Origin of the sequence: Micromonospora sp. NPDC047738 (assembly GCF_040642675.1) — a bacterium.
Classification (GTDB): Bacteria; Actinomycetota; Actinomycetes; order Mycobacteriales; family Micromonosporaceae; genus Micromonospora.
The window spans coordinates 56,606-114,276 of sequence record NZ_JBEYSO010000023.1 but is presented as its reverse complement, the minus strand read 5'-3'; the positions used below and the strand labels follow the sequence as shown (position 1 = coordinate 114,276).

General features: G+C 70.6%; 50 protein-coding genes and 1 pseudogene (1 of these 51 cut by a window edge). 29 read left to right on the top strand and 22 right to left on the bottom strand.

Features of this window, described 5'->3' with window-relative positions; translation table 11 throughout:
- Window positions 1-304 precede the first annotated feature (304 nt).
- The 6 genes from ABZ783_RS28160 (at window position 305) to ABZ783_RS28135 (ending at window position 7,443) form a co-directional block, all read left to right on the top strand.
- On the top strand, window positions 305-1,456 hold the full coding sequence (locus ABZ783_RS28160; protein ID WP_357443304.1) for a DegT/DnrJ/EryC1/StrS family aminotransferase: 1,152 nt from the start codon (window positions 305-307) through the stop codon (window positions 1,454-1,456).
- A gap of 93 nt (window positions 1,457-1,549) precedes the next feature.
- On the top strand, window positions 1,550-2,845 hold the full coding sequence (locus ABZ783_RS28155) for an activator-dependent family glycosyltransferase (protein WP_357443302.1): 1,296 nt from the start codon (window positions 1,550-1,552) through the stop codon (window positions 2,843-2,845).
- Window positions 2,846-2,862: 17 nt separating this feature from the next.
- Complete coding sequence (locus ABZ783_RS28150; protein WP_357443300.1) at window positions 2,863-3,465, top strand: dTDP-4-dehydrorhamnose 3,5-epimerase family protein; 603 nt, start codon at window positions 2,863-2,865, stop codon at window positions 3,463-3,465.
- Window positions 3,466-3,726: 261 nt separating this feature from the next.
- Window positions 3,727-4,983, top strand: coding sequence for a class I SAM-dependent methyltransferase (locus ABZ783_RS28145; protein WP_357443298.1), 1,257 nt, complete (start codon window positions 3,727-3,729; stop codon window positions 4,981-4,983).
- 39 nt (window positions 4,984-5,022) lie between these two features.
- Window positions 5,023-6,405 carry an NDP-hexose 2,3-dehydratase family protein gene (locus tag ABZ783_RS28140; protein WP_357443296.1) on the top strand — a complete coding sequence of 461 codons (1,383 nt, stop codon included), beginning with the start codon at window positions 5,023-5,025 and terminating at the stop codon, window positions 6,403-6,405.
- A 57-nt stretch (window positions 6,406-6,462) separates the two neighbouring features.
- Window positions 6,463-7,443, top strand: a complete 981-nt coding sequence (locus ABZ783_RS28135) for a Gfo/Idh/MocA family oxidoreductase (protein ID WP_357443294.1) — start codon at window positions 6,463-6,465, stop codon at window positions 7,441-7,443.
- A gap of 306 nt (window positions 7,444-7,749) precedes the next feature.
- Here the strand turns inward: ABZ783_RS28135 and ABZ783_RS28130 are convergent, their stop codons facing one another.
- Complete coding sequence (locus tag ABZ783_RS28130) at window positions 7,750-8,481, bottom strand: class I SAM-dependent methyltransferase (RefSeq protein WP_357443292.1); 732 nt, start codon at window positions 8,479-8,481, stop codon at window positions 7,750-7,752.
- Between the two features lie 328 nt (window positions 8,482-8,809).
- On the opposite strand from ABZ783_RS28130, the gene ABZ783_RS28125 reads away from it, so the two are divergent.
- Both ABZ783_RS28125 and ABZ783_RS28120 read left to right on the top strand, forming a co-directional pair.
- Window positions 8,810-9,226: an SgcJ/EcaC family oxidoreductase gene (locus ABZ783_RS28125; RefSeq protein ID WP_073836146.1), complete on the top strand. Its 417-nt coding sequence runs from the start codon at window positions 8,810-8,812 to the stop codon at window positions 9,224-9,226.
- A 320-nt stretch (window positions 9,227-9,546) separates the two neighbouring features.
- Entirely contained in the window at window positions 9,547-10,611 is a 1,065-nt protein-coding gene (locus ABZ783_RS28120; RefSeq protein ID WP_357443289.1) for a glucose-1-phosphate thymidylyltransferase, read from the top strand.
- 238 nt (window positions 10,612-10,849) lie between these two features.
- On the opposite strand, the gene ABZ783_RS28115 is transcribed toward ABZ783_RS28120, so the two are convergent.
- Both ABZ783_RS28115 and ABZ783_RS28110 read right to left on the bottom strand, forming a co-directional pair.
- Window positions 10,850-12,454 carry an MFS transporter gene (locus tag ABZ783_RS28115; RefSeq protein ID WP_357443286.1) on the bottom strand — a complete coding sequence of 535 codons (1,605 nt, stop codon included), beginning with the start codon at window positions 12,452-12,454 and terminating at the stop codon, window positions 10,850-10,852.
- Window positions 12,455-12,698: 244 nt separating this feature from the next.
- Window positions 12,699-12,968 (bottom strand): aldehyde dehydrogenase family protein, encoded by a 270-nt coding sequence (locus ABZ783_RS28110; RefSeq protein WP_357443283.1) that lies wholly within the window; start codon window positions 12,966-12,968, stop codon window positions 12,699-12,701.
- A 193-nt stretch (window positions 12,969-13,161) separates the two neighbouring features.
- Between ABZ783_RS28110 and ABZ783_RS28105 the strand changes: the two genes are divergently transcribed.
- The 4 genes from ABZ783_RS28105 to ABZ783_RS28090 are packed head-to-tail and all read left to right on the top strand — an operon-like array spanning window position 13,162 to window position 17,401.
- On the top strand, window positions 13,162-13,881 hold the full coding sequence (locus tag ABZ783_RS28105) for a GntR family transcriptional regulator (RefSeq protein ID WP_357443280.1): 720 nt from the start codon (window positions 13,162-13,164) through the stop codon (window positions 13,879-13,881).
- Window positions 13,878-14,903, top strand: a complete 1,026-nt coding sequence (locus ABZ783_RS28100) for an ADP-ribosylglycohydrolase family protein (protein ID WP_357443277.1) — start codon at window positions 13,878-13,880, stop codon at window positions 14,901-14,903. Before ABZ783_RS28105 ends, ABZ783_RS28100 begins: the two co-directional genes overlap by 4 nt.
- A 30-nt stretch (window positions 14,904-14,933) precedes the next feature.
- A complete protein-coding gene (locus ABZ783_RS28095; RefSeq protein WP_357443274.1) occupies window positions 14,934-16,466 on the top strand; it encodes a cytosine permease in 1,533 nt (510 codons plus the stop codon).
- A complete protein-coding gene (locus ABZ783_RS28090; RefSeq protein WP_357443271.1) occupies window positions 16,463-17,401 on the top strand; it encodes a PfkB family carbohydrate kinase in 939 nt (312 codons plus the stop codon). Before ABZ783_RS28095 ends, ABZ783_RS28090 begins: the two co-directional genes overlap by 4 nt.
- 50 nt (window positions 17,402-17,451) lie before the next feature.
- On the opposite strand, the gene ABZ783_RS28085 is transcribed toward ABZ783_RS28090, so the two are convergent.
- The 6 genes from ABZ783_RS28085 to ABZ783_RS28060 all read right to left on the bottom strand — a co-directional run bounded on the left by ABZ783_RS28085 (window position 17,452) and on the right by ABZ783_RS28060 (window position 22,186).
- Window positions 17,452-18,156 carry an alpha/beta fold hydrolase gene (locus ABZ783_RS28085; protein ID WP_357443268.1) on the bottom strand — a complete coding sequence of 235 codons (705 nt, stop codon included), beginning with the start codon at window positions 18,154-18,156 and terminating at the stop codon, window positions 17,452-17,454.
- A complete protein-coding gene (locus tag ABZ783_RS28080) occupies window positions 18,144-18,566 on the bottom strand; it encodes a S26 family signal peptidase (protein WP_357443265.1) in 423 nt (140 codons plus the stop codon). Before ABZ783_RS28080 ends, ABZ783_RS28085 begins: the two co-directional genes overlap by 13 nt.
- A gap of 24 nt (window positions 18,567-18,590) precedes the next feature.
- On the bottom strand, window positions 18,591-19,058 hold the full coding sequence (locus ABZ783_RS28075) for a GNAT family N-acetyltransferase (protein WP_357443262.1): 468 nt from the start codon (window positions 19,056-19,058) through the stop codon (window positions 18,591-18,593).
- A 107-nt stretch (window positions 19,059-19,165) separates the two neighbouring features.
- A complete protein-coding gene (locus ABZ783_RS28070) occupies window positions 19,166-20,362 on the bottom strand; it encodes an FAD-dependent oxidoreductase (RefSeq protein WP_357443259.1) in 1,197 nt (398 codons plus the stop codon).
- Between the two features lie 93 nt (window positions 20,363-20,455).
- A complete protein-coding gene (sigJ, locus tag ABZ783_RS28065) occupies window positions 20,456-21,400 on the bottom strand; it encodes an RNA polymerase sigma factor SigJ (protein ID WP_357443255.1) in 945 nt (314 codons plus the stop codon).
- Between the two features lie 135 nt (window positions 21,401-21,535).
- Window positions 21,536-22,186 carry an MFS transporter gene (locus ABZ783_RS28060; RefSeq protein ID WP_357443328.1) on the bottom strand — a complete coding sequence of 217 codons (651 nt, stop codon included), beginning with the start codon at window positions 22,184-22,186 and terminating at the stop codon, window positions 21,536-21,538.
- 122 nt (window positions 22,187-22,308) lie between these two features.
- Between ABZ783_RS28060 and ABZ783_RS28055 the strand changes: the two genes are divergently transcribed.
- Both ABZ783_RS28055 and ABZ783_RS28050 read left to right on the top strand, forming a co-directional pair.
- Entirely contained in the window at window positions 22,309-23,295 is a 987-nt protein-coding gene (locus ABZ783_RS28055; protein WP_357443252.1) for a serine hydrolase, read from the top strand.
- A gap of 65 nt (window positions 23,296-23,360) precedes the next feature.
- A complete protein-coding gene (locus ABZ783_RS28050) occupies window positions 23,361-24,116 on the top strand; it encodes a class I SAM-dependent methyltransferase (protein ID WP_357443249.1) in 756 nt (251 codons plus the stop codon).
- A 21-nt stretch (window positions 24,117-24,137) separates the two neighbouring features.
- Here the strand turns inward: ABZ783_RS28050 and ABZ783_RS28045 are convergent, their stop codons facing one another.
- Window positions 24,138-24,659, bottom strand: a complete 522-nt coding sequence (locus ABZ783_RS28045; RefSeq protein ID WP_357443244.1) for a hypothetical protein — start codon at window positions 24,657-24,659, stop codon at window positions 24,138-24,140.
- Window positions 24,660-24,682: 23 nt separating this feature from the next.
- Window positions 24,683-27,793, bottom strand: coding sequence for a PxKF domain-containing protein (locus tag ABZ783_RS28040; protein WP_357443241.1), 3,111 nt, complete (start codon window positions 27,791-27,793; stop codon window positions 24,683-24,685).
- 260 nt (window positions 27,794-28,053) lie between these two features.
- Here ABZ783_RS28040 and ABZ783_RS28035 point away from each other — a divergent pair, with 260 nt between their 5' ends.
- From ABZ783_RS28035 to ABZ783_RS28025, 3 genes are all read left to right on the top strand, one after another.
- Window positions 28,054-29,025: a hypothetical protein gene (locus ABZ783_RS28035; RefSeq protein ID WP_357443238.1), complete on the top strand. Its 972-nt coding sequence runs from the start codon at window positions 28,054-28,056 to the stop codon at window positions 29,023-29,025.
- 405 nt (window positions 29,026-29,430) lie between these two features.
- Window positions 29,431-31,257 carry a Tox-REase-5 domain-containing protein gene (locus tag ABZ783_RS28030; RefSeq protein WP_357443235.1) on the top strand — a complete coding sequence of 609 codons (1,827 nt, stop codon included), beginning with the start codon at window positions 29,431-29,433 and terminating at the stop codon, window positions 31,255-31,257.
- Window positions 31,254-32,027, top strand: a complete 774-nt coding sequence (locus tag ABZ783_RS28025; RefSeq protein WP_357443232.1) for a hypothetical protein — start codon at window positions 31,254-31,256, stop codon at window positions 32,025-32,027. The genes ABZ783_RS28030 and ABZ783_RS28025 overlap by 4 nt, the downstream gene beginning before the upstream one ends.
- Window positions 32,028-32,125: 98 nt before the next feature.
- On the opposite strand, the gene ABZ783_RS28020 is transcribed toward ABZ783_RS28025, so the two are convergent.
- Window positions 32,126-35,131 (bottom strand): family 16 glycoside hydrolase, encoded by a 3,006-nt coding sequence (locus ABZ783_RS28020; RefSeq protein WP_357443229.1) that lies wholly within the window; start codon window positions 35,129-35,131, stop codon window positions 32,126-32,128.
- Between the two features lie 340 nt (window positions 35,132-35,471).
- Between ABZ783_RS28020 and ABZ783_RS28015 the strand changes: the two genes are divergently transcribed.
- The 5 genes from ABZ783_RS28015 (at window position 35,472) to ABZ783_RS27995 (ending at window position 42,306) form a co-directional block, all read left to right on the top strand.
- Entirely contained in the window at window positions 35,472-37,133 is a 1,662-nt protein-coding gene (locus ABZ783_RS28015) for a D-glucuronyl C5-epimerase family protein (RefSeq protein ID WP_357443226.1), read from the top strand.
- 87 nt (window positions 37,134-37,220) lie between these two features.
- Window positions 37,221-38,561, top strand: a complete 1,341-nt coding sequence (locus ABZ783_RS28010) for a phytase (protein WP_357443223.1) — start codon at window positions 37,221-37,223, stop codon at window positions 38,559-38,561.
- Between the two features lie 140 nt (window positions 38,562-38,701).
- Window positions 38,702-39,052 carry a DoxX family protein gene (locus tag ABZ783_RS28005; RefSeq protein ID WP_357443220.1) on the top strand — a complete coding sequence of 117 codons (351 nt, stop codon included), beginning with the start codon at window positions 38,702-38,704 and terminating at the stop codon, window positions 39,050-39,052.
- A 131-nt stretch (window positions 39,053-39,183) separates the two neighbouring features.
- Window positions 39,184-40,086 (top strand): aminoglycoside phosphotransferase family protein, encoded by a 903-nt coding sequence (locus ABZ783_RS28000; RefSeq protein WP_357443217.1) that lies wholly within the window; start codon window positions 39,184-39,186, stop codon window positions 40,084-40,086.
- Window positions 40,087-40,326: 240 nt separating this feature from the next.
- Window positions 40,327-42,306 (top strand): zinc ribbon domain-containing protein, encoded by a 1,980-nt coding sequence (locus ABZ783_RS27995; protein ID WP_357443214.1) that lies wholly within the window; start codon window positions 40,327-40,329, stop codon window positions 42,304-42,306.
- Here the strand turns inward: ABZ783_RS27995 and ABZ783_RS27990 are convergent, their stop codons facing one another.
- Window positions 42,307-42,762: a hypothetical protein gene (locus ABZ783_RS27990; RefSeq protein ID WP_357443211.1), complete on the bottom strand. Its 456-nt coding sequence runs from the start codon at window positions 42,760-42,762 to the stop codon at window positions 42,307-42,309.
- A complete protein-coding gene (locus ABZ783_RS27985) occupies window positions 42,759-43,277 on the bottom strand; it encodes a sigma-70 family RNA polymerase sigma factor (protein ID WP_357443208.1) in 519 nt (172 codons plus the stop codon). The genes ABZ783_RS27990 and ABZ783_RS27985 overlap by 4 nt, the downstream gene beginning before the upstream one ends.
- A gap of 232 nt (window positions 43,278-43,509) precedes the next feature.
- Between ABZ783_RS27985 and ABZ783_RS27980 the strand changes: the two are divergent.
- A pseudogene (locus ABZ783_RS27980) lies at window positions 43,510-43,656 on the top strand (TetR family transcriptional regulator); the annotation flags it as partial.
- 492 nt (window positions 43,657-44,148) lie between these two features.
- Window positions 44,149-44,796: a methyltransferase domain-containing protein gene (locus tag ABZ783_RS27975; protein ID WP_357443326.1), complete on the top strand. Its 648-nt coding sequence runs from the start codon at window positions 44,149-44,151 to the stop codon at window positions 44,794-44,796.
- Here ABZ783_RS27975 and ABZ783_RS27970 read toward each other — a convergent pair.
- From ABZ783_RS27970 to ABZ783_RS27960, 3 genes are read right to left on the bottom strand one after another with little or no spacing between them, the layout of a single operon-like run.
- A complete protein-coding gene (locus tag ABZ783_RS27970) occupies window positions 44,783-45,979 on the bottom strand; it encodes a DUF6596 domain-containing protein (RefSeq protein WP_357443205.1) in 1,197 nt (398 codons plus the stop codon). The genes ABZ783_RS27975 and ABZ783_RS27970 overlap by 14 nt on opposite strands.
- Entirely contained in the window at window positions 45,976-46,317 is a 342-nt protein-coding gene (locus ABZ783_RS27965; RefSeq protein ID WP_073836116.1) for a YciI family protein, read from the bottom strand. The genes ABZ783_RS27970 and ABZ783_RS27965 overlap by 4 nt, the downstream gene beginning before the upstream one ends.
- A 13-nt stretch (window positions 46,318-46,330) precedes the next feature.
- Window positions 46,331-46,732, bottom strand: a complete 402-nt coding sequence (locus ABZ783_RS27960) for a VOC family protein (protein WP_357443201.1) — start codon at window positions 46,730-46,732, stop codon at window positions 46,331-46,333.
- A 310-nt stretch (window positions 46,733-47,042) separates the two neighbouring features.
- On the opposite strand from ABZ783_RS27960, the gene ABZ783_RS27955 reads away from it, so the two are divergent.
- From ABZ783_RS27955 to ABZ783_RS27945, 3 genes are all read left to right on the top strand, one after another.
- Window positions 47,043-48,686, top strand: coding sequence for a hypothetical protein (locus tag ABZ783_RS27955; RefSeq protein ID WP_357443198.1), 1,644 nt, complete (start codon window positions 47,043-47,045; stop codon window positions 48,684-48,686).
- A 68-nt stretch (window positions 48,687-48,754) separates the two neighbouring features.
- On the top strand, window positions 48,755-49,378 hold the full coding sequence (locus tag ABZ783_RS27950) for a thiamine pyrophosphate-dependent enzyme (RefSeq protein ID WP_357443195.1): 624 nt from the start codon (window positions 48,755-48,757) through the stop codon (window positions 49,376-49,378).
- Entirely contained in the window at window positions 49,375-50,055 is a 681-nt protein-coding gene (locus tag ABZ783_RS27945) for a YoaK family protein (protein ID WP_357443192.1), read from the top strand. Before ABZ783_RS27950 ends, ABZ783_RS27945 begins: the two co-directional genes overlap by 4 nt.
- Before the next feature lie 56 nt (window positions 50,056-50,111).
- Here ABZ783_RS27945 and ABZ783_RS27940 read toward each other — a convergent pair whose 3' ends face one another.
- Both ABZ783_RS27940 and ABZ783_RS27935 read right to left on the bottom strand, forming a co-directional pair.
- Window positions 50,112-50,978, bottom strand: a complete 867-nt coding sequence (locus tag ABZ783_RS27940) for a polysaccharide deacetylase family protein (protein ID WP_357443189.1) — start codon at window positions 50,976-50,978, stop codon at window positions 50,112-50,114.
- Between the two features lie 759 nt (window positions 50,979-51,737).
- Window positions 51,738-52,046 carry a hypothetical protein gene (locus tag ABZ783_RS27935; protein ID WP_357443186.1) on the bottom strand — a complete coding sequence of 103 codons (309 nt, stop codon included), beginning with the start codon at window positions 52,044-52,046 and terminating at the stop codon, window positions 51,738-51,740.
- A 607-nt stretch (window positions 52,047-52,653) separates the two neighbouring features.
- Here ABZ783_RS27935 and ABZ783_RS27930 point away from each other — a divergent pair.
- Window positions 52,654-53,235, top strand: a complete 582-nt coding sequence (locus tag ABZ783_RS27930; RefSeq protein ID WP_357443184.1) for a DUF5317 family protein — start codon at window positions 52,654-52,656, stop codon at window positions 53,233-53,235.
- A gap of 87 nt (window positions 53,236-53,322) precedes the next feature.
- The gene (locus ABZ783_RS27925) at window positions 53,323-55,638 is read left to right on the top strand and encodes an alkaline phosphatase family protein (protein WP_357443181.1); all 2,316 of its coding nucleotides are present in this window, start codon (window positions 53,323-53,325) and stop codon (window positions 55,636-55,638) included.
- Between the two features lie 15 nt (window positions 55,639-55,653).
- Here ABZ783_RS27925 and ABZ783_RS27920 read toward each other — a convergent pair whose 3' ends face one another.
- The 3 genes from ABZ783_RS27920 to ABZ783_RS27910 all read right to left on the bottom strand — a co-directional run.
- Window positions 55,654-56,232: a VTT domain-containing protein gene (locus tag ABZ783_RS27920; RefSeq protein ID WP_357443178.1), complete on the bottom strand. Its 579-nt coding sequence runs from the start codon at window positions 56,230-56,232 to the stop codon at window positions 55,654-55,656.
- Complete coding sequence (locus tag ABZ783_RS27915) at window positions 56,229-56,993, bottom strand: MBL fold metallo-hydrolase (protein ID WP_357443177.1); 765 nt, start codon at window positions 56,991-56,993, stop codon at window positions 56,229-56,231. The genes ABZ783_RS27920 and ABZ783_RS27915 overlap by 4 nt, the downstream gene beginning before the upstream one ends.
- 271 nt (window positions 56,994-57,264) lie before the next feature.
- Window positions 57,265-57,671, bottom strand: partial view of an alkaline phosphatase D family protein gene (locus ABZ783_RS27910; RefSeq protein WP_357443174.1) — the end only. Its footprint extends 1,099 nt past the window's final position; only the last 407 of its 1,506 coding nucleotides appear in the window; its start codon lies off the right edge, out of view — the gene reads right to left on this strand; it ends in the stop codon at window positions 57,265-57,267.

The window sequence follows — 57,671 nt, the reverse complement described above, 5'->3', positions numbered from 1 at the left end:
TCACCGCCGGACCGGCCGCTGCACCTTCGTGATTGCCCATCGCCGGAGGGCGCGGACGACCGCGCACGGCGGGAGACGACCAGCTGCGCGGGGCCATCGACATTGGACGCACGAGCGCGGATCCGGCCCCAGGTCGGCACTCGTGGAGATGCGACCGCCGACGGGGCCGCCCGACCATGAATTCCGACGTAGCGCCCAGTGCCGACCGGAAATGGCGAGGCTGATGCGGGGAGCATCCGAAAGCTCACGATCACCCATCGGCGCGGCCCGACAGCACTCCAGACCGCCTGTTGAGAGGACGCACATGATCCACATGTTTCAGCCGAGCGTCGGCGCCGAGGAGCTCGAGGCCGTCGGCAAGGTGTTCGACAGCAACTGGCTGGGATACGGGCAACAGACCAAGGCGTTCGAGAAGGACTTCGCCGAACACCTCGGGGTACCGCCTGAGACGCTGCTCTTCGTCAACTCCGCCACCTCCGGTCTGGGCCTCGCGATGGAACTGCTGAATCTCGGCCCCGGTGACGACGTCGTCCTGCCCGCGGTGAGTTTCGTGTCCAACGCCAGCACCGTCGCCGCCACCGGCGCCCGTCCCGTCTTCTGCGACGTCGACTCCCGCACCCTGAACCCTTCGGTCGCCGACATCGCGGCTGTCCTGACGCCGCAGACCAAGGCGGTGACGGTGTTGCACTACGGCGGCCTGCCGGGCGACGTCATCGCCATCGCCGCGCTGTGCCGGGAGCGCGGAATCACGTTGATCGAGGATGCCGCCTGCTCGGTGGCCTCGACCGTGAACGGCAGAGCCTGCGGGACCTTCGGCGACATCGGCATCTGGAGCTTCGACTCCCGCAAGATCATCACGACCGGGGACGGCGGCATGATCTACGTACGGGACGCCGAGCTGGCCCGCAGGGCCCACCGGCTCGCCTACCACGGCATGGAGGATCGCGGCGCCTTCGCCGCCGCCGCGAAAGAGCCACGCCGCTGGTGGGACCAGCAGATCCACGAGATCGGCCGGCGGCTGATCGGCAACGACGTCACCGCCGCCATGGGCCGCGTCCAGCTTCGCCGGCTGCCCGACTTCGTCAAGCGGCGCGGGGCCGTCATGGCCGAATATGACTGGTTGCTGGCTGACGCCACGGGCATCCAGCGCCCCCCGCGGCCGCCCGCCGGTCACGTCTCCACCAACTACTTCTACTGGGTGCAGCTGGACCCGGAGATCCGCGACGAGGTGGCCGAAGACCTGCTGCGGCGGGGCATCTACACCACGTTCCGCTATCCGCCGCTGCACCGGGTCCCGCTCTACGGTTCGGACGCCGACCTGCCGGGCACCGACGCAGCCGCGGCCAGCACCCTGCTGCTCCCCCTGCACCAGGCGCTCACCGACGCTGAGGTGCAGCGAGTGGCCCGCGAACTCCTCGCCGCCGTCGACGCGCGCACGCACCGGCGGGCCGCCTGAGCACGCCGTCCTGCCGCAGCCCGCTCGTGAACCGGGACGTCATGCCCGCGAGGCGGCGGCTTCGGACGCGCACTCGTTACCTAGGAGGCTCCCATGCGAATCCTCTTCCTTACCTGTGCGAGCAGGACCCATCTCTACGCGATGGCGCCGTTGGCCTGGGCGCTGCAGACGGCCGGACATCACGTACGGGTCGCCAGTCAACCCGACCCGTCGGGACTGACCGTCGAGGACGTCGCCCACACCGGCCTCACCGCCGTCTCCATCGGCGACGAGATCGATGTGAGTGCGATGATGGCCGATGCGGTGGCCGAGACGACCCCGCAGGCGGCGATCGACAGCCCGTACGAGCAGCAGCGCAAATCGGTGCAGGACGACTACGTCGCAGCGGATCCGCACCACGAACTCGACCTGCTGGCCCGCTACCATTTCACCGGCTTCAACCCGGACTCGGTGATCGACGGCGCGGTGCGTTTCGCGCGCACCTGGAAGCCGGATCTGGTGATCTGGGACGGAATGACCATGGCCTTCTCCGGTCCGGTGGCCGCACGGGCCAGCGGCGCCGCGCACGCCCGTCTCCTGATCAGTACGGATGCGCTGGTGCAACTGCGTACGGCAGCCCGGGAGAAGAACCCCGACCGCGACCCGATCCGGGATTCCCTGCAGCCGACACTCGACCGGTTCAGCCTCGACTTCGACGAGGAGATGGTGCTGGGCCAGTGGACCATCAACGCCATGCCGCCGTGGACCTGGCAACCGCCCGGCATGGACTACCTCACGATGCGCCCGATTCCGTTCAACGGCCCCTCGGTGGTGCCGGAGTGGCTGCAGGAGGAGCCTGAGCGCAGGCGAGTCTGCCTGACCCTCGGCCTGTCGTTCCGGGAGCTGAACGCCGGTGCGTCGATCACTGAACTGATCGAGGCGGTCGCCGGGCTGGACGCCGAGGTGGTGCTCACCCTCAGCAAGGAGCAGCTGGCGTCGCTGCCGAGCGTGCCGGAGAATGTTCGTCCGGTCCACTTCGTTCCGCTGACCGCGCTGCTCCCCACCTGTTCGGCCATCGTTCATCACGGCGGCCTCGGCACGTTCACCACGGCACTCGAACACGGGGTGCCGCAGCTCCTGGTGCCCGGGAAGTTCGGAAATGACAAGTTCTGGGGCCCGGTCGCAGTCGCCAACGGGCTGGAGGAGCAGGGCGCGGGCGCGTATGTGAGCGATCCGGGCCGGCTGACCGCGGAGGGACTGCGCGGCCACCTCCTGCGGGTGCTCAACGATCCGGCGTTCGCCAGGAACGCCGCCCGGCTGAGCGCGGAGGCCGCCGAGCTGCCCACACCGAATGACATCGTCCCCGACCTCGAAAAGCTGACCCTCGAACGTCGGGGGCACCGCCCTTGACGTCACATGGAGATGCGGTGCGGATACGCGAGCTTTCCGTCGAAGGTGCCGTCGAATTTACGCCCACGGCTCTGCACGACGACCGGGGCCTCTTCGTCTCCCCCTTTCAGGAGACGCCGTTTCGAAAGGCGACCGGCCGGCCGCTCTTCAACGTGGCGCAGACCAATCACAGCAGGTCCCGCCGGGGCGTGGTGCGCGGTGTGCATTTCACGGCGACCCCACCCGGCTGCGCCAAGTACGTGTACTGCGCCCAGGGCGCGGCGCTGGACATCGTCGTGGACATTCGGGTCGGCTCACCGACATTCGGCAGCTGGGACGCCATCCGGGTCGATCCCCAGAACTTTCGTTCGGTCTATTTCCCGGTCGGCGTCGGGCACGCGTTCATTGCGCTGGAGAACGACACGGTGATGTGCTACATGATCTCCGGGGAGTATGTTCCGGAGAACGAGCATGCGCTCCACCCACTGGACCCCGACCTCGACCTGCCGCTGCCGAAGGACATCCCGCTGATCATCTCCGAGCGGGACCAGGTGGCGGTGACTCTGGCCGAGGCCGAGCAGCAGGGACTGCTCCCGCGGTACGAGAGGTGCAGGGAAGCGGAGGCGACGTTGTGGCGCTGACGTCACCATTCGCGGGGTCGTGAAGCGGCGCTCGCCAACCGCCGGCCCGGCATTTCTCCGCGATTGCCAGGCACGCAATCCAGGAGATGACCACGCCCGCACTCGTGGCCAGAATTTAGTGCAGATCATCGGCTCGAATTGCCCCGCACGACGTCGTACCGACGCCGAGGACCGCCCGCCCGGACACCACGCGACGGGGCGTCGCCGCTCGACTCCGGCAGCTCGGAATTGAACTCGAATGGCAACCAAGTGGGAGGCATCGTGACCATCACCGGCGACCTGGCCATCACCGAGTGCACCGAGTGCAGGATTTGCGGAAACCGCGCGCTGGTGCCGATTCTCGATCTGGGAAATCAGGCGCTGACCGGGATCTTTCCTCGACCCGGCGAGGTCGTGCCGACCGCTCCGCTGGAGCTCGTCAAGTGCGGCCCGGGTGGCTGCGGCCTCGTGCAACTGCGGCACACCGCCGATCTCTCGCTCATGTTCGGCGTCCACTACGGATACCGTTCGAGCATCCGCCCCTTCATGGTCAATCACCTGCACCGGAAGGTCGCGCAACTCACCGGCATGGTCGACCTGGACCGTACCGACCTGGTCCTCGACATCGGCAGCAACGACGCCACCCTGTTGCGGGGCTACCCGGCCGACGGCCTCACCCGGGTGGGCATCGATCCGACGGGCGAGAAGTGGCGGGAGTACTACCCCGACGACATCGACCTGATCCCGGACTTCTTCTCGAAGGCGGCGTTCGCGGAACGGTACGGCGACCGCAAGGCCAAGATCGTCACGTCGATCGCGATGTTCTACGACCTGCCCGACCCGGTCGGGTTCATGGCCGACGTCCGCGACATCCTCACCGACGACGGGGTGTGGATGATCGAGATGAGCTACGCGGTCCCCCTGCTCGAAATCCCCGCCTACGACGCGATATGCCACGAGCACCTCGAGTACTACAGCCTGCGTCAGATCGAGTGGATGGCCGAACGCGTCGGGTTCACCGTGTCGACGGCCGAAATCACCGACGTCAACGGCGGCAGCCTCTGCGTCACGCTGGTCAAGGACCCGACCAAGCACAAGATCGACACCGCCCAGGTTGACCGGATCCGCCGGCGCGAGGCCGAACTCGGACTCGACAGCATGGCGCCGTACGAGACCTTCGCCCGCCGCGTCCGCGACCACCGCGACAAGCTGCGCGCCTTCCTCGACGAGTCGCGGGCGGCGGGCAAGCTGACCCTGGGGTACGGGGCGTCGACCAAGGGCAACGTGATCCTCCAGTACTGCGGGATCGGCGCCGAGGACCTGCCGTGCGTCGGCGAGGTCAGCTCGGAGAAGCACGGGTGCCTCACTCCCGGGTCCGGTATCCCCATCGTCTCCGAGGAGGACGCCAAGGCGCGCCGGCCCGACCAGTTGCTGGTGCTCCCCTGGGTCCACCGCGGGGGGTTCATCGAGCGGGAGCAGGAGTTCCTGGCACGCGGCGGCAGGTTGGTCTTCCCGCTGCCGGCCATCTGCGCGGTCTGACCCGGCTCGCTCGCCCTGCCCGCCCGGAGGAGAGAACCCATGCCACCCTCGGTGAGCCGCGCTGACGACTTCCTGCTGTCGGCCCTGACGGCGAACAGCCCGGAGACGCCTGATCCCGACACCTTTCTCAAGGAACGCTTCGCGGCCTCTTCCTACAAGGTGGCGGAAGTGCCGTTGGCGACCCTCCCCGAGTGGCGGATCGACGACCGCCTCATCCACTCCTCGGGCCGCTTCTTCACGGTCGAAGGCCTGTCCGTACGGACGAACTTCGGTCCGGCCTCCCAATGGAGCCAGCCGATCATCGTGCAGCCCGAGATCGGAATCCTGGGGATCCTGGTCAAACGGATCAACGGCGTATACCACTTCCTGATGCAGGTGAAGATGGAGCCGGGCAACACCAGGCTGGTCCAGTACGCGGCGACGGTGCAGGCTACGCCGAGCAACTATCAGCGCGTCCACGGCGGGCGGTCCACTCCGTACCTGGAATACTTTCTCCGACCCACCCGCGGGCGCATCGTGGTGGACCGGCTGCTCTCCGAGCATGCGTCCTGGTACCTCTACAAGCGAAATCGCAACATGATCGTGGAAATCCCACCGGATGAGGAAGTCCTGATGAGGGAGGACTTCGCCTGGCTCACCCTGGGCCAACTGCGCCGCCAACTCGCGCGCGGGAACGTGAACATGAACGCCCGTACGGTGCTGGGCTGCATCTCCTACGGGGCGGCCGGCGGCGGGCTGGTCAACGGCGGAACCACCGACGAGTTTCAGGCTCGGGTCATCGCGTCGCACAGCCTGGCCCGATCGGACGCCGACCTGTCCGCAGCGATGACCTGGCTCATCGACCAGAAGGAACTCTTCACGCTGGACGTGCGGCGGGTCGGCCTGTCGGAGCTGGACGGCTGGATCGCCGACGGGCAAAGCATCAGGCACCACGACGGCGCCTACTTCCGGATAATCGGACTCTCCGTGGAGGCGACCAGCCGGGAGGTCGGCAGGTGGTGGCAGCCGATGCTCGAACCCGTTCCCGGCAACCTGGTGGCCTTCGTCTGCCAGCGCCGTTCGGGAGTGCTCCAGTTTCTCGTCCAGGCGATGGTGCAGCCGGGCCTCACGGACCGGCTCGAACTCGCCGCCACGATTCAACTCGCACCGGGCTATTGCCGCGGGCCGCAGGATCTTCCACCGCTCGTGGAATACCTCACCGCACCCGCGTCGCAGGTGCGGATGGAGTCGCTGCAATCAGAGGATGGCGGCCGATTCCACCGGGCGGACACGAAGCACCTGGTGATCGAACTTCCCGAGGATCATCCCGTTGACGCGCCCGAGAACTATCGGTGGATGACGCTCGGTCTGCTCAACCGGCTGGTGCACGACGGCTACTACGTCAACGTCGAGGCACGAAGCCTGCTGGCCTGCCTCCTCTGACCACCCATCCCGCCACAACCACACCGCAAGTTCTGGCGCGACGATCCGGAGCGACCCATGGAACTTCTTCTGATCGGCATGTCGAGATTCGCCCGGCGCCGCGTGCTACCGGCCGCGGCCGCCATGAAAGAGATCGAGGCGGTCAACATCGCCAGCTCGCACGCCGACCCCGCGACCGCTGGCTCGCTACCGAAGCTGGGACAGATCTACGCCGACTGGCGTGCCGCGCTGCAGGCGATCCCGCCCGGTCTCGTCTACGTCTCGCTGGTGAACAGCGAGCATGCGCAGGCTGTTCGGTATGCGATAGAGCAGGGTCACCACGTGGTCGTGGACAAGCCGGCGTTCCTGACCCTCGACACGGCTGAGGAGATGGTGTCGCTGGCTCGATCGTCCTCCCGCGTGCTCGCGGAGGCGACATGCTATTCGTTCCATCCCATGTTCGCCGAGGTCAGATCACTCGTCGAGGGCCTCGACACGGATGTCACCAAGGTCGTCGCCGTGTTCACCCCGCCCGTGCCGGCAGACGATTTCCGGCACGACCGCGGTAGGGGTGGTGGCGCCCTCCTCGACACCGGCCCCTACCTGGCGTCCCTCGGGAGAGTTCTGTGGGGCGCGGAACCGGAGCAGGTGCAGGTCATTGTGGGCGACCGCACCGCGGACGGCCTGGAAACGTCCTACAGCGTCCTGGCGGGTTATCCGGGCGGCAAGACGATCGTCGGGCAGTTCGGGTTCACCACGACCTATCGAAACTCCCTGCTGTTGCTGGGACGACAGCTGTCCGTCGACCTCGAACGCCCCTTCTCGGCTCTGCCGGACATGACCGTCGGCATCCAGATCGAATCTCATGGCGAAAGGCACGTACGACACGTGGGCCCGGCCGACAGCATGCGGATCTTCCTCGCCAGCGTCGTCGACGCGGTGCACGACAACTCGAGGGAGTTCGATGCTCCGTTGCTGAGCGATGCCCGTACCCTCGACCGTCTCGTCCGAGCGGCATCGAGCGGCCAGGAGGATGGCCGGGTGGTGATGCGGGGCTGACCTAGGGTGCACGGCAGCGGCTGGGCCACCCGGCGCCCGGATACGCTCGCGACCGTGAACACCCCCGCCGCCAGCAGCGGGCCAACTGCGCCGGCCATCGTGGACGCGACGGCGCTGGCACGACCCCCACCTTCAGGCCCGGTTTGCCCGACCGACTCGCCGACCGCACGCCGACCTGGAGAAGATCGCGGTGGATGGCGCCGCCCAGGGGCGTGGCGTCGGCCGGGCAACGGCTGACGCCGCGGACGCCCGAAGGGTACCGAGCGTCCAAGCCGGGGCGCGACGTTGGGGGCTACGCGCCGGGTCTCACTTTCGCACTCCGACGAATATTCCCGGGCTGGTGGGCCGCCCGTCCCCCAGTCTCAACGGGGGCGTCAGTTCCACCGTGCAGCCGGCGTCCCGGAACGCCGCCTCGTACTGTTCGCGACTGAACAGGCCTACGGAGAGAACGTCGGTAAATCCCTTGATGCCCGTGCGGTCCGCGACAACGCAATGAATCTCGATGCGGCTTCTGTTCCCCTGCTTCGTCGAGTGGCTTATCCGCGACACCACGCGACCGCTCTCCTCGGCGAGGTGGCTGCCGATGTAACCGTCGATGAAGTTCTCCGGAAACCACCACGGTTCGATCACCAGGACTCCGCCCGGGACAAGATGCTCCGCCATGCGGCCGATCGTGGTGACCAGCTCATCGGCGGACTTCACCTCGGCCACGGCGTTACCGATGCAGGTCACGGCATCGAAGGTGCGGCCGAGATCGAAATCAAGCATGTTGCCCGGGTGCACGGTGGCCTGCGGCAGTCTCCTTCTCGCCACCTCCCGCATCGCCGACGTGAGCTCTAGTCCCTCCACGTGGTCGAAGAGGCTCGCGAAGGCCGCCAGATGGGCACCAGTGCCGCAGGCCACGTCCAGCAGGGTCTTCGCCTCGGGAAACCGGGCCCGAACCAGGCGGGCATGCTGCTCCGCCTCGGCCCCGAAGTCCTTGCCCCGGCTACGGAAAACGAGGTCGTAGAGTTCAGCGTGATCCGGTCCATATTCCATCAGTCTCTCCTTGCCACGCCGGGACGACCGGCTCATCAGTTCTGGATTCGAGCAGGCAAGCAGCCGTCAACAATCGCGGTCACGCCCTGCGGCGTCCGCCGAGTTCGGCGCACCGGCAGGCGACCGCCGTTTCCGTCAGGGGATCGATCCGGTTCTGCCGTCAAATTCGGCCATGATGCCAGCGTCCCGTCGCCGGGCCGGCGGCGCATCTCCTGAGTTGCGGCGCGCATTCCGCAGCTCGGTTGACCGCAATCACCGAGATGCGCCGGAGGAGTCCGTGGCGAAACGATACAGCCACAGCCGCCGACCCCACGGAAGGACAATTACGATGCTGGATATCGACGCGGCGCTCGACAACGAGACAGCCGCCGCCATCCAGGCGGTACCCGGGCGCATCGTGCAGGCCTGGGCCGACAACGATGGAGCGGCGTTCGCAGCCGCGTTCGCCGAGGACGGCACGCTGATCCTGCCCGGCGTCTTCCTCACCGGTCGCAAGGAGATCCAGGGCTTCATGAGCCAGGCTTACGCCGGGCCGTACAAGGGCACCAACGTGACCGGAACCCCGCTGGCGGTGAAGCAGTTGGGCGAGGGTGCCGCGCTGGTCATCACCCAGGGCGGCGTGCTCCAACCGGGCGAGACCGAGGTCGCTCCCGAACGGGCCATCCGGGCCACCTGGACGCTGGTCAAGCAGGGACCGGACTGGCTCATCACCGCCTACCAGAACACCCCCCTCCGGGCGTCGTGACGCTGACGTCGGTGCGGTGAGCGATTCCCAGCCGTACCGACGCCGGGGAGAGCGGAGCTCAGCACCCGCCGGCGTACGTCCGGCACCGGCGGCGGTCGCGATCCGCTGGTGACCCGCGGCCCGTGCCTCGCCATCGCGAGGCGGGCCGCGCGTCGCTGTCCGCCCGCGCACGACGTCCCAGCGCTCCGGTACGAGCGCAACCACACGCCCCGGAGCCGTTCACCAGCGCCGCTGGGCAGTCCGGCTCCGCCCGGACGGATATGCGGACCGCCGTGTCTTCATCGCCACGAAGCAGCACTCGACAGAGGAGACCGACATCCATGAAGGCCCTGGTGCTCTCGGGGGGTGCGGGCACGCGCCTGCGACCGTTCAGCTACTCGATGCCCAAGCAGCTCATCCCCGTGGCCGGCAAGCCCGTGCTGGAGCATGTGCTGGGCAACATCCGGCAGGTGGGCGTCGACGAGGTCGGCATCGTGGTGGGCGACGGCGGCCCCGCGATCGCCGAGGCGATCGGGGACGGCGACCGCTTCGGCCTGCGGGTGACCTACCTGCCGCAGGACCGGCCGTTGGGTCTGGCCCACTGCGTACGACTGGCCCGCGACTTCCTCGGCGACGAGGAGTTCGTCATGTACCTCGGCGACAACATGCTCCCCGACGGCATCCGGGACGTCGCTGCCGACTTCCGCCGACGCCGCCCAGCGGCGCACGTCGTCCTCCAGAAGGTCACCGACCCCCGGGCGTTCGGCGTCGCCGAGTTGGACACCACCGGGCGGGTGCGGCGCGTGGTGGAGAAACCGCAGCAACCACGCAGCGACCTGGCGCTGATCGGGGTCTACTTCTTCACCGCCGCGATCCATCAGGCGGTCGCCGCCGTACGCCCCTCGGCCCGCGGCGAGCTGGAGATCACCGACGCGATCCAGTGGTTGGTCAGCCACGACTTCGAGGTCCGGGCGAGCGAGTACGCCGGCTACTGGAAGGACGCCGGCCAGCTCGAGGACGTCCTGGACTGCAACCGCCGGCTGCTCGGCGATCTGCGGCGCGAGGTGGCCGGCGAGGTCGACGCGGACAGCCGGCTGACCGGCCAGGTGGTGATCTGCCCTGGCGCCCGGGTGGTCCGGTCGCGGATCGACGGACCGGCCATCATCGGCGACGGCACGCTGGTGGAGGACAGCCGGATCGGGCCGGGCACCGCCATCGGCAGCCACTGCGTGCTGCGAAGCACCCGGCTGGCGGACTCCATCGTGCTGGATGGCGCCACCATCGCCGGGACCCCGGGCCTGCACGGCTCGTTGGTGGGGCGGTCGGCGGTCGTGGCCCCCGGCGGCGACCGGTCGTATCACCGCCTGGTCGTCGGGGACCACACCCGCGTCGAGATCGCCGACTGAGCGGGGCGGCGCCGGGTCCGGCGGATCGCCGCGCGGGGCCGCCGGGTCGGCGGGGCCGTGACGGCGTCCCGCCGGACCCGGCGCTCAGCCGTCGCCGGCACTACGGCGTCAGCTTCTCCAACGCCGGGGCCATGCACAACGGGATCCGGACCCGCCGATCCGGGCCAACGCCGCCCCCGAGCGGCGTCGGCCCGGGCCGGCGTGCCACGCCGGCCCGGGCCTCGGGCAGTCCGGGTGATCAGTTGGCAGTGCCGCTGGCCGGCATCGGCGCGGCGGCCGGCGCCGGAGCGGTGTCCTCCGCGCCGTCGGGTGCCGGCACGGCGCCGGTCGGCGGCGCCTGGCGCAGTGCGAGGACGGCCACCACGGCCAGGCCGACGGCGATGGCCGCGGAGACCATTGCCACGCCGTGCAGGGCCGTGGTGAACGCGGCCCGGGCGGCGTCGAACAGGGCCGTCCCGACCACCTCCGGCAGCTCCGCAGCCGCTGCGGCGGCGCCGGTGATGTTCTCCCGGGCTGAGGTCGCGGCGCCGGCCGGCACGTCCGCGGGCAGCTCAAGCAGGTTGCGGTAGATGGCGGTGCCGACGCTGCCGATCACGGCAATGCCGAACGCCACACCGAACTCGCCGCCGGTCTCGGACACCGCCGACGCCGATCCGACCTTCTCCGGCGGCACCGATCCGACCACCAGGCCGGTGCCGAGGGAGGCGAACGCGCCGGCGCCCAGCGAGACGATGGCGATGCCGATGATCGGCAGAGCCAGCGAGGCCGACTCCTCGACCCGGCTGACCACCAGGAAGCCGATCGCCGCGATGCCGAGGCCGGCGGCGAGCACCGTGCCGGGGCGCACCTTCTGCGCCACCCCGGGGGCCATCATCGCGCCGATCACCATGCCGACGGCCGAGATCACCATCAACAGCCCGGTCGACAGCGGCGACAGTCCCTTGACCAACTGGAGGAACAGCGTGAAGAACAGCGACAGGCCGGACATCATCGCGGTGCCGAACAGCATGATGGCCAGGGCGGCGCTGAACGAACGGTGACGGAACAGGCGCAGGTCGAGCAGCGGCTCGCGCTGCGTCCGCTGCCTGCGCACGAAGACGACGGCGAACACCAGGCCGACGACCAGGCTGAGCACCGGAACCAGCTCCCAGCCGGCCCGCGCCAGCTCCTTGATGCCGTAGATCAGGGACAGGATCGCGACGAGGGACAGGACGACGCTGACCAGGTCGAGCCGCCCGCCCTCCGGGTTCCGGTACTCGGGTAGCAGCGCCGGCCCGGCCACCAGGAGCAGGAGCATGACCGGTACGGCCAGCAGGAAGACGGACCCCCACCAGAAGTTGGTCAGCATGGCGCCGCCGACCACCGGGCCGATGGCGCCGCCGGCCATGAAGCAGCTCATGAACACGGCGATGGCCATGCCCTGCTGCTTCGGGTTGGGGAACATGTTGCTGATCAGGGCCAGCGCTGACGGCATCACGGTGGCTCCGGCGATGCCGAGCAACGCGCGGGCACCGATGAGCATCTCGGCGCTGGTCGAGTACGCCGCGAGCACCGAGACGAGCCCGAAGCAGGCGGCACCGATGAGCAGCAGGCGGCGACGGCCGATCCGATCACCCAGGCTGCCCATCGTGACGAGGAACCCGGCGGTCATGAAGCCGTACACGTCGATGATCCACAGCTGTTGGGTGCTGGTGGCCGCGAGGTCTGCGTCAAGCCGGGGCAGCGCCAGGAACAGCACGCTGATGTCCACTGACAGCAGCAGCGTGGGAAGGGCCAGGACCGCCAGGCCCAGCCACTCGCGCCGCCCCGCCAGCGGGGCTGGCGTGTTGTCGTTAACGTGCATCGGGGTCCCTCCTGGTCCACACAGCGGGCACAGGTGGACCTACGCACAGTTCTCGCTAAAGGGACAGATTGTCATGTTCGTCGTCCCGCGGCTTCTTCCAAAGTGCGCAATCCGGCGGGTGGTCCTGTGATCCGCTGCCCGCACCGCTGCCGTACGTCATCCGGGCCGAGCGCGAGGTCGTCGTCATCCTGCGGGATGCTGGGCCTCCTAGGCCGGCGCGGCCACCAGTGCGCCAGGCGCCCGGTCATCGCGCCGCCCAGTAGGTGCGGGTGTTGACGAACTCGCGCAGGCCGGCGGCGGCCAGTTCCCGTCCGTATCCGCTGCGCTTGGTCCCGCCGAAGGGCAGGCGTGCGTCGGAGGCGACGACGGCGTTGATGAAGGCGGCGCCGGTGGTGATCTGTCGGGCGAAGGCGACGCCGTGTTCCGGGTCGGCGGTCCACACGCTCAGTCCGAGCCCGTACTCTGAGGCGTTGGCCAGCCGGACGGCGTCGGCCTCGTCGGCGGCGACCGCCACGGCGGCGACCGGGAATGGTGGGTTCGAAGAAGTACCCGCTGCCGGGCAGGGCCCGTCCTCCGGTGAGCAGGGTGGCGCCGGCGGCGAGCAGGCCGTCGGCACCCGCCTCGACGGCTGACCACCGCGCTGGACGCCCTCCGCGCCGGAGTGCGAGTTGTTGCCGAAGGCCCAGGTCAGAGCTAGCCTTCTGAACATGTTTGGACAGGTGCTCAAGCTCAAGCACGAGCGGGTCGTCGAGCAGCTCGCCCGGGAGATCCGAGGCGGCCGGCTCGCCCGCGGCACCCAACTGCCCGGCGAGCACGCGCTCGCGACCCGGTTCGATGTGAGCCGGAACACCGTCCGTCAGGCCCTCACCGAACTCAGCCGCCGCGGGCTGATCGAGACCCGCTCCGGCAAGGGGTCGTTCGTGACCTTCGACGGCCGGACGATCGACGACCGGCTGGGCTGGTCCCGCGCCCTGGCGGAGCAGGGCGTCCCGACAACCGTACGCGTCCTGCGACTCGAGCTGGTCCATGAGCCCGAACTGGCGGAGCGGTTCGATCTGCCGTCCGCCGAATGCGTCGCCGTCGACCGGCTCCGGTCGCTCGACGGAGGCTCGGCCATCTCGATCGAGCGGAGCCGGATCCCGGCCGTCGGCCCGTTGCGCGAGCTGCCCGAACGCGGCCTCACCGGGTCCCTGTACACGGCGCTGCGCTCGGCCGGCCTCGTTCCGACGCAGGGCGAGGAGTGGGTGGAGCTGGCCGAGGTCGCACCGCCGGACGCCCAACTGCTCGACTGCGCCGCCGGCAAGCTCTTCCTGCGCACCCGGCGGCTGAGCCGGGACGCACGCGGTGAATTCGTCGAGCACGTGGAGAGCCTGCTGGACCCGGCACGGTTCCGGCTGCACCTGCGCTTCGGGGAGGCGTCGGAATGAGTACGTCGACGCCGGCCCGGGCCGCGACGCTCGAATCGCGGGCCGTCGCGGCCCTGACCGGGCTCGCCATCGGTGACGCGCTCGGCATGCCGACCCAGTCCATGCCGCGAAAGCAGATCGTCACCCGCTACGGCCGGTTGACCGGTTTCGAGCCGGGGCCGGCGGACCAGCCGATCGCACCCGGCATGCCCGCCGGGACGGTGACGGACGACACCGAGCAGGCACTGCTGCTCGGGCGGCTTCTTCTCGACGGCCGCGGCCGCATCGACGGGCATCGTCTCGCCCGGGAGCTGCTCGCGTGGGAGGACGACATGCGCCGACGCGGCTCGCTGGACCTGCTCGGCCCATCGACCCGGGCCGCGGTTGCCGCCGTGGCCGCCGGCCGCCCGCTCGAGGAAGCCGGCCGGTTCGGGACGACCAACGGGGCGGCGATGCGCATCGCCCCGGTAGGCGTCGCCGTACCCGCAACCGACCTGGACCGGCTCGTCGACCGGGTCGTCGAGGCGAGCTGGGTCACCCACAACACCGGCGTCGCCCTGGCCGGCGCCGCCGCCGTCGCCGCCGCGGTCAGCGCCGGCCTGGACGGCGCGGACACCGCGACCGCGACCGCGACTGCCGTACGGGCGGCGCAGCTCGCCGCGGGCCGAGGCCACTGGGTGGCGGCGGCGGACATCTCGGCCCGGATCGCCTGGGCCGCCGACCTGGTCGCGGGACGGACGCCGGAGGCGGCGGCCGACCTGATCTACCACCTGGTCGGGACGAGTGTGGCGACCCAGGAGTCCGTCCCGGCGGCCTTCGCGGTGCTCGCCGTGCACCCCGACGACCCGTGGCAGGCCTGCCTGCTGGCCGCGGGTCTCGGCGGCGACACCGACACGATCGCCGCCATGGTCGGCGCCATCGCCGGCGCCGGCCACGGTGTCGGGTCCTTCCCGGACACCGCGCTGGAAACGATCGAGAAAACCAACCACCTCCCCTTGGCAGACATGGCGACCCGCCTGCTCGCCCTCCGTCAGCCCCGCTGACGCCGGTACGCAGGGAAAGGCAGGATGACGATGTCCACGACGGAACCGGCCGGCACGATCCCGGCCGACACCAACCGGGTCGGCGCCATCGAGACCAGAGGCATCGAACCGGTGCCCCCCACCGAGCGCACGGGCCGGCCCGGCCAGCTCTTCTGGGTCTGGTTCGCGGCCAACATCTCCATCCTGGGGCTGCCGCTCGGTGCCACCCTGGTCGCGCTGCGCGGCATGAACATCTGGCAGGCGCTGCTGGTGGCCGCGATCGGATCCTTCGGCTCCTTTGCCCTCGTCGGCCTGATCAGCGTGGCCGGGAAGTGGGGCGGCGCGCCCAGCATGACACTGTCCCGCGCGGTCTTCGGACCCCGCGGCAACCACGGGCCGACGGTGGTCTCGTGGCTGTCGCGGGTCGGCTGGGAGACGGTCAACACGACCACCGCCGCGTACGCGCTGCTGGCGTTGCTGAACATCGCGTTCGGGCTCACGGCGAACCCCGTGCTGACGGTGATCTGCCTGCTCGCCTTCGTGGCGCTCACCCTGGTCGTCTCGGGCCTGGGGCACGCCACGCTGATCTGGATCCAGCAGTGGGCGACGTACGTCTTCGGCGCGCTGAACGTCGTGGTCGCCGCGTTCCTGATCACGCGGGTGAACTGGCAGGCTGTGCTTGACGCGCCGGCCGCCCCGCTGAGCGTCGTCATCGCCGGGATCGGCGTGATCGCCGCCGGCACCGGCATCGGCTGGGCGAACGCCGGTGCCGACATGGCCCGCTACCAGCACCGGAACGTCTCGGGCGGACGGATCGTCGCGGCCGCCTCGGCCGGCGCCGGAATCCCGCTGTTCCTGCTCATCGGGTTGGGTGGCCTGCTCTCGGCCGGCGACGGCCACCTGGCCTCCGCCAGCGACCCCGTCTCGGCGATCCAGGTGCTGCTCCCGTCCTGGATGGCGGTGCCGTACCTGCTCGCCGCGTTCGGCGGTCTGCTGCTCTCCAACAACCTCTCGGTCTACTCCGCCGGCCTGACCATGATCACCCTCGGCATCCGGACCCGCCGGGTGGTGGCCGTGGGCCTGGACATCGTGCTCACGCTGGCCGGTGGGATCTACTTCATGCTGATCGCCGGCAACTTCTACGGGCCGTTCATCACCTTCATCTCGCTGCTCGCCGTGCCGATCACCGCGTGGGTCGCGGTGTTCCTGGCCGACATGCTCCGCCGGCGGGAGTACGACCCGCGTGGACTGATGGACACCACCCGCACCAGCGCCTACTGGTACCGGGGCGGGGTCCGCTGGACGGCCCTGCTGCCGTGGCTGGCCGGCACCGTCTTCGGCCTGCTCTTCACCACGGCCTCCACCTCGGCGGACGACGTCTGGTTCAGCGGCCCGCTCGCGGACTCCTGGCTGGGCACGAACGGCCTCGGCTGGGTCGCGGCCTTCGTCGTCGCCGGTGCTCTGTACCTGCTGCTTGCCGTGCTCGGCGGCCGGCGCGGCGGCGAGGCGGGGCGGACCGGATCCACCCGGCCGGAGGGGAACGCGCCGGCCGGCGACCGGGCCGTCGCGGAGGCCCGGCGGTGACCGGGCGGCCGGCCCGGCTGGTGCACACCGGGAACGTCGTCGTCGACGTGGTGATGTACCTGCCGCGGCTGCCGGAGGTCGGCGGGGACGTGCTCGCCTCCGGCAGCCGGATCACCGCCGGGGGCGGGCTCAACGTCATGGCGAGCGCCGCCCGCCAGGGACTGCCCGTGGCGTACGCCGGGATGCACGGCACCGGGCCGTTCGGCGACCTGGCCCGCGAGCAGTTGGCCCAGGCCGGCGTCGAGCTCGTGCAGCCGGCGCTACCGGAGCTCGACACCGGGTTCAGCGTCGCGCTGATCGACCCGGCCGGCGAGCGCACGTTCGCCACCAGCGTCGGCGCGGAGGCGCGACTCGGGCCGGCGGACCTGGCCCGGATCGACCTGAGCCCCGGCGACGTGGTGTACGTGTCCGGTTACAGCCTGGCCTACCCGTCCAACGGTCCGGCGCTGGCGGCCTGGCTTCCGACGGTCGTCCCGGAGGTCACCGTCGTCGTCGACCCCGGTCCGCTGGTCGCCGAGATACCCCGGTCCATCCTGGCGTCCGTCTCAGAACGTGCCGACTGGTGGAGTTGCAACGAACGGGAGGCGCGGATCCTCACCGATCGCGCCGATCCGGAGGCGGCCGCCGCGTCGCTGGCGGCGCGCATCGGGCATGCCGGCGTGGTGGTCCGTACCGGGCCGCAGGGCGCCGTCCTCGCCACCGACGACCGATCCGTGCGCGTGCCGGCCTTCCCGGTGACCGTGGTGGACACCAACGGCGCCGGGGACGCCCACGTGGGCGCCTTCGTGGCTGCCCTCGTGAGCGGTCTCGACCCGGTCCAGGCCGTACGTCGTGCCAACGCCGCCGCGGCGCTGGCCGTCACGCGGCACGGGCCCGCGACCGCCCCCACCGCCGTGGAGGTCGACGAGTTGCTGGCGGGGCGCTCTAGCCGGTGACCGCCGTGCCGGGCGCCGCCGCGACCGCGGTGCCCCGGCACCCCGGCCGGTCAGGCCCTGAGGAAGCGGTCGGTCACCCGCTCGAACTCTTCGGTGTGCGTCCAGATGAGCGCGTGGCCAGCAGCGCCGATGACCACCAGCTCCGCACCGGCGATGCCCGCGTGGAGCATCCTCGCGTGGTGGATCGGCACCGCTTGATCATCCGAGGCGGCGATCACGAGGGTCGGACAAGTGATCTCCGCCAGCCGCCGCCTGCTGTCGAACGCCATCGTCTGCTTCCAGGCGGACGCCATCAACGTGCGGTCCTGGTCCGCGATGAGTCCCGCGAGCCAGTCGGCACGTTCTCTGCCGAGCTGCGGCGCCGCCGGTGAAACGATCAACCTCGCCGACAGCCGCATACCGAGGAGCCGGAGCACCAGCGGCAGCAGGCGGCCCTCGACCTGTTCCCGCAAGGTCGCCATGTTGAACGCGAAGGTGCAGGCGAGTACGAGGCGGTCGCACCGGTCGGGAAAGTCGAGGACCAGCTGCTGAGCGATCGCACCGCCCTGCGAGTAGCCGAGCACGGCGGTGGACTCGATGCCCAGCCGGTCGAGCAGCTGCGACAGGTCAGCTGCCAGCTGCGTGGCCGCGTACGGCGGCGGAAGTCCCCGACTCCGCCCGTGGCCGCGCAGGTCGGGAACGATCACGCGATGACGGGCGGCGAAATGCTCTATCACCGGCTCGAACATCTGGCCGGTGACCATCAAGCCGTGCACGAGCAGGAGCGGCGACCCCGATCCGTACTCGGCGAAGTACAGGCGCTCTGACGGTGATCGGGCAGCGCGCATGGCAGTCTCACGGCCCTTCCCCGCGGGTGGCGGACGATCCGGCCCTCAGCGTCGCAGCCGGCGATGGTGTCGCCCGGCACCGCCACCACTCGAAAGATCCATGGCGCCTCCCCTTCGCCATGATCCCACGATTCCGGTGGCTCGAACACCACGACGTCGCCGGTGCGCGGCTGGTAGTCGCCCGGCTTCACCACCTCGGCCGTGACGATCGAACCCGCGGTGATCGTCGGCTCCATCGTGCGGGAGCCCATCCGATAGCGCTCGCCGCGGGCACCCTCGCCGAGCGACCCGCAGGCGGCCAGTCGACACCCGGACTGCCCGTGCCGGCGGATGTCCAAGCAGCGGTACCTGGTCCTGAACGGTCAGCCCGACAGGGCCTTCGTCATGAAGACGCTGTTGGGATCCTCCCGGTAAGAACCGAATGGGGAGCAGAAGACGAATCCTGCCTTGGCATACAGCGCTCTCGCCGGGGCGAAGAAATCCATGCTGCCGGTCTCCAGGGAGATCCGGCGAATGTGGCGCCCACGGGCATCCCCCAGCAGATGCTCGAGGACCCGGGTCGCGATTCCCTGGCCTCGTCGCGTCGGATCCGTCCGCATGCTCTTGAGTTCTTCATGACCCGGGTCCAGTGCCGCGAGAGCACCAGTCCCGACAATCTCGTCGCCAACCGACGCCACCCACAGGCGGACGTCTGGTGCCTGCAGCCGACGGAGGTCCAGTGCGTGCCGGCTCTCCACCGGGGCTGTGGGCGCGAGGTCGTCAAGATGCGCCCGAAGGAACGCACCCAGGTGCGGGTCAGCGAAGTCGGCACGCTCGATGCTCAGGTGCATGGTGGCATGTTGTCGAGGCCCTGTTGCAATTACGTTTCGCGCGAGTGACGGCCACCGACAGCGAAGCGGGCGCCCCCGCGACGAGGGCGTCCGCTTCGCTTCGTGCGCTACGCCAGCACACTGGCGGTCGAGCCCGCCGCAGCCCCCTGCGCGGTGACCCGGCGGCGTCGGGTCGGCAGCCCGAGCATCGGGTTGGCGACGCCCCAGGCGGCACCCTTGCAGACCAGCTCCTTGTAGACGGCGGCGAGCCGTCCGGTCAGGGCCGCCTGCACAGCGCGGTCGTCGGCGGTGACGTACTGGATCAAGCCATCCTTGCGGCCCAGTGAGATGCACTGGTTGAAGTAGCGGATCGGCACGTTGGGGAGCTTCCCGCCGGTCAGGCGCGCGGCGATCGCGTCGGCGGCCTGCCATGCGGCTGGGGTACCCGAAGCGCACGACATCCGCAGCGGCTTGTTGCCCGGTCCCAGCGCACAGGCCGCGTCCCCGACGGCGTACACGTTCGGGTGCGAAACCGAACGCATGGTCCCGTCGACCACGATCTGGCCGGTGCCGGTGACCTCCAGGGCGGTCGCCCTCGCGATCGGGTGGACCGCGAAGCCGGTGGTCCACACGGTGACCGCGGCCGGGATGGCTCTGCCGTCGGCGATGTCGACGCGGTCGGCGTCGACGCCGGTGACGGCGGCGTGCTCGTACACGGTGATCCCGAGCTTGCCGAAGACCTTCCGGAGGTGCTCGCGGCCCTTGGGCGAGAGCCAGTCGCCGAGGCCGCCGTGGGCGGCGAGGGCGACGTCGAGGTCCGGGCGTGCCTCGGCGATCTCGGTGGCGGCCTCCAGGCCAGTGAGGCCGCCGCCGACGACGACCACGGTCTGCCCGGCGTCGAGGCGGGCCAGGCGCTCGCGCAGCCGGAGTGCTCCGGGGCGGCCGGCGATCTCATAGGCGTGCTCGGCGGTTCCGGGGACGCCTTGGGTGTTCCAGCCGCTGCCGAGGGCGTAGACGAGCGTGTCGTAGGCGAGTTCTCCGGCGCCGTTCGGGTCAGTGACGGCGACGGTCCTGCGGTCGACGTCGACGCCGGTGACCCTGGCGAGCCTCAGTTCGACGCCGGCGCCTGCGAACATCTCGCTGAATGGCCGGGGCTTGAGGTCCTGGCCGGCCGCCAGCTGGTGCATGCGGACGCGTTCGACGAAGTCGGGCTCGGCGTTGACGAGGGTGATGGCGACGTCCTCGCGGCGGAGCCGCTTGGCGAGGCGGCCGGCGGCGATGGCTCCGGTGTAGCCGGCTCCGAGGACGATGATGCGGTGCTGCATTTCCTTGCTCCTGTCTTGCGCGGGCTTGCCCCTTGAACCGGGCGGCCCGCCGTTTCCTGACAGGAAGGCGATGTGAAGCACCTCACTTGGCGGTCAGAAGGCGGTGAACAGGGGTTCCCCGTGGTCGGCGGCCGCCCAGTGCGCGGTCGCGCGGTCGAGCTTGTCGGGGTTGACCTGGTTGCGGAACGCGGCGATGCCGTCGGCGGTGACCTCCAGGCACATGACGCCGACGACCCGGCGTTCCAGGACGGCCACGACGGCGGGGTCGCCGTTGGCGGTCCAGGCGTAGACCTCGGGCGTGCCGCCGACGATGGCGCGCTTGGCCTCGCCGGGTTTGAACAGCCCCCGCAGGAACTTCGCGACCGCGGCGGCGCCCTCGAACGCCTTGGCGCGGGCCGGGACCTTCCCGCCGCCGTCGCCGATCGAGATGGCGTCCTCGGTGAGCAGGCGCACGAGCGGCTCGGTCTGGCCGCTGGTGGCGGCCGTCAGGAACTCCTCGACGATCCGCCGAGCGGCGGCCCCGTCGATCTCGGTGCGGGCCTTGCCGTCCGCGACGTGCTTCTTGGCTCGGTGGAAGATCTGCTGGCTGGCGGCCTCGGTGATGTCGAGGATCTCGGCGATCTCCCGGTGCGGGTAGTCGAAGGCCTCCCGGAGCACGTACACCGCCCGCTCGTTGGGAGCGAGGCGCTCCATCAGGGTGAGGACCGCGTACGAGACCGATTCGCGCTGCTCGGCGGTGTCGGCCGGGCCGAGCATCGGGTCCCCGGCGAGCAGCGGCTCGGGAAGCCATTGGCCCACGTAGGTCTCGCGGCGCGCCCGGGCGGAGGTGAGCTGGTTGAGGCACAGGTTGGTGAGGACCTTCGTCAGCCAGGCCGCGGGGACCTCGATGCGGTCGACGTCGGCGGCCTGCCAGCGTAGGAACGTCTCCTGCACAGCGTCCTCGGCCTCTGTGGCGGAGCCGAGGAGACGGTAGGCGATGGCCTCCATGCGCGGCCTGGCGGCCTCGAACCGGTCGACGTCGTCCGGGGTCAAGGGCATGGCCCGATCCTAGGTCGCGGCGCCAATCGCCCGCCGCCGCGATGGGGCTTCGCCGTTCGACGCGTTGCCCGACCTCGCGGAGGCAGCAGGGCTCGTCGCCGGATGCGGCTCGGCTGCCCTGCGCCGCCCGTTTCGTCAGGCCAACGGTGCGGCCGACGGCTGAGCCGGCTGGGACGCGCGCCGCATCAGCACGATGATCCCGCTCACCGCGGTGACCAGCAACGCCACCACCTCGAACGGCACGGCCGCCAGGAAAGGCCACCGCCAACCGAGCGACCGCCCCAGAAACGCCCCAGCCACGGGTCCGAGACCCAGCGCCAGCACCACCGCGCCGGCGACAAGTGGCACCATCAACCCGCGCCGTGCCCCCACCTGCGTGATCAGCGCGGCCGTGACGCCCCAGGCCAGACCGGCCCCGACCCCGGTCACCGCGCGGCCGAGCAGCAGCGTTCCGCTCTCCGGGGCCAGCGCGGTCAGCAGCGATCCGGGAACCAGCAGCACGATCGCGGGCAGCGCGACCGCGGTCGGCCACCGCCGGCCGAGCAGAGCGCCGACCGGAACCGCCAGTAGCGCCGCCAGCAGGTAGGCGACGAAGACCCAGGGGGTCACCGAGGCCGGCAGATGCATGGCCCGCTGGATCTCGGCCTTTACCGGCCCGAAGGTGACGGCGAGCAGGAAGGCACCGAGCGACGCGGCGAGTGTCGGCCCGATCAGCAGCCAGGCCGGGCGGCCCCTGGGGCGTGGGCCGTACGGGGGGATCTGGGTGCTCGTGCCGGGGAAGGGCATGTTCACCCCAGTGAATATACGGGCCCGGCCTCTGCGGCAGGTAACCATACTGGCGGTTGACCGAGCGATGATGAGCACCGTGGTATCCCGTAAGGACAGTGTCGCCCCGCCGAGGAGGGTCCATGACGACCGAGTTGCGCGAGCGCCTGCACGAAACGCGACGGGCCGGGAAGGTTGGGGGCCTCCACGCGGTCGTGGCGGTCCGTGGTGGCGAGACCCTGCTGGCGTACTACGGCGCAGGCGAGGACTTCAGCTGGGGCACATCGCTGGGTGTCGTCGAGTTCGGACCCGAGACCCTGCACGACGTCCGGTCGGTCACCAAGAGCGTGACCGCGCTGCTGTACGGCATCGCGCTCGGCCAGGGCAGCGTCCCCCACCCCGCGGAGCCGCTCCTGCGCCAGTTCCCGGAGTACACCGATCTGGCGGCCGACCCCGAACGGGCCCGGCTCACCGTCGAGCACGCGCTGACCATGTCCCTCGGCCTGGAATGGCGCGAAGACCTCCCGTACGACAACCCGGCCAACGCCGAAATCGCGATGGAACTGGCGCCGGACCGGTACCGGTACGTGCTGGAGCGGCCGATCCTCGAGCCACCCGGCGCCCACTGGTCCTACTGCGGCGGCGCCGCGGCGCTGCTGGGCCGGCTGATCACCGCCGGGACCGGACAGCCGCTGCCGCAGTACGGGCGAGAGGCGCTGTTCGCGCCACTCGGCATCCACAGCTTCGAGTGGATGACCGGCGCGGACGGGGTGGCCTCGGCCGCGTCCGGGCTGCGGCTCGCGCCACGCGACCTGGCCAGAATCGGCGAACTGGTGCTTGCCGAGGGAGCGTGGGACGGTCATCAGATCGTCCCCGCCGGGTGGATCCACACGATGCTGCAGCCCCGCCTGCGGACCGACTGGGGCGGCCAGTACGGCTACCAGTGGTACGTCGAGACCATGGCCGGCCATCGGCTGGTGGCCGGGATGGGCAACGGCGGCCAACGCCTGATCGTCCTGCCCGACCTGGATATCGCCGTGGCCATCACCGCCGGCAACTACGACGACCCCGACCATTGGCGGACTCCGGTGGCGCTGCTGGAGCAGGTCATCCTGCCGGCGCTCGGGTGACGGGCGCAGGCCGCCCTTCTGTTAAATAGGTGGCGTGCGCGCAGGGAGGCGAGCAGGCTCGGCCCGTGACGAGCAGCGACCTGTGGGACGAGGACACCGCGGAGCGGTACGACGACCTCTCGGCCGAGATGTTTGCACCTGAGGTGCTCGACCCCGCCGTGGACTTCCTTGCCCGGCTGGCGGGTTCCGGCCCCGCGCTGGAGTTCGCGATCGGCACGGGTCGGGTGGCCATCCCGCTCGCCGCCCGCGGCATCTCCGTGACCGGGATCGAACTGTCGGAGCCGATGGTCAACCGGCTGCGGCGCAAGGTGCCCGCGGAGCAGTTGCCGGTCATCATCGGCGACATGGCCACAGCGACCGTCCCCGGCCAGTTCTCACTCGTGTACGTCGTGTGGAACAGCATCGGCAACCTGTGCACGCAGGACGAGCAGGTGCAGTGCTTCCGCAATGCTGCCCGGCACCTTTCGCCGGGCGGTCGCTTCGTCGTCGAGCTGTGGGTGCCGGGCATCCGGCGGTTCCCCCCGGGGCAGTCGGCGGTGCCGTTCGAGGTGACCGACCGGCACGCCGGCTTCGACACCTACGACATGGTCACGCAGCGGGGAACGTCTCACCACTACCGGCGGCTGGACGATGGGACCATGCGCTACGGCTACAGCAACTTCCGCTACATCTGGCCCGCCGAGTGCGACCTCATGGCACGGCTGGCCGGCTTGACGCTGGAGCAGCGGGTGGCGGGCTGGGACGGGGCGCCCTTCACGTCCGACAGCGAGAGCCACGTGTCGGTCTGGCGCAAGCCACTCGACGCCTCCGCGGAGGGCTGACCGAGCCGGAGTTCGGTCGGCTCAACGATTGCCGGAAACGGTCACCCGGAAGCCCGCCTCACCCCGGCTCGCGTCGATCCGGCCGGGCACCCGCAGCGACGCCTCGCGGCACCCCTGCACCTGGTAGCCACTCGCGCTGGTGTTGCTGGCGTAGCAGAGCAGGTACGCCCCGGACGAGACGGGCCGCAGCGAGAACCGGCCGCCGCGTCCGACTGCGCCGGTAACCCCGCCGACGGCCGGCACTGCGGACGCCGGCACGGTGAACGGCGCGTATGACACCTGGTCGGGTGCTGGCGGGGCGCCGGTGCTGGTCTGCCGCCAGAAGTCGGGCGCGGCGGCTGCCGGCACCGCGAGCACCGTGCCGCCCCTGGTCGATGCGCCACCGACATCCGACTGGTCGGACGCGTCGCGCATCGTGCCGAGCACCTCGTCGGGCTGAGGGCGGGGTGCGCCGAACGGGCCCCGGCCGGTGGCCCAGAGCCCGGCGGCCACCACGGCGGCGACGAGCACGACGGCACCGAGGCCGGCGGCGACGAGCGCCACCGGCCTCCGTGCCCGAGGGTCGGTCACTTGAACTCGAACTCCGTACTGTGCTGGGTGCCGTCCGTCAGGGTCACCGTCAGCCGGTGCCGGCTGCCCGCCCAGGACCGCGGCGTGTCGACGTTGAGATGGTACGACCCGAGGGTCGAGATCCACCGGTAGTCGGCCCCGGGCGAATCGAAGGTTGCCGACGCGACCGCCGACTCGCCCGGCTTTTCGCCGCCCACGGTCCACTTGACCGGAATCGTCCGGCCGGCCTCGACGACGGTCAGTCCGTCCGGGTCGATCGGCGGACGGAAGCCACCGAACTCGTACCGCGGGGTCGGCGCGGGCAGCCGGGAGATGCTGATCGTGATCTCGCGGGTGACCGTCTGGCCGGCCGGGTCGGTCACCGTGGCGCTGATCCGGTGCGCCCCCTCGCTCAGCTGGTCGGCGCGGGTCAGTAGCAGCTGGCCGGTGCCAAGGGCGCCGTCGCGGTCCGACCGCCAGGTCACGTCACCGTCGTCCAGGAGTCCGGTCTCCGCGTCGTACGCCCCGGCGTTCAGCCGGATCGCCTGCGTGCCGTGGTAGGCGGCACCGGCGGCCGGGTTCCGGATGGCCAGCTGGGGTGGTGCGTCGGGCATCGCGAACGGCTCGGAGGCGACCACCGCGGCGTCGAGCCCGTGCGAGGCGATCACCCGGACCAGCGCGGCCGGCGAGCCGGGCACGATCCACCGGGGCACGGTCGCCTCGGTCGCCCCGGAATCGGCCGCGTAGGTGCGCCAACTGCCGCCGCCGTCGGCGCTGTACTGGGCGGTGTACGTCGGCGCGTGCGGGCCGGCGTGCTTGCCCTTCCAGCTCAACCGGACGGTGTTCCCGTCGCGGTCGACCGCGGCCGCCGGCCGGGCGGCGGTCGGCTTCTTCCGCTCGGCGGTCAGCGTGCCGATGACCCGGCCGTCGTGCACGACGACCGCCCGGGCGGCCGACTCGGGCACGGCCGGCACCGCCAGCTCGAAGGTGCCCACCGTCGACTCGTCCCGCCCGTCGCCGCCCGGCGGTTCGTCGGTGCCCTCCGGGAGCCGGGGCTGGAAGCGCACCCGGTGCAGTACCTGTTCATCGGCGTCGAGCACCCGCAGCTCGTAGCCACCCTCGGGGTCGTCGGTGGCCACGGGGGCGCCGAAGGCCGGCATGGTCGGCCGGAAGGCGGCGGTGCCCGCGGCGGTGTCGACCCGGCCGCGCAGCACCACCGAGGCCGGGTCGGCTGCGGCGGGTGCCGCGGCCGCCGGCGCGCCGCTGGAGATGGCGCCAGTCGCGTCCGGGGACAGCCGGCCCTCGAAGAGCGCCCGGTAGTCCCGGGCGTCGATCCAGCGCCCCTGGCTGTCCGCCCTGGTGGAGTTGCAGTAGCTCATCATCGGGTACGTGGCGTGCGGCGACGTGATGGCGAGCCCTTCGCGGTCACCGAAGTACCGCGCCGAGACACCCCAGATCTCCCGGTCCCGGTCGCCATTGGGTCCGAGGGTCGGCCGGTCGCCCTGGCTGGTGCCGGTCCAGTGCGGGTAGTCGTCGGTGAAGGTCCCCGCGACCTCACCGCACCAGCCCCGCTTGGCGCCGACGAACGGGAACGTACGGCCGTTGCGGTCGGCGTTCACGGTGTGCTCGCGGCCCAGCGAGTGCGCCACCTCGTGGGCGCCCCGGTTGCGGGCGTATCCCGTGCCGTACAGCCCCTGTGCGCCGGAGAGCCAGCCGGAGGAGACCGGGCTGCCGATCCCCGCGGCCAGGCCACCGCCGCTGTCACCGAGCAGCGCGGCGTGGTACATGGTCCGCGGGTCGAGCTGGCCGGAGCGGAAGTTGGACCACCAGTCGATCCAGAGCCGGTCGTTGACGTCCTCCAGCCCGTCGTCGCCGTCCTCCGGCCGCTCGTCGAGGTCGAGTGTCTGGAACGAGGCGGTCGCGTTGCTGACCGGGAAGACGTCGTGCATCCGCCGGTACTGCTCGAAGAGGTCGGCGAAGGTGGGCTCCTGGACGGCACCGTTCTCGGTCCAGCTCGCCGCGAAGAGGTTGACCCGCAGCCGTCCGCCGGGCCGGAACTCGACCTCGGTGCCGCAGTCGGCGGTCCACCGGCCGCCCTCGCAGCGCACTCCGCCGGGCAAATCCGGCACCAGCTTGACCCGCCCTGAGGTCCAACCCACCGGTAGCGCGAAGTTCAGGCTGCCGGAGAATCGCTCCCGCCCGGCGGCCGGATCCGGGCCGACCACGATCTCGGTGGAGTCGATCGGGGTCAGCGGGCTGCCGGGCAGCTCCTGGCCGTCCCGGTAGCCGCGCAGCCGGCCGCTGGTGCGTACCTCCTGGCTGTCCACCGTCTTGAAGAAGGTCCGGACGATGGTGGACTTGGCTCGGATCAGCGGGACGCTGTTCTGCCAGTCCTGGACGGCCTGGTTGACCTCGATCGCCGCCAGGTCCAGCGCGTAGTTCAGGCAGCCGGAGATCAGCGAGGAGAATTCCGCGATGCTGCGGGCGGCGTTCACCCGGCCACCGCCGAAGACATGCGGGCCGTACACGGCGCGGGCCCGCTCCTCGGTGAACACGGTGCTGGTGAGCGCGAGCACGCTGTACCGGTCGACGCCCTTGTTCTTGGCGTACGTCACGGCGTCGGCGAGGCCCTCCCCGGCGTTCGGCTCGCCGTCGGTGGACATGCACATGGACCACGTCGTGCCCGACCGGCCCGCGGCGGCCAGATGGTCGGCGCCGGCGTGGATGGCGTCGCCCGGGTTGGACAGGTCGTCAAGCCGCTTGATGGCCCGCAACCGGGTGGCGAAGTCCGTCACCGCGTCCTCGTCGGTGAGCCGGGTCAGCGGAATCTCCAGGCGAGTGCCCTTGGCCACGTCGCTGCCGGAGTACTGAACGACCCCGACGGCGACCCGGTCCGAGCGGGGGAAGATCAGCGGGTCCTCGACGGCGCGGGCGAAGCCCTCGAGCTGCACCTGCCAGTCGGTGTCGGTGAGCGACAACGATCCGTCGACGAGGAGCATCAGGTCGGTGGGTTGTTGGGACGGTACGGGCGCGGCCGCCGCGACACCGGGCACCCCCACCCCGGCAAGGGCGAGGGTGAGTACGGTGGCGACGGCGGCGAGGCGTCTGCGGCTGGATCTGCGGCGCACGGCTCTCCCTTGGTCCGGCATCGACGACTGCATCGTCCGCACGGGACCGGCGGCACCGTCGGCCAAGGCCGGCGTCCGCGCGCCCGGTCCCCGCTACGGGCGCCACTGCAGTCTGACTGCCGAAGGTTCGGCAAGTCATCGAACTATCTGGATGACGACACCGGCGCGACGACGAGCGGGGACCGGCCGGCACACACAACCAATCGTTGCGGGCTAGCATCCGGCCTGACCGGTCCATTCAGGACCTTCGGGAGGACACCTTGCGCAGAAGAGCGATCTTCAAGGCGGCTGCCGCAGCCGCGGCCGCCGCTCCGGCCGCCGTGCTGCTCGGCGAGGCGCCCGCGCAGGCGTACGCCACCTACGACGTGGCCGTCTGCGAGCAGTATCACAACCAGATCCAGATCTATCCGTCCAGCTCGGCCTGGAGCACTTCGACGCTGAAGTGGAGCTTCAGCCCGGGCACCGCGAACGGCTGGTCGAACCTCTCCGACGTCAAGTTCCGCAACACGTCGGCGTTCGGCGTGGTCGCCCTGGTCACGGCGTCCGGCGGCAAGGTCGGCATCGTGAACAAGACCACCGAGGCGGCGCAGGAGCTCAACGACCTCCTCTGGTACGCCACGCCGGGCAACAACCCGCACGCGATCGAGCGCATCCCGAACATCGGGGCGATTGTGGTGGCGTCCTCCGGCGGATACCTCTATCTCTACGGCCCCACCGCGGTGAGCGACCCGAGCACGCTGGCGCTGGTCCAGACGATCTCCTTCCCCGGCGCCCACGGCGTCTGGTGGGACGACGTCTCCGGCAAGCTGTGGGCGATCGGCCAGGACTACGCCCGGATCTACACCGTGTCCGGCACCTACCGCAGCACTCGGCTGTCGCTGTCCCGGTCGATCTCGATCGGCGCCCATCTGGGGCACAGCCTGGACGCCAGCTACGCCGACGGCAACCTGATGCTGGCCACGGACGGCAGCAAGGTGATGACCATCGACAAGACCACGTACGCCGTGACCCAGAGCTATCCGGACAACTCGGTGAAGTCGTACTCGCAGCACAGCTCGGGCGAGCGGTTCTGGGTGCAGGCCACCGGGGCGACGTACCACGGGGACAACCGGAACTGGGTCAGCCCGACCGTGCAGTTCTTCGACTCCGCGGGGGCAAGGTCGTTCACCCGCTCCCTGTCGTATGGGGCGGAGTTCTACAAGGCACGCCTGTACGACGTCGCCTTCCACTGACCAGCCGGGCCGCCACTGGTCGGGAGCGCCGGCGGGTGGCCCGAGACCACGTCAGTCGTATGTGGACGGCCGCGTGGCGTGGACCGTGATTGTTAGCATGGCGGCTGGCGGAGCTGATCGACCGGCGCCACTGTTTCTGGGCGCCGAGCCGACGGATCCGCGGCATGTGGGACGCCTCGAGAGGGGGCTCGAATGTCGTCCGAGGAGCAGCCCGTACCGCCGTCGCCGGAAGATCGGCCACCCGGTTCCGATGGGCCGGTCCCGCCCGCGGTGCCGCCGCCCGGGGCCGGGATCCCGCCCGGCGCGGTGCCGCCGCCGGCCGGCCAGCCGGGGCCGCCCCGGCCGTCTTGGCCGGTTCCGGCCGGATCCCCGGCACGGCCAGGTTCCCACCGGACCGTGTGGTGGGTGGCCGGGACGGCCGCGGTGCTGGTCCTCGCCCTCTGCGCGGGCCTGGCCGTGGCGTTGTTCCGGCTCGCCGACGACCGTCCGGGCCCGGCCGACGACGGCTCCAAGGAGGCGGCCGCGCTCCTGTACGAGGCGGCCGGCACGCTGTTCGACTCGGGCGCCGAGCGGTACCGGGGCATGCTCACCAGCTACTCCGGTGCCCGGGTACGAATCGACGCGCGGGTGACGCAGGAGGGCACCACGCTGTCGACGGTGGAGGTCTCGGGTGGCCGGGGCGAGGTGCTCGACCTGGGCACCAACGGCACGTACGCCAAGGGCGACCGGGTGTTCTGGGCGGCGACCGACGTCCCCCGCCTCGAGTCGCTGAAGTACGGAAGCGCCTGGGTGCGAGTGGCCCCCGACGCGCTGGGATTCGATGCGCGGGAGCTGACCCCGGCGGCGGTCGCCTACTCGCTGGCGCCCGGCATGGAGGACGGACAGGGCCCACCGCCGGGGCTGAGGGCGACGCTCGGCGACGTCACGACGATCAACGGCGTCAAGGTGCGTCCGGTGCTGATCCCCGGGGCGGTGGTGTCGATCACCGTCGGCCAGCCGCGGCGGATCGTCCGGATCGAGTCGGACGGGACCGGGACCCCCACCGCCGTCCGGACCATCGGCTACACCGGCTCCGATGGCCGGTCGCGGGGCTATCGGCTGGCGGCGGGGGCCGACAACTGGCTGGGCGTGGACCTCAGCGGCCTGTCGCCGGAGGAGATCGAGGACTTCTTCCAGGCGGTCAAGAAACGGGTCACCGAGCTGGCCGGGGCTTTCGACTCCCAGGTGACGTTCGACCTGGAGGGCGACGGCACCCTCGGGCCGTGCCAGCAGACCTCGTGCGTCGCCACCTACCGGCTCTCCAACCGGGTGCGGCTCCATTCGCAATACCTCCGCAACGACGGGCCGGTGTACGCGGCTGTCACGATCCGGATGACTCTCGACGGGCGTCCGCTCGAGACCTGTAGGCCGATCATTTCTATGCCCCCGAACAAATCGGGGACCGCCAGGTGCACGGCGACGTATACCCTGCCGCGATCCCGCAATCCAAAGACGTACACGGTCCGGGCGAGCTTCAAGGCCGAGGCAAGGGCCGTGATCAAGGCGGACATCGAGCGGATGACCAAGGACGTCGCCCGGCAGGAGGCGGCGCGGCGCCGCCGTCCGGCCCCGGTCACGAGCACCCCGGTGACGCCGGGATCGAGCCGACCGACGCCACGTCCCAGCCCTAGCCGGACGCACCCGTGCGAGGAACCATCGCTCGGGCGGGGCCCTGCCGGGCCCGGCGAATGGATTCGGCGGAACGCCGGGCCGCCCAGGGAGTGGATGAGGTACCAGGAGCAGGTGACCGGGCTGCGCCGGCCGCACGAGTACAGGTACGCCGGCCGAGATTTCGACGGCTTCCGAATGATCAACGGCAAGCCGGTGTTCATCGAGGCGAAGGGGCGGTACGACTTCCTGCTCTGGGCGGCTGAGGTCGACAAGAAGACCGGCCGGGTCCGATTCCTGGACGAGGATCCTAAACTGGCGAGTCTGACCCCAGAGCAGCAGAAGGCAATCGTCGATGGCAGTAAGCGGGCGAGGGCCAAGCTCGACGAACTGGCCAATCAGCTCATCGAACAGTTGGCGCGGGTCCGCCAGGTCGAGAACGGTCGGCTCCGTTACGTCGTGATGGAGCCGAAGGCGCTCGCCAAGATTCGGGCCTTCGTGGAGCCCCGGCTGGACGCGGAGGACAAGGCTCTGCTCGACTGGGAGTCGGAACCACTTGACCCGGATTTTGGGGGTTGCCTGTGACGGTCGTGCCCTACGAGTGGCAGATCTGGACCGACGGACCGGCGCGCGAGGACTGGCCGCTGGAGAAGGCCGCAGCATGCCTCGCGGCGTCACTGCGCCGGATCACCCGGACGCTCCCGTCCGACGCGGGCGCGTTCCAGGCCGGCGCCGACGGCCCACCGTTCTCCGTCAACGACCCCGACCTGCCCCGGCACCTGGTGCCGCAGCTCGCGGCCTCCCGCGACCGGTCCCGCTACGGCGGCGGTGACCTGCTCGGCAATGCGCGGATCCTCCTGCAACCGGTCGGCCCGGGCCTGCTCTGGCTGGATTGGAGCCAACCAGCCGCGGAGCTGCCCACCTCGCGCGCCAACCTGAGGGTGACCGTCACCGCCCGGCTCGGGCCGATCCTCGACGAACGCCTCGGTGAGGTGGCCGCCCTGGTGGCTGACCTGGGCCGGATCTGGGAGGCGGACCAGGCGTGGGTGGACATGGTGCACGTCCGGCAGGAATGGAACCGGTGGCGGCGCGGCCTGCCAGTCTTCGGCGTGGTGACCTGGTTCAGGACCGGCGGTGCCACGGTCGACACCAGCGGCCTCGACGTGGACACCGTCGACACCGACGACGGTCGGCTGATCGTCCTGCGGGCCGCGCCCGCCGACGTCGAGGCGGACACCAGCGCGGCGGCGCGCGCCACTGTTCGCGAACTCACCCGCCGTACGGTGCTGGCCGACGGCCGGCTGTTGACCGAGGCCAACCCGGCCCTGCTCGCCGAGCCGGAAGGGCCGTCCTGACCCGGACCCGGGTCACGAGCTGCGGTCCGCTGTGTCAGCCGCCACGCGGGCGGCCGGGTCGGTGAACCCGGCCGCCCGCGTGCTGACCGCCGGCGGACCTACCGGTCAAGCGGCTCGATCCAGATGTTCCGGTACTGGACCGGGTTGCCATGGTCCTGCAGCCGGATGGCGCCGGCCGCCGGGCCCTCGGGCCGGCTGCTGCCGGTCGGGCCGAGGATCTCGACGTCGTTGTGCACCGTGACGCCGTTCCACACCACGGTGACGCGGGCATTCTCGACCTTCTTGCCGGCCGCGTCGTAGCGGGCCTGCCGGTAGACGATGTCGTACGTCTGCCAGGTCTGGGGCGGCAGCGCCGCGTTGACGTCGGGGGCCTTCTGGTTGTAGATGGCCGCGGCGTCGTTGGTCCGCGGCGGGTCGATGCCGAACGAGTCCAGCACCTGGATCTCGTAACGGTCCTGCAGGAACACGCCGCTGTTGGCGCGTGCCTGACCGGTCACGTCCGGCGGGTACAGCGGCAGGTTGAACTCGACGTGCAGGCGGAAGTCACCGAAGGCCTGCACCGTGCGGAGGTCTCCGTTCCGGACGGTCATGACGCCGCCGGCGACCGGCCATTGGGGTTCCCGCCCGTCGGTGTGCTGCCACTCGGTGAGGTCGCCACCGTCGAACAGCGTGATGCGTTCGCCGTGCGGCCGGACGGCGAGCACGTCGAGGTTCACGTGCCCGGAGTCCGCGGCCTCCTTGCGGTACTCGACCACATTGCGGCCCTTGTTCAGGGAGACGGTGGTGGTGACCGTTCCCCACTCCTCCCAGGTCACCGTCGAGGGGAAGAGCCGCTGCTCCACCCGTTTGCCGTTGACGTACAGGCTCAGCTGTTTCTCACCCGAGTAGGGGTTCGGGCCGTTGCTGTAGCGCATCGCCAGGTCGTACGTCCCGCTCGCCCGGACATCGACCGAGATGCTGGTCGACGAGCCGTTCTGAGCGAAGCCGGCGGCGAAGCCGGCGCCGGAGTAGGCGGCGTGGTCGGTGGCCATGCCGACGGCGACCGTGCGGCCTTCCTCGGCCTCGAAGAACGTCTGCGGCTGCACCACGCGGCCCGGGATCTCGTTGAGCGTGTACCAGGCTTCGGTGTTCCACAGCTCCTCGCCGTCGGCGGAGGAGAACGGACGCGGGGAGCGCACGTGCACCACGCGGTTTTCCTTCCGACCGGGGATGTGCAGCTTGACCGTGCGGCGGTCGGCCGACAGCTCGGCCTTGGTCACCTTGAGCGTCTCCAGCTCGAGCTTGGGCCCGCCGTACTGGCTCGTCGCACCGTAGCGCCACTGCGTCACCTGGTACGCGTCGGCGAGATCCGCGGCGGTCTCGGCGGACAGTGGCTTGGTGTATTCCAGCTCGAACCCGACGTGCGAGGCGCGCATCTCCTTGACCTCGAAGGTCGAGGTGCCGTTGGGCGTGAGCTTCTGCAGGCCGTAGGTGAGCTTGCCCTCCTGGCCCCAGTTACCGCCGGCGCCCAGGCCACCCACGTAGAGCGCGCCGTCGGGGCCGAGGGCCACCTCGTTGATGCCGGATTCCAGGCCCTGCGTGTGCCGGAACACCGCGCCCTGGTACTGCCCCTCGATCTCCTCGAGGAACACGCGCTGCAGGCCGCCGTAGGTCACGTCGCCGACCACCAACTGCCCGGCGTACGGGCCCTGCTTCAGCAGCACGGGGGTGGACGGTGAGTTACCGATCTCGTTCTGCGGGAGCCAGACGATGGGGCGCGTCACTGCCTTGTCGTCGTACGGCCCGGCGGGCGTCGTGTAGTGGTTGTAGAAGGCGCCATCCTGGATTTTGACCAGCTTGGACGCGGGCAGCCAACCACCCTGGTTGTCGGTGACGAAGACCTCACCCTTCGGGCCCCACCCGATCCCGTTGGGGGTGCGCAGCCCGCCGGCGACGTACGTGATCTCGCCGGTCGCGGCGTTCACCTTGATCGAGGTGCCGCGGTTCGGCGCGGGCTGGGGCACCGTGGTGGCGCCGCCCAGGTTGATGGCGACCGACAGGTTGAGATAGAAGTACCCGTCCCGGTAGAGCAGGCCGAACGCGAACTCGTGGAAGTTGCGGCCCCACGGCCAGGTCGCAACGGTCCGGTAGTCGTCCGCGACGCCATCGTTGTCGGTGTCGCGCAGGGCCGTCAGCTCGTGCTTCTGGCTGACGTAGACGGTGCCGCCGACCACCGCCACGCCCTGGGGCTCCCGCAGCCCCGCCGCGAACTTGCGGTAGGTCACCTGCTCGGGGCCGGTCTTTCCGCTGACGCCCCCGACCACGTAGACCTCACCGGTCGCGTTGTCCGTGCCGCCCCAGGTCGAGATCACCAGGTCGCCATCGGGCCGGAAGGCCATGCCGGTGACCTGCGGCCGGAAGCCCTCGGGACGCAGGTCGGTGAGGGTGTAGCCAGGGTGCACCCGGTCGAGGGGCAGGCCGTCGCCGGCCGAGTCGGTTGCGCCCTCGCAGTACTTCCAGCCGGGGGCGGTGACCCGTACGACGCCGGCGTCGGTGCTCAGTGCGGAGGTCGGCACGAGCTGGAAGGTGCTTGCGCCAGGGGGGCGCCACTCGAGCCGCAGCACCTGGCCGCCGCCGTTCTCGAAGAACTCGACGAACAACGGGTGCAGGCCGGCGGTCAAGCTGACCGACCCTTCCTTGGAGGTCTCGCCGTGCAGGCCGTCGTGGTCGACGACGAGCCGGTTGTCGATCGTCAGGCGCGACCCGTCGTCGCTGGTGAGCCGGAAGGCGTAGTCGCCGTCGGTGGGCACGGTGAGGTTGGCAATGACGTGGCTGATGAACCGGTCGGACAGACCGAACTCGCCCGTGGTGGTCCAGTTGATCTGCGGCATGAGCTTGTCGACGTTCGGCGTCTGTGCGGGCTTGAGGGTGCACAGCGCCGACAGCGGGGTGCCCATGTCGTACGAGCGCAGGGTGACGCCCGGCTCCTGCGGCGGGACATCGGCGGTGACGGATGCGGCCGTGGCCGAGGTGACGGGGACTGCGGCGAGCAGGGTCGCCAGAGCGGCACCAGCGGCCGCGAGCGCGGCTCGGCGGCGCCGGCGCCAGCGGTTCGGTGCGGTCATGGTTCCTCCTGGTGGGTGGCGGCGGGGCCCGGCCGGGAAGGATCCGTGCGACTTTCCTCCCCTGGACCGGCCAGTACGAGCGCGCAATACAAAAGATCGATGGCGACACTCTAATCTTTAGATTCAAATAGCTCAACTTTCAGATGAATGAATGAAAGTTGCCATCTGGCCAGGATCCCGGTGCCGTGGCGCGCGACCCGGCTGCGTGGGAGCAAGCACCGGGCGACGCGGCGGGCAACGGCGGCCGACACCACGGACGCCGGCGAGCGGCCGGACATCCCGCCCCTGACGTGCTACAAATCCGGTAGCCCGATCCACTGAGTTGAGCGGGGTGCCCATGGTGAGTCAGGGACCGGCAGCGGAGGCGCTGCGCGCGCACCGTTGGTCACGAAGAGCCGTGCTCGGTGCCGGGCTCGCCACCGGCGGGCTGTGGCTCCTCGACGAGCCGGCCGAAGCCCGGCCCGGCGATCCCGGGGCGGAACCGCTCCTGCCCGGGCGCGCGTTCCTGGGTTCCGCCGGTCCCGTCATCGATCCGGCGTTCGAGATCTCCCCGACGCCGGACCCGACGGCGCTGTACGACGTACCCGCACTGTCCGCCGCCGACGCACGGCGGCTCGCGCCGCGTAGGGCATCCGTGCCGGGCGTCACGGCGCGGTCCCAGTCGAGGGCGGTGAGCGGCGTACCGTTCGACTTCTCGTACCACCCGTTCGAGATCCGCGACCTGCCGGACACGATCCGCCCCTACTACCTGCGCAACCCGATGCCGCTCGTCGACACCGGCGTCCACGACGCTTCGGGCGTTCGGATGACCGTGCGCTACGGCCGGCTCTACGACCATCCGGTGGACCAGGCACAGTACGGACTCGCGCTGGTCGAGTCATACCGGATCACCGGCAACGTCGCCTACCTGAACCGGGCGAAGAAGCAGGCCCAACGGCTGATCGACCGCCGGGTGGGGTACGGGGGTGGCTGGTTCTACCCGTACCCGTTCCGTTTCCAGCTCCACGGCAGCCAGGAGATCTACGACCCCCCGTGGTACTCGATGATGGCGCAGGGGCAGGCGTTGAGCCTGTTCTGCCGGCTCTACCGCACCACCGGCGGCGCCCGGTGGCGGAACGCGGCCAACGCCACGTTCGCCTCGTTCCTGGTTCCCCCGGTCGCCGGTAGGCCCTGGGGGGTCTACGTGGTGGGCGGGCGACTCTGGTTCGAGGAGTACGCGAACCCGAAGCGGATCTCCGGCGACCTCACCTACAACGGCCACAACTTCGCCGCCTTCGGGCTGTGGGACTACTGGGCGATGACCGGGGACGAACGCGCCCGGGTGCTGTTGCAGGGCGCGTTGACCACCATGCGTGACGTCTACGCCGACATCCGCACCCGGCACTGGCGCAGCAAGTACTGCCTGCGGCACCGGTCGGACGCGAACACCTACCACACCATCCACATGACCCAGCACATCCAGTGCTACGCGATCACTGGCGACCCGGTGTTCGCCCAGATCGCGGAGCTTTACTACGCCGACTTTCCGCCACACGGCGTCACCGGCACCGTCGCGCTCCAGCCCGGGCGACACACCGGGTACCGGTTCGACAGCGCCGGCAACGTCACTGCCACCCGGACGATCAGCTTGTCGCGGCGGAGCAACGCGCCGTCGGCGGCCCGACTCAAGGTCCGTCGGCAGGACGGGATCTGGTACCAGATCAGTGCAGGCACGCTGGCCGGCTACCACCTCAAGGAGCTCAGACAGCACTCGTACCAGGTCGGCGAGGCCGCCCCGATGGGATACCGGATCCTGCGGCCGGCGACGGTCGCGGTGGCCCCACTCACCGCGTACGCCATCGACGCGGCCGGGTCGATGCGGTCAGTGGTCACCGACTACCAGGTGGGCGACAGGGTCAACCTCGACCGGCAGGCGGTGTTGAACGGGGTGGCGCACGTCCGGTTCGCCGACGGCCGGTACCCGGGATGGTGGGCGGGCTACCCCGCCGTCAACCGAAGCTGACCCGACCCGAGGCGGCAGCCCTCGAGTTTCCGCTACGGCAACCGGCGGTCAGACCGGCGTCAATCTCCGTCCCGCAGGGTTGCTGCCGTGACGTACACATTGAACGCCGCACTGACGGTGGGCGCAGTCGTCGCCGCGCTGCTCGCTCCTCCGCACGGGGGCGCCCGCGCCACCACCGCCCAGCCCGCAGTGGTGACCACGGACAACGAAACCCCGATCCTGTACGACGACGAGGCCGGCGGGAACGCTTCCGGTGACGACCCGGCCATCTGGGTGCACCCGGCCGACTCCCGAAAGTCGCTGGTGATCGTGACCGCCAAGGAGGGCGGCCTCCGCGTCTACGACATGGGCTCGCGCGAGCTCCAGTCGCTGCCCGCCACCGAAGCACCACGGGTCGACACCGCCACCGGCCGCTACAACAACGTGGACATCGCCTACGGCATCCGCCTGGCGGGTCGTCTGGTCGACGTCGCCGTCGTCTCGGACCGCTACAACGACCAGCTCCGCTTCTTCCTCGTCGACCCGGCCGGCGCGGCGGCGCGTTCCCCGCTGACCGAGGTCACCGCCGCCGACCAGAGCTTCCTCTTCAACCCCGACCGTCAGGCCGTCGACGAGGAGCACACCGCGTACGGCCTCGCCATCTGGCAGCCGCGGCCCGGCGAGACGTACGCCGTCGTCACCCAGGAGGGGGCGACCACCATCGCGACCGCGCGCATCGTCGAGATCGGCGGCAAGCTCGGCTACACGGGCACCCAGCGGCTCACCATGCCGAGCACCTTCCCGCTGCCGGACGGGACGACCTGGGTTCCCTGTGAGGAGCCAGGCGTGCCCCCGCAGCTCGAGGGCGTCGCGGTGGACCAGGCGTCGGGCGTGCTCTACGCCGCGCAGGAGGACGTCGGACTGTGGCGGCTGCAGCTGCCGCTCGGCTCGGGCCACCAGCCGAAGCTCATCGACCGCGTCAAGGACTTCGGGATCCACGACGTCTACGACAGCGCGACCGAGGAATGCCGGCCGATCGACCCGAACGACAAGGGCTACGGCGGCAACCTGCTCACGGCCGACGCCGAGGGCGTCGACATCTACTACGGGCCCGGCGCCACCGGGTATGTGCTCGTGTCGAGCCAGGGCGACGACACGTTCGCGGTCTACGAGCGCCAGGGCGTGAACGGTGCACTGGGGAGCTTCCGGGTCAAGGGGGTCGGCGGCGCCGACGACATCAACGGTTCCGACGGGCTCGCCGTGACGAACCGCCCCGTCGGCAACTACCGGCAGGGCCTGTTCGTCACGCACGACGAGCCTGAAACCGGGCCCGACGTGGCCGACGACCGCGATGCCACGAACTTCTCCTACGTCTCCTGGGGCGACATCGCCCGCGCGTTGTCCCTGACCGTGGACACCCGGGCCGGGAACGACCCGCGCTTGCGCTGACTTCCTCCGACCGGGCCCGGCCCGCTCCAGGACCACTGGAGCAGGCCGGGCCCGGCCAGTGCATGTGCTTCAGGTCACCGCACGACACGTCACATCCGGCGCTGCCAGCTCGTCCTTGAAGCCGGCAACCAGGAGGGTTCATGTTCACCGCTTACGTCACGGTCACCATCATCGCCTCGGTCTTCAACGGCATCGCCGCCGCCACGTACCTCAGCGGCCACGACTATCCGAAGGCCCAGGCGGACATGAAGCGCGTGCCCCGGTCGTGGGTACCGGTGTTGGGCGTGTTGCTGGCGGCGGGCTCCTTGGGGCTGCTGGTCGGGTTCGCCGTGCCACTGCTGGGGACACTCGCGGCCGCTGGCCTCGTGCTGTATTTCCTCGGCGCCCTCATCGCGCACCTGCGAGTGGGCTCCCGCCAGCTCGTGGGATGGGCCGTGTTCTTCTCCACCGCGGTGGCCACGCTAGCCGTCAACCTGGTCTACCACTGGTGAACCGTGGCGACAGGGGCGAGCGCCAGCTAACCTGCTCCTGCCGCCGAGCATGTCGGCAGGTGAGGTTGCGCCGGTGCCGGGGCGCCTAATCGGTTGGCACCACACCGTCTGGCCGCACTAGCGTGCCAGCCGTGCCCATCCATGATGACGAGATTCGAGCCACCGCCGATCAGGTGCGCCGCCTGGTCGCGGCCCAGTGTCCGCAGTGGGTCGACCTTCCCGTGGCACCCCTACCCGACGCGTTGGAGGGCACCGACCACGTACTCTTTCGGATCGGCGACGAACTCGTCGCCCGGATGCCCAAGATTGCCGGGGCGGTCGACCAGGCCGATTCGGATTCGCGGTGGCTGCCCTTGCTGGCGTCCCACCTGCCGGTGCGGATTCCAGTTCCGCTGCACGTGGGCGAGCCGGGCGCGGGGTATCCATGGCGGTGGACCGTGGTGCCGTGGGTCGTGGGGGACACACCTCCCAGGCTTGGCTGCGACGACGTGCTCCTGGCCCGCGATGTGGCGGCCTTCGTTCGCGCCCTGCACCGGGTGGAGCCGGCCGGAGGCCCGCTCAAGCCACCGGGTACCCGCGGGTCCGCCCTGCTCCACGTCGATGAGAACGTCCGTCGAGTGCTGCCCCGGCTCGCCGAGCATGACGACGGCTTCGACGTGACCGCGGCCGAGACGACCTGGGACATTTGTTTGGCTGCTCCTGACTGGGACCGGGACCCCGTATGGATCCACGGTGATCTGCAACCGGGAAACCTGATCACCGACTGCGGCCGACTGGCCGCGGTCATCGACTTCGGCGCACTCGGTCTCGGCGATCCGGCGCCGGACGTGGCGCCGGCGCTATGGACCTTCACCGGCGCGGCCCGGGAAGCCTACCGGGAGGCGATCGGGTACGACGACGCTACCTGGCGCCGAGCCTGCGGTTGGGCCCTCGCACCGTCGTTGACCGGCCTCGACTACTACCGGCACACCTTCCCGCGAATGGCCGAGCACGGCCGCCGGATGGTTCGCGCAGTGATCGCCGAACTGGCGTGACTGCCGCCGCCAGCCGAGTGGCTCCGCGTGCTCAACGACCCCGAGACTGACCAAGTTGATTATGGATCATCAGTGATCATAGGTTGGTCGTGTGGGTCTTCTTCGATTCTCGCAGACCGCGGCGCGTCTGTCGGTGTTCACCGGTGACGGTGGGTGGTTGGGCTGGTTCGGGGAGGATTCCGGTGACGTGGGCGGCCGTGGGCATTGGTTCTGCGCGATCGATGGTGGGTCGTTGAGTCGGTGAGCGGGAAGCTGCGGCTGGGCGAAGGCGAGACGGCCCGCACCGCGTGTGCCCGCGCGGTGCTGCGTACCGGTGTGGACGAGGCAACCGGTGAGGTCCTGTCTGCGGCGGTGCTGGCGCGGCGGGTTGGTTGGTGTGCCGATCTGGTGGCGGACATGGTGGGCGTCCTGGTCGGTGAGCGTTGGAACAGCGTGGATGTGGGGGTGTTGGCTGGCGGGGTGGATGCGGGTGGGCGGCGGTTGCCGTCGCACGCGTGGATGGCGCTGCGGCGGCTGGGCTGGGCGGTCGCCCCGCCTGGGGGTGTGAGGGTCAATGACCGGATCGTGCGGATGGCGCAGGAGCAGGCGGGACGTGCTCTGCGCTCGGCGGCGTGGCGTGCCGATGTGACAGCCGGGGTCCTGGCGACGTGGCCGTCCGATCCGCGCAAGCGCACCCCCGCCGAGTGGGATCAGGTTCGGGCCTCGATCCCCGGCGGGCAGCATCTGCCGTCGAATGTCATCAAGGGCCGCACCCGGCAGGCTGCCACGTTCGCCAAGGCCAACGGCCGGCTGCCGGTGGACGTGTTCGAACTCGAAGGCGCCCCGAGAATTCCGCGGATGTTGTTGCTGGCCGCGTGTGATCGGCAGCAGGCCACCATCGAGCGCAGCGACACCGACCCGACGAAAGCGCTGCTGCGGCTGCAGTTGCCCACTCGCCCGGATCCGCGAGGGTATCGGGACTGGACGTGGGTGGCGTGCCGGATCACGTTGCCGCCTACGGTTCCCGCCGTGGCGGTGCTGCACCTGCCGACCCTCCGCCTCACCGACGGGACGATGCGTGCCGACCTGGCATACACGCATGCCGTGCCGAAGGCCCGGGCCACCGGTCACTCGGTGGCGCTTGGCGTGGATTGGGGTCTCAACACCCTCCTCAGCGCGGGCGCCCTGCGACTGCAGGCGGACGGGCGGATCACGGCGTTGGGGGCTGGTGGACAGTTCCGCGCCGCCGGCGTCCTGGCCAAGCAGCGCCGCCTGCGCCGCCTGTCAGAGCGGCTGCATGCGAAGGCCGACCAGTACGCGCGGCTGCTCGGCGGCCGCCCCGACGAGCATCTGAGAGCGAAACGTGAGGTGCTGGCCGGCGAGATCCGCCACGTGTCCGCCCGCCGCCAAAACTTGAACGACGCGCTCGCCTGGGCTGCCGCCCGCTGGACCGTCGACCAGGCCATCGCCGCTGCGGCGTCCGTCATCTACCTGGAAGACCTGCGGTCGTTGGAAGCCAAGGGCATGGGGCACAGCCTGAACACGCGCCTGTCCCAGCAGGTCCGCGGACAAATCAGCGACCGGATGCGACACCTCGCCGCCGAGCACGGGATCGCCGTGGTCACCGTCCCCGCCCGCAACACCTCCAAACACTGCCCCCAATGTATAACCCCGCTACAGCACCGTAAAGCCCCCGACAAGCGGACCGTCGCGGGGTGGAAGTGGGCCATCTGGCCCAACCAGTCCTGCCGTTGGCAGGGCGACCGCGACCACGGCGCCTGGCGGCGCATCGCCGCCCGCGGCCTCACCCACCAGACCAAAACCGTCACCGACAAGACCACCGGCGCCATGGTGATCCGCACGGTCGTCGACGAACTCGAAGCCGCAGCCGTCGTCACCCCCAGCACCTTTAATGCCAGCCGGAGGGACCGGTCGAAGACCGGCCCTACCCGGCCCCGCACCCCACGCCCCGCGCCCAGGCGACGCGGGGCACCCTCCCCCACCCGGCCTCATGGCCGGGCGGGCAAGCGTCCGGAGGGACACGCACCAACGGACCGGCCGAGGCTGCCCCGCGCAGCCCACCGACACCAGGACGTGAACACGATCAGCACACCCACCACCACCGGCCACCGGCCCCGAGGAGCCGCACTGGGCGCAGGATTCCATCTCCACGCCCACGCATCTCCACCACGGTGGGAAACGATCCCGGAAACCCCATCCGACTCAAGATCGCTAAGCTGATCAGGGACGCTGACTCAACTCTTCCTTGCGTCGTAGCAGGGCCGCCCGCCTACGGCGGGCGGTGCGCAGGTTGGCGATGGCCAGAACGCCCAACGCCAGCACCGCGACGATCAACGACGGCGCGAGCTTGTGCCGCAGGGTGGTGATCACCAGCGCACCGACGGTGAACAGCAGCCAGGCGCCCAGTCCGAGCCAGCCGGCGACGACGCGATCCCGGGCGAACATCGGCGTCCTGCGGGTCACGGCCCAGCCGCCGAAAGCCGCCCAGCACAGTCCGATCGCCACCAGTACCGCGCACGCCACCATCGTCCGTGGTGGCAGCCCGGGCTCGGTTGCCCACAGCAACCCGATCAGGCCGCTGCCGGCGAGCCCGGCGAGCGCTAGTGCCACGTATCCGACCTTCTTACGCAGCGACAACGGTGCGTCGAGCCGCTTGAGCAACTCTTCCGGCGTCATGCTTCATACCCCTTCCGCGCCAACTCGCGGCGCAACAACTTCCTTGCCCGGTTGAGCCGCGACTTGATGGTGCCGACCGGCACAGCGCAGATCTGTGCGCACACCTCAAGCGGGAGGTCCTCGAGATAGAACAGCAGCAGCACCTCCCGTTCCCTGGCCGGAAGCGCCGCCAACGCGCCACCGAGCAGTTCCCGATCGACCACCGCTTCCGCCTCGTCGGCTCCCGGCACGTCGTCGACCGGCTCGGGCTCCGGGCGTGCGTAGACGTCACGCAGTCGGTTCATCACCGCCCGGCGAGCGATGGTGAAGAGCCAGGGGGCGAACCGGTCCGGCTGCCGCAGTCGCGGCAGCCCCTTGAAGACCGCCAGCCACACCTCCTGCACCACATCGTCGTCGGGCCCGGTCAGCATCCGCCCGACGTACCGCTCGATCGCCGGATGCCAGGCCCGTACCAGTTCGGCGAAGGCCTCACGTTCGCCCAGCTGGCAGCGAACAACCAACAACTCATCGGCCATCTGCCCTCCTTTGCCTGTTCAGTCGCGGCTCGCGGCGTCCAGGTTCACTGCTCGTCCAGGGCCGTCCGAACCGTGCCGGGCCGAAGCGGGAGGTGGCAACTTCTGGCGGCCCTACCGGGACTCGGGGGAAGGCGCACGCCAACTCAGACCGGGTCGTCCATCGAAGCCTGCCAATCGGGCACTAGAAAGGCAGTGAGCATTTATAGACTTTGAAGTCGACAAGCCGGGAAGGGTGATCGTGGCCGACGAGAAACCGGAGCCGGGACGCCGTCTGCCTCGGGCCCAGCGGCGGGAACAGATCCTCGCCGCGGCGACCGAAGCGTTCGCCCGGTCCGGTTTCGCGGCGACGGGCCTGGACGAGATCGCCACCGAGGCCGGGATCACGAGGATGATCCTCTACCGGCATTTCGACTCCAAGACCGACCTGTACCAGGCGGTTCTTGACCGGATGTGCGCCCGGCTGGACGCCCACGTCGAAGAGCCCGTCGGTGGGTTCACCGACGCCAGCACCGACGGCCTCCTTCAGGCGGCGGTCGAGTCCCCAGCCGGGTTCCGGCTGCTGTTTCAGCACGCCCTGCGCGAACCGGAGTTCAACGAGCGCATCGAGAAGTTCCGTGGCGGCATCACCGCCGCCGCGTACCTGCAGATCTCGGCGGTCGTACCCCGACGCGGCGCTGGCGCGCTGGGCCGCCCAGCTCGCCCCGGTGGTGGCGATCGAGGCGATCATCGCCTGGCTCGACGCCGGGCAGCCCGACCCCGCCAGAGCCGCCGCCCGGGTCCGCCAGACGGTCACGGAAGTGATCGGCGCTGCCGTCTCCTCGGATGTGGATCGCACCCTTCTCCACCCCGCCAATGTGGAAGGACCACCGTCATGAGCAGCACCGCCAAGGGGAATACCGGTGAGACCCCGGCCGCGAAGCAGCGGCGAGTCTGGGACAGGGCCGCACCCAGCTACGACAGGCAGATCGTTCTCCTGGAGCGGATCCAGTTCGGTGGCGGCCGGGAGTGGCTGGGCGCCCGTGCCCGCGGTCGGGTGCTGGAGGTCGCCATCGGCACCGGCCGGAACCTGCCGCACTATCCCGCCGAGGCGACGCTTACCGGGATCGAACTGAGCCCGGCGATGCTGGGCATCGCTCGGCAGCGCGCCGCCGACCTCGGCCGTTCGGTCGACCTGCACGAGGGCGACGCCGAGCGCCTGCCGTTCGACGACGCGTCGTTCGACACTGTGGTCTGCGCCCTGTCGCTGTGCGCCATCCCGCACCCGGTGAAGGCTATCGGCGAGATGAAGCGCGTCCTCGTACCTGGCGGCAGGCTGCTCCTGCTCGACCACATCGGCAGCACCTGGCCACCGGTCTATGCCGCCCAGTGGCTCCTTGAACGGGTCACCATTCGCGCGGCCGGCGAGCACTTCACCCGCCGCCAGCTACCCCTCCTGCGGGCCGCGGGCTTCGAGATCGTCGAGACAGAAAGGCTGAAGGCCGGCACCGTCGAACGCGTCCACGCGGTCAAGCCCAACTGATCCGCTGCCGCAACAAGGACTGCTCGGCCGGGTTGGCGGTCAACTCCAGCGCCCGCCTGTCCGCGTCGTGTGCCTCGTCGGGGCGGCCGAGGTCGCGGAGCAGTGCAGCCCGGGTGGCGTGCCACAGGTGATAGCCGTTGAGGGCCTGGCGGAGTTCGTCGACTGCCGCCAGCGCCACATCCGGCCCGGCCACGTACCGCAGGGCGACGGCCCGGTGCAGTTTGGTGACCGGCGACGGTGCGAGCCGGTCGAGCATCGTGTAGAGGATCAGGATCTGCTGCCAGTCGGTGTCCTCCCACCGGCCGGCCTCGGCGTGCACCGCGACGATCGCGGCCTGCAGCTGATAGGGGCCGGGCTTCTTGAGGCTTGCGGCCTTGGCGATCAGCCGGGCCGCATCGACGATGACGTCCCGGTCCCACCGGCTTCGGTCCTGGTCGGGCAGTTGGATGATCTGGCCGTCCGGGGTGAAGCGGGCGGCTTCGCGGGCACGGTGCAACCGGATCAACGCGAGCAGGCCGAGCACCTCTGGCTCGTTCGGCATCAGGCCGGCGAGCAGGGTGGCCAGGAACTCGGCATCCGCAGCAAGGTGCTGCGCTTGAGCGCGCTGACCGCTGGTCGGTAGGTAGGCCTCGTTGAACAGCAGATACACCACCGTCAGCACCTCGACCAGGCGTGCACCGAGTTCGTCGGCGGCGGGGATCCGGTATGGGATGCCCGCGTCGCTGATCTTCCGCTTGGCGCGGGTGATCCGCTGCGCCACCGTGGTCTCGGGAATGAGGAACGCTTTGGCGATCTGCGCGGTGGTCAGGCCGCAGGCAACCCGGAGCGTGAGGGCGACCTGGGCGGTGCGGGGCAGCGCAGGGTGGCAGCAGGTGAAGATCAGCCGTAGCCGGTCGTCCGGCACCGGTTGCGGCGGCCACGCGGCCAGCGCCAGCTTGTCCCGGAAGCGGGCGTCGCGGCGCAGCGCGTCCAGGCCCCGGCGGCGGGCGACCGTGTAGAGCCAGCCGTCCGGGTTGGCCGGGATGCCCTCGATCGGCCAGTGCTGCAGCGCTGCCTCGACCGCGTCCTGGACGAGGTCCTCTGCGGCGGAGAAGTCACCGATCAGCGACACGAGGGAGGCGGCGAGTCGGCCCGCGTGCTCGCGCACCACGCGGGCCAACTCCACCCCGGCATCCCGACTCATCCTGCGATCGGGCGGATCTCCACCAGTGGGCACGCCGGCCACGACGCGACGATGCGCAACGCCTCGTCCAGGTCGGCGACGTCGATCTCGGCGAAACCGGAGATCACTTCCTTGCCCTCCACGAACGGCCCGTCGGTGATCACCGGCTCGGCCTGGTCGAGCCGGACGGTGGTGGCGGTGTGGGCGGGCATCAGGTGCGTGTGCGAGGTGATCTTGTCGGCGTTGTCGGTGAACCACTGCCGCACCCGCCCGTAGGCCCGCTCGCGTTCGGTCTCGTCCATCGCGGCCAGGTCGGCGGCGAACTGCTCGGTTTCGGCGAACATCAGCACGTACTTCACGGCTCTCACCTTCTCAGCTGTGGCCGGGCAGCGGACAGTACAGGTCGATGCCGTTGCCGTCCGGGTCCAGCACGGTGGCGTAGCGGTGACCCCAGAAGGCGTCCCACGGCTCCCGCGCCCCGGTGTATCCGGCCCCGCTGAGCTCGGCGTACTTGGCGTCGACGTCGGCCGGGCTGTCGAGCCGGAACGCCAGGAAGACCGGTGGGCTACCCGCGCCACGGGTCCAACCTGGGCGGGCCATCGCGGCGAACTTCTCCTCGTTCAGCATCAGATGCAGCCCATTCGGCAGGTCGCATCCGGCGTGCTCGGCGTAGCTCGGGTCAACCTGGAACTCCAGGCCCAGCCGCCGGTAGAACCCGATCGCGGCGGCGATGTCCGCGACGACGATGTCCAGGCTGTCCATGACCGGTTTCATGATCTACTCCCGTCGGTCTCGTTGAGGTGCTGTCACCTGCTAGACGACCGGCGGGACGTCGGATACGACACCGCCTCAAGATCTTTTGTGCTGGCCGGCACGGGGGTACGCACGGCGGTTCAGCCGGGTTGACGACGGCAGCATGAACGCCCCGACCCCCTCCCCCGCCCCGCCACTTGCTGAGCCCTAGTGTTCGGCACACCCCAAATGCCGGAGATAGGAGGGAGAAAGCCGATAATATGCTGTCCATCCTCACCTGAGCAGCCCGGTTCTGGGCGGCGGCACGCCTGGCGAGCAGGAGGTCGGCGCGGTGGTCGTGCTGCGATCGGCGTCCGTACGCCTCCTGGCGCTCCTTACCCTGACCACGCTTCCGCCGATCCTGGAGGCGGTGCTGTCGAGCCGCTTCGGCCTCCGGTCCGCGGTGGGGCTGGCTCCGCAGGCGAGCGCGCCAGTGCCCTTCGCGACCTTTCACGACCTGCGCTGGATCTCCGTCTATCACGACTCGTGGCCGCAGTTCACGGGCGAACTGATCGCCACGGTGGTCGGACGCGGTGTGTGGACCGCAGCCATCGTGCTGGTCGCCTGGCCGCCGCAAGCGGGACGGCGCCCGGCGGTGGGCAGGGCATTGCTCACCGGCATCGCGGGCATCGCCGTCCTGGCCGTTGTCATGCTGCCCTGGGCCGCGCTCTCGGTGGCACTCGCCGCGACCTCGCTGTCCTGGCTCTTCATTGCCGATGTGGGTGTGGTTTTCGTGCTCGTCCTCGTCGGACAGCGGGCCGGCCTGGTGCCCGACTGGTGGCGGGGGCTACCGCCGCCGGCCGCCGTGCTCTGGGCCGTGGTGTCGTTCCTGATCCTGACCATTGCCTCCGTGCTCATGTCCGCCGCGCCGGGCCCGTTGCCCATCGTGCTGGCCGCCCTCGCCGGCGTCGTGAACGGCTGGCTCTGGCGGCGCCTGCTCGCGGCGGTGCTGACGGCACGCGTCGTGCTGGTCCGGGTCCCGGTCGCCCCGTTGGTCGCCGTCGGGCTGCTGCTCGGCATCGCCCCGGCCGGGTTCCTGGCCAGAACCGCTGCCCAGGTCGCCGGGCAACCGCCGCCCCCACTGGCTATCGGCCCCGGCGGCAGGCCGCCTCAGGCACTCATCTTCGTGGGTGGCTACGACTCCGTCGGCGACGGCGCGCCAGTCGGCGGCGGCCAGCAGATCGCCGACAGCATCCCGTTCGAAGTATTCTCCTACGCCGGCCTCGACTCCGGCGGGCGGCCGCTGCCGTATCGGGCGCAGCAAACCCAGCAGTCGCTGGAGAGCAGCGCGAAACTGCTCGACGCACAGGTCGCCGAGGTGCACAACCGCACCGGTCAGCCGGTGGCCCTGCTCGCGGAGAGTGAGGGAGCCCTCGTCGTCCGCACCTACCTGGCAACGCGCCCGCACCCGGCCGTGGTCGCGGTCATCCTGCTCAGCCCCGTGCCCAACCCATCCGCAGCCGCCTTCCCACCGTCCGGCGACGGACGCGGTTGGGGACTGGCCGCAGGCGCGCAGCTGCGGGCGATCCTGACGGTCGCCAGGTGGTCCAGCGGCCTGCCGATCAGCACCGACGAACCGCTCATCCACTCGCTCCTGGGTAACCCACAGCGCTACCGCGATCAGATGTTCTGTCCGGTCCCGGGGGTACGCACGGTGGCATTCGTGACGCTCAGCGATGCCCTCGCCGATCGGCCGGGCAACCCGTTGGGCGTGCCGTTCGTCCTGGTGGTCGCCTTGCACGGGGACGCGTTCGACCGCAGCCGGGTGCAGCAGGGACTCGTCGCGTTTCTCCATGGTGAGACACCGCGGACGACGGGCGCGGAGCTGTACCGGATCCTGCGGGGCGCGGCGGTCGCCTGGCAGGCGCCGCCGCTCCGACTTTCGCTCATCCCGCCCGGACCGGCCGGATACGAGATACCGCGCTGCCACGGCTGAACTTCCGAGACGGGCGTCCCCGCCCATCCGGCGCCAGGCATCGGCCGACGCCTCGCCTGGACCGGTGAGTGCTGCCGTCACCTACCGTCGGCGCGCACTTACGGCCGCCCGGCGGGACGGGATACACCGGGGTGACCGCTCGCCGGAGCGGTCGCTGCCTGCCCGGAAGGGGGTCGAGCACGGTGCTGGTACCCCCGGCGTGGGTCACGGGACAGCCACCTGACACGTCGCGGACCCGCGCGCCCACCTGCCTCGGCCTGATCAAGTGGGAGCAGATGGTCTTTCTCGGCAGCCCCGAATATGGCGTGAACTTCGCCCCGATGGACTTCGTCAAGTTCGCCGAAGCCTGCGGTGCCACGGGCGTCCGCATTGCGGACCCGGCCCGCTGTCCCGATCAGATGAAGCGGGCGCTGGCTGCCAGCGGCCCGGTCATCGTCGAGTGCGTGGTGGACCCGCACGAACCCCCGATGCCGGCGCGGATCAAGAAGGACCAGGTCAAGAAGCTGGCGGCAGCACTTCGCGCCGGTACACCCAACCGCAACCGCATCGCCCTGCAGATGGTCAAGGACATCCTCGACGAATCCAGCTTCGAGGCCAGCCCGGGCCGCATCGTGCCCGACCGGCTCGGTCAGGCTCTGTCCGGTGCCGCGCGCCGGCTGCGCGACCGCGCCGACGACCAAGACCAGGCATGAGCGAAGGCCGGGGCCGGCAGAGACTGCTCATCAGCGCGCTCACCGTCACCGCGGCCGGCACCGACGCACTCAGCTACCTCGGTCTCGGCCACGTCTTCCCCGCCAACATGACCGGCAACACCGTCCTGCTCGGCCTCGGCGCGGCCACCGGTGACTGGCCCGCCGTCAGTCGATCCGCGACCGCGCTGTGTGCGTACGTGCTGGCCGCAGTGGCCCTCGGCGCCGCCGTGCCCGACAGGCCCGGTCCGCACCACATCCGTACGGCGTTTCTCATCGAGGTGTGCCTGCTGGTGGCCACGGCGGTGTGGTGGAACCTGCTGACCGGCCGCCCAACCGGTGCGCCGCGATACGGGCTCATCGCCCTTGCCGGCACCGCCATGGGGATGCAGAGCGCCATCGCCGCCCGGCTCCGCTTACCCGGTGTCACCACCACCTACATAACGGGCACCTGGACCGGGCTCAGTATGGGCATCGGCGAGCTGCTACGCCGCGACCGCAGCCGGTCCCTTGACCGGCAGATAGCGCGGAGCCTCGTCGTCACCTGGTATCCCGCCGCCGCGTTCGCCACTGCCGCCGCCTACACCGCCTGGCACAACTTGGCCGCCCTGATACCGGCGATGACCGTCGTCCTCTCCGGGTTGATTTACCGAGGCCGCCTTGGCAGGTCAGCCAGCTAACCGTCCACGTATCGCGCCGGCTCAAGTTCAGGCAGGCTTTTCCGGCTCTCGTCCGATCACTTGGCCTCGGTGGGCAGCGCCGTCAGCTCGAACCGGGCGGCCAGGTCCGGCAGGATGCGATCCAGGGCGTTCACCGTGCCCTGCCGGTTCCCGCCGCCGTCGTGCAGCAGCACCACCGCGCCCGGTCCGGTCCTGCTCATCACCATCGAGGCGATGCGGTCAGCCCCGGGTGCCTGCCAGTCCGAGGGGTCCACGCTCCAGTGCAGCGACGTCATGCCCAACTCGTGCGCCACCGACACCAGCGGGTAGGTCCATACGCCGCCCGGCTGGCGGAACCACACGATCGGCGCGTCGGGAACCGCCGCCCGGATCGCCGCATTGGTCCGCAGCAGGTCGGCCCGGATGTCCTTGGGCGATCGGTTGCCAAGGGAGATGTTGTGATTCCAGGAGTGGTTGCACAGGGTGTGCCCGTCGGCCACGATCGCCCGAACCAGATCGGGGTGCTTCTGCGCGTTCTCCCCCACCAGGCAGAAGGTTGCTCGGACCTCGAACCGCCGCAGCACGGCAAGGACCTGCGGGGTGAATTGAGGGTCGGGCCCGTCGTCGAAGGTGAGCGCGATCCGGCGGGTGCCGGTGGTGGCGTGGGCACCGAAGAGACCGGCACCGGCGGCGTTCCGCGTCGCGCCGTCCTGCCCGGCATCGAGTGGGCTCGCGCTGTGGTCGCGCGTCGCCGGGCCAGCCGATCCGGCCTCGGGCTGGTCGGCGTGCTGCGCGCCGCCCGGGTCACCGGCAGCCCGGGTGGGGTTGTGCCCTAGCTGGTCCAGCCCCAAGGCCCGCCCCATCGCGTACGACGAGACGAGCAGGGCCGCTACCACCAGGGCGAGGACTACCGTGGTGCGTCTGGACGGTCCTGTCCACGTCATCGGAACAGCCCGCCGCAGTGCCCGCGCGGGCCCGCCCCGCTGAGATCCTCAGGCCGCACCTCTTCCTCCCTCCCACACCCTGGAATTGCAGCCTATGGCCGGGGCTGCGGCACTTGATCCCCAATATGGCAAAAAGGGTTATCTGGGGGTTCCCTCGCTTGTCCTGCTGGCATCAGGCAGGCATGCCAGCGCAGAATTGGCGGCCGTACCCGGGTGGGTAGGAAGCTCCGGGTGAAACTGGTCCATCGGTTGATCATCGCGGCCACGGCGCTGCTCGGGCTCTGGGCCGGCCTCGCGTATGAGGTGTCGCAGCCACCGGACGCGGCCGGCTATGCGCATCGGCCAGCAAGCTCTCGGCGACCGTATCGGCGGTGTCCTCGGCCGCTGGATGGCCGGCACCGCCCGCCGACTCGCGCCACAACCGCATCCCGGGAGCAGACGATGCCAGCTGACCAGCCCAACGTCCCACTGCGAGCCGGTGCTCTCCTGCGACAGCCCGTTCGCGACCTGGCAGGTCGGATCATCGGACGGGTCGCCGACATTGAAACCACCCGTGTCAGCGACGGCCGCGAACGGGTGACCGCTCTCGTCGTCACCGCCGGGCGATGGGGGCGCCTGCTCGGCTATGAACGCCACGAAACCCGGGCCCGTGGCTGCTCGAGCGCCTCGCCCGCATCGTGCTGCGCCGCCACCTGACCCGCGTGCCCCGGCAGGACGCACGCTTCCCCTGAGACAGGCGGGACGGCGACGGCACCAATCTCACGAAAACCTGTCCGCCTCTTTCATTGCCTCGTCGTACTCCTTGTTGGCAATATTCAGCTTCTCCTTGAGTTTGCGTACGGCTTCGCGGCGCGTCTCGGTCGTATTGCCAGGATTCACCTCTTCCAACAACGCCCTCACCGAAGGCGTGTTCATGGCTGGAGTGAACGGTTTATTGGGATCCAGGAGATGCTCGACACGGTCGAGCGCCATCGAGATCGTTCTCGCCCTCTCAAGGGCTTGCAGCAGCCTGTACTGCGCTTTCTGCTCCTCGGGGCTGAGTTCTACTTCGTCTGAATCTGAGTCCATGACCACTCATCCTTTCCGTGAGGACTATTCGCCGGCCGAAGCGGTTGAGCCGTCGTCTCACTTTAAAGCTTTTGACCGGGCCCGCATGACGACATCCTGACGACGAATGAAGGCGGACAGCAGCGCAACGCTCGACGGCCAGACATCACGCCGAATCAGCCGTCCCCGGTTGGGTCGGGCCGAAGCACCGCCCCAGGCTTTCGAACGGACTCGGCCCACCCTCCGAACCGGACAGGCAAGCCCGTTGCATCCGGCCCTCCAGACTCACGCCGGCTGGATCGGGCGACGCATCGGAGGCACCCACGGGTGTAAACCACGCTGCGGCTTTACCTGATTGCCTGAGATTCATCTGCACGGACAGGTCCAGATCACTGCCGACAATACCGAATCAGTTGATGTTCACCGATCAATAGCATCGAGTGCCATGAAGCTTCGGATCGTCCTCGCGTTGGCCGCACTCGCCACCCTGCTCTACACCGTCGGCGCACCACATCAGCACGGCGGCTGACCCGGCTCGAGATGAGGCCCTCCATCGACCTGCTGCTCGTCGCTTCCACCACGCTGCACTCGACCATCGGCACTCCCCTCGACGAGGCCGGATAGGCCGATGTCCGTACTTCTTGTCGGCCCCGTCCTCGTCGGCCTGGCCGCCGGATACCTCACCGGCGGCCGGCTGCGCCGCCTCGCCGACCAGCCACTGCGGGGCATCTGGCTGCTGTACGCCGCCGCGCTCGGACAACTGCTCACCCACGTACCGCCGGGCTCCCGACTCCTCTCCGCCGCCGCCCAACGGTGGCTGACCGCCCTGGTGTTCACCACCGTCGGCATCGCGTTACTGATCAACCTCCCCCGCCTGTCCCGCCCAGCCCGCGCCGGCATCGCCGTCGCCCTCGCCGGCGCGGCGTTGAACGCGGCCACGATCCTGCCGAACGGCCACATGCCGGTCGCACCAGCCGCACTGCACCACCTCGGCGCCGCCCCGACCGACACCACCCTGGATCCCCACCACACGGTCGGCACCACGGCGACCCGGCTCGCCGCACTCGGCGACACCCTGCCCGTGCCGTGGCTGAACGTGGTGATCAGCGTCGGCGACATCGTCCTGATGGCGGGCATCGCCCTGCTCGTTGCCGCCCTCATGCACCAGAGCCGCCCCCGGACCACGCCGGCGACGCTGGCCCAAGATTGATGTCGAGCCCGTCCGCTCCAACCTGCGGACACTCCGGCCCTTCGGCAGACCGATCTTGGCCCGTCGGGGTGTGGCATTGTGAGTCGAATGGAGCCGGACCCAGCCACCGGGGAGCACCGGACGCTGACGCCCCAGCCTGTGCGCGTCGGGCTGGGGGTGCTGCGCGACTACCGGCCGACGGTCGCTCGGTTGCGTGCGCTGCTACGCAACATGGTCACCTCTTTCGTGGTGCTCAGCACGACGCTGTGGCTGCTGCCGGGCGTGACGGCGAGCGGCTTGGTCGCGACCCTGTGGCTGGTCGGGCTGATCGCCGCGATCGGCGCGGTGCTACGGCCGCTGCTGTTCGCCCTGGCCACCGCGCTCGGCGGGCTCGGCGCTCTGGCAATCGGCGTGTCCGTACAGGCCGTCGTCATGTATGTCGCGCTGCGGCTGGATCCGAAGGCAGACGTGGCGGGGTTCGCCGATGCCTTCGCCGCCGCCTGGCTCGCCGTGGCGCTCGCGGCGGTGGTGAACTGGCTCGCTGACGCCGGAACGGACGACGCGTTCGTCAGCGAGATGCTGTGGGTGATGGCCCGGGTGCGGCGCAGGCGGGAGCGGCGCCCCGCCCGGCGGCAACGACGGCGGCGAGGTGACGCCCCGGCGGAGGCGCCCGCCCAGCAGGCAGCCGACGGCCTGCTCATCATCCAACTCGACGGGGTGGCCGCGCCGCTGGTGTGGTGGGCCATCCGCGCCGGCAACCTGCCCACGGTCGGCCGGTGGCTACGCTCGGGCAGCCACCGGATGACCCGCTGGCACACCGGGCTTCCGGCCACGACGCCGGCAGCCCAGGCGGGCCTGTTGTACGGCGACACTCGGCGGGTGCCGGCCTATCGCTGGTATGAGAAGGCGACAGTGAGCGACAGCGGGGCACGCTCCGCGGGTCGCATGGTGGTGACCAGCCGACCGCGCGACGCCGCCGAGATCGAGCAGCGCCTGTCCGCCGGACAGGGTCTGCTGCGGGACGGCGGGGTCAGCATCAGCACCGCCTTCTCCGGCGACGCCCCGACCAGCCTGCTCACGGTGAGCCGCGCGGGACTGCCCGGACGATCCACCCGGGGATACGCGGTGTTCATGGCCAGCCCGTACGGTTTCGCGCGAGCCGTGGTGCGCGGGGCCGGGCAGGTGCTTCGCGAGCTGTACGAGGCGCGGCGGCAGCGGCTGCGCGACATCCAGCCCCGGGGACGGCGCCGAGGTTCGTACCTGGCGCTGCGCCCGATGGCGAGCCTGCTCAGCGACCTGAACGTGTCGCTCATCGCCGAGCAGATGGCCGGCGGGACACCGGTCATCTTCTGCGACTTCCTGGACTACGACGAGGTGGCCCACCACGCCGGGCCGGCGCGCCCGCAGGCGATGGCGGTCCTCGAGGCGCTCGATCAGACGCTCGGCATCCTGCAGCGTCTGGCGGCTGAGGCGACGCGGGACTACCACATCGTGGTGTTGAGCGACCACGGGCAGAGTCAGGGCGCCACGTTCCGCCAACGATACGGCGAGTCGTTGACGGAGCTGGTCGCCCGCCTTGCCGCACACCCGGTGCGGGAGGTCGCGCCCGGCGGCCGGCTGGCGCCCACCGTCCCGGCCCAACCCGCGACGACCGCCGAGGCCGCCGATCCCGTCGAGTCGTGGGGCCGGGTGAACACGCTGCTCACCGAGGTCGGCGGCCGGGGCGGGGCGACCGGCACGGCGGCTCGGCTGGCCCTGCGGTCCAGGAGGGATGGGGGCGAGGTCAGCCTGGGGCCGGCCGACCGGGAGGAGGCGGCCACCGCTGCCGATCCGGAGGCCGTGGTGGTGGCATCGGGCAACCTGGCGATGATCTACCTGCCCCGTCATCCGGGACGGCTGTCCCGCGAGCGGATCGAAGCCGCCGTCCCGGGGCTGATCGACGGCCTGGCCGCGCACCCCGGCATCGGGCTGGTCGTGGTCGACTCCGCCGCCGGACCGCTGGCGATCGGGAGCCGGGGCTGCCACCGGCTGCGGGACGGGCAGATCGACGGCGACGATCCACTTGCCCCGTACGGCCCCCGGGCACGCCACGACCTGCTACGCCATCAGGCGATGGACCACGTCGGCGACCTCGTGGTGATCAGCGCCGTGGAGCCGGGCCTGGAGGAGGTCGCGGCCTTCGAGGAGTTGGTGGGGTGCCACGGCGGGCTCGGTGGCTGGCAGACCGAGGCCCTGCTCATCCATCCGGCCGGCTGGCCGCAGGAGGGCGAGCTGGTCGGCCCGGACGAAGTACATCGTCAGTTGCTCGGCTGGCTGCGGCGGCTCGGCCTGCGGCGGGCCGACGACGTCGGCACGCCGGACGGGGCGGGCAACGAGCCGGACTTCGACCGGGACCACGACCGACGCCACGAGCCGGCCGCGTAGCGCGGGCGACGCGGCCTACGGGGTCAACGGATCGTCCGGCAGTCGCCGGCGCCGGCTGAGCCAACCCAGTGCCTGGGTGACCAGCACGACGAGCAGGACCGCGGCGACGACGCTCTGCCACGGCTGCGGGAAGACCGCCCGGCCGAGGACCCCGATCGAGGCGTAGAGCACCGCCCACAGCAGGCTGGCCGGCGCGTTGGCGACGGCGAAACGCCGCCAGGCCAGCCCTGCCACGGCTGCGGCCAGCAGCACCGGGATCCGGCCACCGGGGATGAGCCGGGACACCAGCAGCGTCGAGATGTGGCCCTCGCGCACGCGGGCCGAGACCTGGCCGACCCGCTGCCGTCCGCGCAGGCCGGGTAGCCACCGGGCGACCCGCTCGCCGCCCCAGCCGAGCATGCCGTACGTCGCGAGGTCGCCGACGTACGCGCCGACGGCGCCGGCGATCACGACCAGGACCACGGTCACCGGATGCTGGTGGGCGGCGAGTGCCGCGGCGCCGCTGACCGCCGCGCCGGTCGGCACCACCGGGACCACGGAGCCGAACAGCACCACCAGGATCAGCGAGCCCAGCGCGCCGAGCGTGGCCGTCACGGTGGGTCCGCACAGAACGACTCGCCCGGCCGCAGCACGCGCACCTGGGTGGCGGGCGAGACCATCTCCACCTGGCGAGCGAAGTCGTCGCCCGGCCGAGCGAACCGGTCCGGCCGGATCCGGTCGCAACCAACCGGCCAGAAGGTGCCGAAGTGGATGGGTACGGCCCACGCCGGCGCCGCGCGCCGTACCGCTTCGGCGGCCCCCGTCGGATCGAGGTGGCCGGGGCCGAGCGTCGGTCCCCAACCACCGACCGGAATCAGCGCGAGATCGAGGGGCCCGAGGTCGGCCATCTCGTCGAAGAGACCGGTGTCCCCGGCGAACCAGGTTCGCGCGCGGCCTTCGATCAGGTAACCGACGGCGGCTGCCCGGTGCCGGGACCACGGACCCCGGCCGGCGTGGTGGGCGGCGGGGACGGCGGCGACGCCGACGCCGCCGATCGTGAGCCGGTCACCGACCGCGAGTTCCGTGCAGCGCCCGGCGGCCGCCGCGCCGAGCGCCCGCCGGACCAGCCGTGCGGCGCCCGCCGGCACCACCAGCGCGGTGTGCTCGGGCAGCCGGCGCAGCGACGCGAAGTCCAGGTGGTCGGCGTGCAGGTGCGACACGAGTACGGCGTCCGGGGCGGACGGTAGTCGCGGGGTGGGCCCGCGTCGACGGCGCAGATGGGCGAGCCGGTCACGCAGCAGCGGGTCGGTCAGCAGCCGGGTTCCCGAGTCCTCGATCCATACGGTGCTGTGCCCGCACCAGGTCAGCTGCACCACACCGACACCCGCACCGCCTCGGTCACGCCTGCCACCGTATCCGGCCGGGCCGTCGAGCCGCACGGAAGCCGCGGCCGCGCCGTGTTGCTGCTGGTCGTGGGCCCATGTCGCACGGGACCGCGGGGCACCACCGGCGAGCTCACGAAGTCGGCCCCCACCCCTGCTGAACCAGGGTGGGGGGTCGATCTTGTGTCGTCCGGCGCGGTCCCGCCGCGCGTCGCGGACGGGCATCGGTGCCGAGGGGTGCGCCGACCTCGGGCGTGGGCGGGGCCTAGACCAGGGTCACGCCGGGGCGTCCGGCCTCGATGTAGAACCGCTGCGCGTCCCAGGTCGGGGCGTCGGGCCGGGTGACGAACTTGACGTTCCGCAGGGTCGCCGTCGCGCCGGTCGGGGTGAACGTGGTGCGGATGAAGCCACGGTAACCGTCGACGTACCGGATCCACGGACGCTTGAGCCAGTTGTCCTTCGTGGCCTGGTCGCCGGGGCCGTCGCCGGTCGAGGTGATCGACGTGACGATGAACTCTGTGCCCACGATCGCGCTGGTGGGATCCGGAACCGCGAGCAGCGAATCCTGGACGAGCGTCCAGTGCAGGTCCCCGGACAAGATGACCGGGTACACCTGGCGGTCGTGGTACGCGCGGTAGATCCGGTTCCGGGTTGGGCTGTTCTGGTTGACGC

Excerpts from the sequence above, each read along its gene's own strand:
- ABZ783_RS28105 (WP_357443280.1), top strand. The coding sequence starts at position 13,162 with ATGTTTGGACAGGTGCTCAAGCTCAAGCACGAGCGGGTCGTCGAGCAG.
- ABZ783_RS28020 (WP_357443229.1), bottom strand. The coding sequence starts at position 35,131 with ATGACCGCACCGAACCGCTGGCGCCGGCGCCGCCGAGCCGCGCTCGCG.
- ABZ783_RS28135 (WP_357443294.1), top strand. The coding sequence starts at position 6,463 with ATGGAACTTCTTCTGATCGGCATGTCGAGATTCGCCCGGCGCCGCGTG.
- ABZ783_RS28130 (WP_357443292.1), bottom strand. The coding sequence starts at position 8,481 with ATGGAATATGGACCGGATCACGCTGAACTCTACGACCTCGTTTTCCGT.
- sigJ (WP_357443255.1), bottom strand. The coding sequence starts at position 21,400 with ATGCCCTTGACCCCGGACGACGTCGACCGGTTCGAGGCCGCCAGGCCG.
- ABZ783_RS27930 (WP_357443184.1), top strand. The coding sequence starts at position 52,654 with ATGTCCGTACTTCTTGTCGGCCCCGTCCTCGTCGGCCTGGCCGCCGGA.
- ABZ783_RS28155 (WP_357443302.1), top strand. The coding sequence starts at position 1,550 with ATGCGAATCCTCTTCCTTACCTGTGCGAGCAGGACCCATCTCTACGCG.
- ABZ783_RS28095 (WP_357443274.1), top strand. The coding sequence starts at position 14,934 with ATGTCCACGACGGAACCGGCCGGCACGATCCCGGCCGACACCAACCGG.
- ABZ783_RS28160 (WP_357443304.1), top strand. The coding sequence starts at position 305 with ATGATCCACATGTTTCAGCCGAGCGTCGGCGCCGAGGAGCTCGAGGCC.
- ABZ783_RS28120 (WP_357443289.1), top strand. The coding sequence starts at position 9,547 with ATGAAGGCCCTGGTGCTCTCGGGGGGTGCGGGCACGCGCCTGCGACCG.
- ABZ783_RS27945 (WP_357443192.1), top strand. The coding sequence starts at position 49,375 with ATGAGCGAAGGCCGGGGCCGGCAGAGACTGCTCATCAGCGCGCTCACC.
- ABZ783_RS27925 (WP_357443181.1), top strand. The coding sequence starts at position 53,323 with ATGGAGCCGGACCCAGCCACCGGGGAGCACCGGACGCTGACGCCCCAG.
- ABZ783_RS28115 (WP_357443286.1), bottom strand. The coding sequence starts at position 12,454 with ATGCACGTTAACGACAACACGCCAGCCCCGCTGGCGGGGCGGCGCGAG.
- ABZ783_RS28060 (WP_357443328.1), bottom strand. The coding sequence starts at position 22,186 with ATGCCCTTCCCCGGCACGAGCACCCAGATCCCCCCGTACGGCCCACGC.
- ABZ783_RS27975 (WP_357443326.1), top strand. The coding sequence starts at position 44,149 with ATGAGCAGCACCGCCAAGGGGAATACCGGTGAGACCCCGGCCGCGAAG.
- ABZ783_RS27960 (WP_357443201.1), bottom strand. The coding sequence starts at position 46,732 with ATGAAACCGGTCATGGACAGCCTGGACATCGTCGTCGCGGACATCGCC.
- ABZ783_RS28100 (WP_357443277.1), top strand. The coding sequence starts at position 13,878 with ATGAGTACGTCGACGCCGGCCCGGGCCGCGACGCTCGAATCGCGGGCC.
- ABZ783_RS27985 (WP_357443208.1), bottom strand. The coding sequence starts at position 43,277 with ATGGCCGATGAGTTGTTGGTTGTTCGCTGCCAGCTGGGCGAACGTGAG.
- ABZ783_RS28055 (WP_357443252.1), top strand. The coding sequence starts at position 22,309 with ATGACGACCGAGTTGCGCGAGCGCCTGCACGAAACGCGACGGGCCGGG.
- ABZ783_RS28140 (WP_357443296.1), top strand. The coding sequence starts at position 5,023 with ATGCCACCCTCGGTGAGCCGCGCTGACGACTTCCTGCTGTCGGCCCTG.
- ABZ783_RS27990 (WP_357443211.1), bottom strand. The coding sequence starts at position 42,762 with ATGACGCCGGAAGAGTTGCTCAAGCGGCTCGACGCACCGTTGTCGCTG.
- ABZ783_RS28070 (WP_357443259.1), bottom strand. The coding sequence starts at position 20,362 with ATGCAGCACCGCATCATCGTCCTCGGAGCCGGCTACACCGGAGCCATC.
- ABZ783_RS28075 (WP_357443262.1), bottom strand. The coding sequence starts at position 19,058 with ATGCACCTGAGCATCGAGCGTGCCGACTTCGCTGACCCGCACCTGGGT.
- ABZ783_RS27935 (WP_357443186.1), bottom strand. The coding sequence starts at position 52,046 with ATGGACTCAGATTCAGACGAAGTAGAACTCAGCCCCGAGGAGCAGAAA.
- ABZ783_RS27940 (WP_357443189.1), bottom strand. The coding sequence starts at position 50,978 with ATGACGTGGACAGGACCGTCCAGACGCACCACGGTAGTCCTCGCCCTG.
- ABZ783_RS28125 (WP_073836146.1), top strand. The coding sequence starts at position 8,810 with ATGCTGGATATCGACGCGGCGCTCGACAACGAGACAGCCGCCGCCATC.
- ABZ783_RS27970 (WP_357443205.1), bottom strand. The coding sequence starts at position 45,979 with ATGAGTCGGGATGCCGGGGTGGAGTTGGCCCGCGTGGTGCGCGAGCAC.
- ABZ783_RS28005 (WP_357443220.1), top strand. The coding sequence starts at position 38,702 with ATGTTCACCGCTTACGTCACGGTCACCATCATCGCCTCGGTCTTCAAC.